Origin of the sequence: Arenibaculum sp. (assembly GCF_035998295.1) — a bacterium.
Taxonomy (GTDB): domain Bacteria; phylum Pseudomonadota; class Alphaproteobacteria; order Azospirillales; family Azospirillaceae; genus DASYHS01.
The window spans coordinates 1-54,915 of the sequence record NZ_DASYHS010000270.1 but is presented as its reverse complement, the minus strand read 5'-3'; the positions used below and the strand labels follow the sequence as shown (position 1 = coordinate 54,915).

50 protein-coding genes are annotated in these 54,915 nt (G+C 70.9%); 32 read left to right on the top strand and 18 right to left on the bottom strand.

Annotated elements, in window-relative coordinates; genetic code table 11:
- From VGO20_RS25530 to VGO20_RS25510, 5 genes are all read left to right on the top strand, one after another.
- Window positions 1-1,137: NAD(P)/FAD-dependent oxidoreductase (locus VGO20_RS25530; protein WP_327505226.1), on the top strand; the 1,137-nt coding region annotated here is incomplete at its 5' end.
- Window positions 1,134-1,949 carry a DUF1365 domain-containing protein gene (locus VGO20_RS25525; RefSeq protein ID WP_327505225.1) on the top strand — a complete coding sequence of 272 codons (816 nt, stop codon included), beginning with the start codon at window positions 1,134-1,136 and terminating at the stop codon, window positions 1,947-1,949. The genes VGO20_RS25530 and VGO20_RS25525, both read left to right, overlap by 4 nt.
- The gene (locus VGO20_RS25520) at window positions 1,946-3,181 is read left to right on the top strand and encodes a cyclopropane-fatty-acyl-phospholipid synthase family protein (protein ID WP_327505224.1); all 1,236 of its coding nucleotides are present in this window, start codon (window positions 1,946-1,948) and stop codon (window positions 3,179-3,181) included. The genes VGO20_RS25525 and VGO20_RS25520 overlap by 4 nt, the downstream gene beginning before the upstream one ends.
- Window positions 3,178-3,330 carry a hypothetical protein gene (locus VGO20_RS25515; protein WP_327505223.1) on the top strand — a complete coding sequence of 51 codons (153 nt, stop codon included), beginning with the start codon at window positions 3,178-3,180 and terminating at the stop codon, window positions 3,328-3,330. The genes VGO20_RS25520 and VGO20_RS25515 overlap by 4 nt, the downstream gene beginning before the upstream one ends.
- Before the next feature lie 20 nt (window positions 3,331-3,350).
- Window positions 3,351-3,839, top strand: coding sequence for a DUF3833 domain-containing protein (locus VGO20_RS25510; protein WP_327505222.1), 489 nt, complete (start codon window positions 3,351-3,353; stop codon window positions 3,837-3,839).
- Here VGO20_RS25510 and VGO20_RS25505 read toward each other — a convergent pair.
- Window positions 3,805-4,224: a nuclear transport factor 2 family protein gene (locus tag VGO20_RS25505; protein ID WP_327505221.1), complete on the bottom strand. Its 420-nt coding sequence runs from the start codon at window positions 4,222-4,224 to the stop codon at window positions 3,805-3,807. The genes VGO20_RS25510 and VGO20_RS25505 overlap by 35 nt on opposite strands.
- On the bottom strand, window positions 4,221-4,964 hold the full coding sequence (locus VGO20_RS25500; RefSeq protein ID WP_327505220.1) for an SDR family NAD(P)-dependent oxidoreductase: 744 nt from the start codon (window positions 4,962-4,964) through the stop codon (window positions 4,221-4,223). The genes VGO20_RS25505 and VGO20_RS25500 overlap by 4 nt, the downstream gene beginning before the upstream one ends.
- Window positions 4,965-5,286: 322 nt before the next feature.
- Between VGO20_RS25500 and VGO20_RS25495 the strand changes: the two genes are divergently transcribed.
- Both VGO20_RS25495 and VGO20_RS25490 read left to right on the top strand, forming a co-directional pair.
- Entirely contained in the window at window positions 5,287-7,473 is a 2,187-nt protein-coding gene (locus VGO20_RS25495; RefSeq protein ID WP_327505219.1) for an MHYT domain-containing protein, read from the top strand.
- A gap of 40 nt (window positions 7,474-7,513) precedes the next feature.
- Window positions 7,514-8,389, top strand: a complete 876-nt coding sequence (locus tag VGO20_RS25490; protein ID WP_327505218.1) for a MurR/RpiR family transcriptional regulator — start codon at window positions 7,514-7,516, stop codon at window positions 8,387-8,389.
- A gap of 1 nt (window position 8,390) precedes the next feature.
- Here VGO20_RS25490 and VGO20_RS25485 read toward each other — a convergent pair whose 3' ends face one another.
- On the bottom strand, window positions 8,391-9,164 hold the full coding sequence (locus VGO20_RS25485; protein ID WP_327505217.1) for an alpha/beta fold hydrolase: 774 nt from the start codon (window positions 9,162-9,164) through the stop codon (window positions 8,391-8,393).
- Between the two features lie 66 nt (window positions 9,165-9,230).
- Between VGO20_RS25485 and VGO20_RS25480 the strand changes: the two genes are divergently transcribed.
- Complete coding sequence (locus VGO20_RS25480; RefSeq protein WP_327505216.1) at window positions 9,231-9,497, top strand: TfoX/Sxy family DNA transformation protein; 267 nt, start codon at window positions 9,231-9,233, stop codon at window positions 9,495-9,497.
- Between the two features lie 3 nt (window positions 9,498-9,500).
- On the opposite strand, the gene VGO20_RS25475 is transcribed toward VGO20_RS25480, so the two are convergent.
- Both VGO20_RS25475 and VGO20_RS25470 read right to left on the bottom strand, forming a co-directional pair.
- Complete coding sequence (locus tag VGO20_RS25475; protein ID WP_327505215.1) at window positions 9,501-10,343, bottom strand: ABC transporter permease; 843 nt, start codon at window positions 10,341-10,343, stop codon at window positions 9,501-9,503.
- Window positions 10,330-11,106 carry an ABC transporter ATP-binding protein gene (locus VGO20_RS25470; RefSeq protein WP_327505214.1) on the bottom strand — a complete coding sequence of 259 codons (777 nt, stop codon included), beginning with the start codon at window positions 11,104-11,106 and terminating at the stop codon, window positions 10,330-10,332. Before VGO20_RS25470 ends, VGO20_RS25475 begins: the two co-directional genes overlap by 14 nt.
- A gap of 220 nt (window positions 11,107-11,326) precedes the next feature.
- Between VGO20_RS25470 and VGO20_RS25465 the strand changes: the two genes are divergently transcribed.
- The 3 genes from VGO20_RS25465 to VGO20_RS25455 all read left to right on the top strand — a co-directional run bounded on the left by VGO20_RS25465 (window position 11,327) and on the right by VGO20_RS25455 (window position 14,619).
- Window positions 11,327-12,586: an MFS transporter gene (locus tag VGO20_RS25465; RefSeq protein WP_327505213.1), complete on the top strand. Its 1,260-nt coding sequence runs from the start codon at window positions 11,327-11,329 to the stop codon at window positions 12,584-12,586.
- Between the two features lie 88 nt (window positions 12,587-12,674).
- Window positions 12,675-14,021: an ActS/PrrB/RegB family redox-sensitive histidine kinase gene (locus VGO20_RS25460; RefSeq protein ID WP_327505212.1), complete on the top strand. Its 1,347-nt coding sequence runs from the start codon at window positions 12,675-12,677 to the stop codon at window positions 14,019-14,021.
- Window positions 14,022-14,034: 13 nt separating this feature from the next.
- Window positions 14,035-14,619 carry an ActR/PrrA/RegA family redox response regulator transcription factor gene (locus VGO20_RS25455; RefSeq protein ID WP_327505211.1) on the top strand — a complete coding sequence of 195 codons (585 nt, stop codon included), beginning with the start codon at window positions 14,035-14,037 and terminating at the stop codon, window positions 14,617-14,619.
- Here the strand turns inward: VGO20_RS25455 and VGO20_RS25450 are convergent.
- The gene (locus tag VGO20_RS25450) at window positions 14,609-15,496 is read right to left on the bottom strand and encodes a DMT family transporter (protein ID WP_327505210.1); all 888 of its coding nucleotides are present in this window, start codon (window positions 15,494-15,496) and stop codon (window positions 14,609-14,611) included. The genes VGO20_RS25455 and VGO20_RS25450 overlap by 11 nt on opposite strands.
- Window positions 15,497-15,657: 161 nt before the next feature.
- Between VGO20_RS25450 and VGO20_RS25445 the strand changes: the two genes are divergently transcribed.
- A complete protein-coding gene (locus VGO20_RS25445; RefSeq protein ID WP_327505209.1) occupies window positions 15,658-16,602 on the top strand; it encodes an NAD-dependent epimerase/dehydratase family protein in 945 nt (314 codons plus the stop codon).
- Between the two features lie 9 nt (window positions 16,603-16,611).
- On the opposite strand, the gene VGO20_RS25440 is transcribed toward VGO20_RS25445, so the two are convergent.
- Entirely contained in the window at window positions 16,612-17,907 is a 1,296-nt protein-coding gene (locus tag VGO20_RS25440; protein ID WP_327505208.1) for an EAL domain-containing protein, read from the bottom strand.
- A 663-nt stretch (window positions 17,908-18,570) separates the two neighbouring features.
- Between VGO20_RS25440 and VGO20_RS25435 the strand changes: the two genes are divergently transcribed.
- The 3 genes from VGO20_RS25435 to VGO20_RS25425 all read left to right on the top strand — a co-directional run bounded on the left by VGO20_RS25435 (window position 18,571) and on the right by VGO20_RS25425 (window position 23,902).
- Window positions 18,571-21,162: a methyl-accepting chemotaxis protein gene (locus tag VGO20_RS25435; RefSeq protein WP_327505207.1), complete on the top strand. Its 2,592-nt coding sequence runs from the start codon at window positions 18,571-18,573 to the stop codon at window positions 21,160-21,162.
- Window positions 21,163-21,237: 75 nt separating this feature from the next.
- Window positions 21,238-21,495: a hypothetical protein gene (locus VGO20_RS25430; RefSeq protein WP_327505206.1), complete on the top strand. Its 258-nt coding sequence runs from the start codon at window positions 21,238-21,240 to the stop codon at window positions 21,493-21,495.
- Between the two features lie 121 nt (window positions 21,496-21,616).
- Window positions 21,617-23,902 carry a mechanosensitive ion channel domain-containing protein gene (locus VGO20_RS25425; protein ID WP_327505205.1) on the top strand — a complete coding sequence of 762 codons (2,286 nt, stop codon included), beginning with the start codon at window positions 21,617-21,619 and terminating at the stop codon, window positions 23,900-23,902.
- Window positions 23,903-23,925: 23 nt separating this feature from the next.
- Here VGO20_RS25425 and VGO20_RS25420 read toward each other — a convergent pair whose 3' ends face one another.
- Both VGO20_RS25420 and VGO20_RS25415 read right to left on the bottom strand, forming a co-directional pair.
- Complete coding sequence (locus tag VGO20_RS25420) at window positions 23,926-24,852, bottom strand: 2-hydroxyacid dehydrogenase (RefSeq protein WP_327505204.1); 927 nt, start codon at window positions 24,850-24,852, stop codon at window positions 23,926-23,928.
- A 49-nt stretch (window positions 24,853-24,901) separates the two neighbouring features.
- Complete coding sequence (locus tag VGO20_RS25415) at window positions 24,902-25,498, bottom strand: LysE family translocator (RefSeq protein ID WP_327505203.1); 597 nt, start codon at window positions 25,496-25,498, stop codon at window positions 24,902-24,904.
- Window positions 25,499-25,655: 157 nt separating this feature from the next.
- On the opposite strand from VGO20_RS25415, the gene VGO20_RS25410 reads away from it, so the two are divergent.
- The 12 genes from VGO20_RS25410 to tssG all read left to right on the top strand — a co-directional run bounded on the left by VGO20_RS25410 (window position 25,656) and on the right by tssG (window position 40,499).
- On the top strand, window positions 25,656-26,180 hold the full coding sequence (locus tag VGO20_RS25410; protein ID WP_327505202.1) for a helix-turn-helix domain-containing protein: 525 nt from the start codon (window positions 25,656-25,658) through the stop codon (window positions 26,178-26,180).
- Between the two features lie 47 nt (window positions 26,181-26,227).
- Complete coding sequence (locus VGO20_RS25405; protein WP_327505201.1) at window positions 26,228-26,836, top strand: hypothetical protein; 609 nt, start codon at window positions 26,228-26,230, stop codon at window positions 26,834-26,836.
- 22 nt (window positions 26,837-26,858) lie between these two features.
- Window positions 26,859-28,244 (top strand): type VI secretion system baseplate subunit TssK, encoded by a 1,386-nt coding sequence (tssK, locus tag VGO20_RS25400; RefSeq protein WP_327505200.1) that lies wholly within the window; start codon window positions 26,859-26,861, stop codon window positions 28,242-28,244.
- 26 nt (window positions 28,245-28,270) lie between these two features.
- The gene (locus VGO20_RS25395) at window positions 28,271-29,047 is read left to right on the top strand and encodes a DotU family type IV/VI secretion system protein (RefSeq protein WP_327505199.1); all 777 of its coding nucleotides are present in this window, start codon (window positions 28,271-28,273) and stop codon (window positions 29,045-29,047) included.
- A gap of 7 nt (window positions 29,048-29,054) precedes the next feature.
- Entirely contained in the window at window positions 29,055-33,173 is a 4,119-nt protein-coding gene (locus VGO20_RS25390) for a type VI secretion system protein (RefSeq protein WP_327505198.1), read from the top strand.
- Window positions 33,174-33,184: 11 nt separating this feature from the next.
- The gene (gene tssA, locus VGO20_RS25385) at window positions 33,185-34,312 is read left to right on the top strand and encodes a type VI secretion system protein TssA (protein ID WP_327505197.1); all 1,128 of its coding nucleotides are present in this window, start codon (window positions 33,185-33,187) and stop codon (window positions 34,310-34,312) included.
- Between the two features lie 134 nt (window positions 34,313-34,446).
- Window positions 34,447-34,989 carry a type VI secretion system contractile sheath small subunit gene (tssB, locus tag VGO20_RS25380; RefSeq protein WP_327505196.1) on the top strand — a complete coding sequence of 181 codons (543 nt, stop codon included), beginning with the start codon at window positions 34,447-34,449 and terminating at the stop codon, window positions 34,987-34,989.
- 78 nt (window positions 34,990-35,067) lie between these two features.
- Window positions 35,068-36,549 (top strand): type VI secretion system contractile sheath large subunit, encoded by a 1,482-nt coding sequence (gene tssC, locus VGO20_RS25375; RefSeq protein WP_327505195.1) that lies wholly within the window; start codon window positions 35,068-35,070, stop codon window positions 36,547-36,549.
- 128 nt (window positions 36,550-36,677) lie between these two features.
- Window positions 36,678-37,178 (top strand): Hcp family type VI secretion system effector, encoded by a 501-nt coding sequence (locus VGO20_RS25370; RefSeq protein WP_327505194.1) that lies wholly within the window; start codon window positions 36,678-36,680, stop codon window positions 37,176-37,178.
- 6 nt (window positions 37,179-37,184) lie between these two features.
- Window positions 37,185-37,655: a type VI secretion system baseplate subunit TssE gene (gene tssE / locus VGO20_RS25365; protein ID WP_327505193.1), complete on the top strand. Its 471-nt coding sequence runs from the start codon at window positions 37,185-37,187 to the stop codon at window positions 37,653-37,655.
- Window positions 37,648-39,465 (top strand): type VI secretion system baseplate subunit TssF, encoded by a 1,818-nt coding sequence (tssF, locus tag VGO20_RS25360; RefSeq protein WP_327505192.1) that lies wholly within the window; start codon window positions 37,648-37,650, stop codon window positions 39,463-39,465. The genes tssE and tssF overlap by 8 nt, the downstream gene beginning before the upstream one ends.
- Window positions 39,429-40,499 carry a type VI secretion system baseplate subunit TssG gene (tssG, locus tag VGO20_RS25355; RefSeq protein WP_327505191.1) on the top strand — a complete coding sequence of 357 codons (1,071 nt, stop codon included), beginning with the start codon at window positions 39,429-39,431 and terminating at the stop codon, window positions 40,497-40,499. Before tssF ends, tssG begins: the two co-directional genes overlap by 37 nt.
- 21 nt (window positions 40,500-40,520) lie before the next feature.
- On the opposite strand, the gene VGO20_RS25350 is transcribed toward tssG, so the two are convergent.
- From VGO20_RS25350 to VGO20_RS25315, 8 genes are all read right to left on the bottom strand, one after another.
- Window positions 40,521-42,632 (bottom strand): sensor histidine kinase, encoded by a 2,112-nt coding sequence (locus VGO20_RS25350; protein ID WP_327505190.1) that lies wholly within the window; start codon window positions 42,630-42,632, stop codon window positions 40,521-40,523.
- 179 nt (window positions 42,633-42,811) lie between these two features.
- Window positions 42,812-42,994, bottom strand: a complete 183-nt coding sequence (locus VGO20_RS25345) for a hypothetical protein (RefSeq protein WP_327505189.1) — start codon at window positions 42,992-42,994, stop codon at window positions 42,812-42,814.
- Window positions 42,995-43,132: 138 nt separating this feature from the next.
- Window positions 43,133-43,342 (bottom strand): hypothetical protein, encoded by a 210-nt coding sequence (locus VGO20_RS25340; protein ID WP_327505188.1) that lies wholly within the window; start codon window positions 43,340-43,342, stop codon window positions 43,133-43,135.
- Between the two features lie 107 nt (window positions 43,343-43,449).
- Window positions 43,450-43,893, bottom strand: a complete 444-nt coding sequence (locus tag VGO20_RS25335) for a ferritin-like domain-containing protein (protein WP_327505187.1) — start codon at window positions 43,891-43,893, stop codon at window positions 43,450-43,452.
- Between the two features lie 50 nt (window positions 43,894-43,943).
- Window positions 43,944-44,414: an NfeD family protein gene (locus VGO20_RS25330; protein WP_327505186.1), complete on the bottom strand. Its 471-nt coding sequence runs from the start codon at window positions 44,412-44,414 to the stop codon at window positions 43,944-43,946.
- The gene (locus VGO20_RS25325; RefSeq protein WP_327505185.1) at window positions 44,414-45,379 is read right to left on the bottom strand and encodes an SPFH domain-containing protein; all 966 of its coding nucleotides are present in this window, start codon (window positions 45,377-45,379) and stop codon (window positions 44,414-44,416) included. The genes VGO20_RS25330 and VGO20_RS25325 overlap by 1 nt, the downstream gene beginning before the upstream one ends.
- Before the next feature lie 84 nt (window positions 45,380-45,463).
- The gene (gene pdxR / locus VGO20_RS25320) at window positions 45,464-46,966 is read right to left on the bottom strand and encodes a MocR-like pyridoxine biosynthesis transcription factor PdxR (RefSeq protein ID WP_327505184.1); all 1,503 of its coding nucleotides are present in this window, start codon (window positions 46,964-46,966) and stop codon (window positions 45,464-45,466) included.
- Window positions 46,967-47,076: 110 nt separating this feature from the next.
- Window positions 47,077-49,050 carry a multicopper oxidase family protein gene (locus VGO20_RS25315; RefSeq protein WP_327505183.1) on the bottom strand — a complete coding sequence of 658 codons (1,974 nt, stop codon included), beginning with the start codon at window positions 49,048-49,050 and terminating at the stop codon, window positions 47,077-47,079.
- A gap of 248 nt (window positions 49,051-49,298) precedes the next feature.
- On the opposite strand from VGO20_RS25315, the gene VGO20_RS25310 reads away from it, so the two are divergent.
- From VGO20_RS25310 to VGO20_RS25290, 5 genes are all read left to right on the top strand, one after another.
- Window positions 49,299-50,387, top strand: coding sequence for a type III polyketide synthase (locus tag VGO20_RS25310; protein ID WP_327505182.1), 1,089 nt, complete (start codon window positions 49,299-49,301; stop codon window positions 50,385-50,387).
- Between the two features lie 10 nt (window positions 50,388-50,397).
- Complete coding sequence (locus VGO20_RS25305; protein WP_327505181.1) at window positions 50,398-51,123, top strand: methyltransferase domain-containing protein; 726 nt, start codon at window positions 50,398-50,400, stop codon at window positions 51,121-51,123.
- Window positions 51,124-51,149: 26 nt separating this feature from the next.
- The gene (locus VGO20_RS25300; RefSeq protein WP_327505180.1) at window positions 51,150-52,256 is read left to right on the top strand and encodes an NAD(P)/FAD-dependent oxidoreductase; all 1,107 of its coding nucleotides are present in this window, start codon (window positions 51,150-51,152) and stop codon (window positions 52,254-52,256) included.
- A gap of 85 nt (window positions 52,257-52,341) precedes the next feature.
- Window positions 52,342-52,944 (top strand): helix-turn-helix transcriptional regulator, encoded by a 603-nt coding sequence (locus tag VGO20_RS25295; protein ID WP_327505179.1) that lies wholly within the window; start codon window positions 52,342-52,344, stop codon window positions 52,942-52,944.
- 75 nt (window positions 52,945-53,019) lie between these two features.
- Window positions 53,020-54,174, top strand: a complete 1,155-nt coding sequence (locus VGO20_RS25290; protein WP_327505178.1) for an MFS transporter — start codon at window positions 53,020-53,022, stop codon at window positions 54,172-54,174.
- Here VGO20_RS25290 and VGO20_RS25285 read toward each other — a convergent pair.
- The gene (locus VGO20_RS25285; protein ID WP_327505177.1) at window positions 54,171-54,656 is read right to left on the bottom strand and encodes a mismatch-specific DNA-glycosylase; all 486 of its coding nucleotides are present in this window, start codon (window positions 54,654-54,656) and stop codon (window positions 54,171-54,173) included. The two genes, VGO20_RS25290 and VGO20_RS25285, sit on opposite strands and share 4 nt — an antisense overlap.
- Window positions 54,657-54,915 lie beyond the last annotated feature (259 nt).

The following is a 54,915-nucleotide window of genomic DNA, read 5'->3' as shown; positions in this document are numbered from 1 at the left end:
CCCAACCTGACGGCCCTGTTCGACCATCTCGGCGTCCCGACCGTCCCGACCGCGATGTCGTTCTCCGTCTCGCTCGACGACGGCGCCTTCGAATACGGCGGCGGCGGCCTGCCGGCGCTGTTCGCCCAGGGATCCAACCTGGTCCGGCCCCGCTTCTGGTCGATGCTGCGCGACCTGCTGCGCTTCTACCGCGAGGCGCCGGGCTTCCTGCGCGGCCCGCCGGCCGGCGGCCTGACGCTGGGGGACTATCTCGACGCGCATGGCTACGGCGAGCCCTTCGTCGCCGACCACCTGCTGCCCATGGCCGCCGCGATCTGGTCGAGCCCCGCCGCCGACATGCGCCGCCACGACGCGGCGGAGTTCATCCGCTTCTGCGACAATCACGGGCTGCTGAAGCTCGCCGGCCGGCCGCAATGGCGCACGGTCGCGGGCGGCAGCGCCGCCTATGTCGACCGCCTGGCCGCCCGCCTCGGCCCGGCGGTCCTGACCGGCAACGCCGCCCGCGCGGTCCGGCGGACCGGCGACGGCGTCCTGGTCGAGGATGCCCGCGGCGAGGTCCGGCGCTTCGACCACGTCGTGGTCGCGACCCACGCGCCGCAGGCGCTGGCGCTGCTCGCGGATGCCGACGGGGAGGAGCGCCGGCTGCTCTCCGCCTTCGCGACCCGCCCCAACATCGCCGTCCTGCACACCGACGCGGCGCTGATGCCGCGCCGCCGGGCCGTGTGGTCGGCCTGGAACTACCTGAAGTCGCGGCACTCCGACGGTGGCGCCGTCTCGGTCAGCTACTGGATGAACCGCCTGCAGCCGCTCGCCACCCGGACCCCGCTGTTCCTGACCCTGAACCCCGCATGCGAGCCGCGCGCGGACACGGTGCTGGGCGAGTTCGTGTACCACCATCCCCTGTTCGACGCCGCCACCGCCCTGGCCCGGCGCGAGCTGTGGTCCCTGCAGGGCCGGCGCGGCACCTGGTTCTGCGGCGCCTGGTTCGGTGCCGGCTTCCACGAGGACGGGCTGCAGGCCGGGCTCGCGGTCGCCGAACGGCTCGGCGGCGTGCGCCGGCCGTGGACGGTGCGCGACGAGTCCGGCCGCATCCATCTCGGCGCCCCGCCCCGTCCCGTCGCCGCGGTCGCCGCATGAGGTCGGCTCTCTACGAGGGGGTCGTGATGCACCGGCGGCTGCGGCCGAGGCGGCACCGGCTGGCCTACCGCGTCTTCTCGCTGCTGGTCGACCTGGACGAGCTGCCGGCGCTGGGCCGGCGCCTGCGGCTCTTCTCGCACAACCGCTTCAACCTCCTCTCCGTCCACGACGCCGACCACGGGCCGGGCGACGGCCGGGACCTGCGAGCATGGATCGGCGCCACCCTCGCCGAGGCCGGCATCGACGCGGACATCGAAGCGGGCGGCCGGGTCGAGATGCTGTGCTATCCCCGCATCCTCGGCTACGCGTTCAACCCGCTGACGGTCTATTTCTGCCGCCGTCCCGACGGCCGGCTGGCCGCGATCCTCTACCAGGTCACCAACACCTTCGGCGAACGCCACTGCTACCTGCTTCCGGCCGGGCCGGACGCGGCCGGCGTCGTCCGCCACGCCTGCGCCAAGCGCTTCTACGTGTCGCCCTTCATCGGCATGGAGGCGACCTACCGTTTCCGCGTCCTGGCGCCGCCCGGCCTGGAGCAGGCCGACCATGGCGACCGGGATGCCGGCCGCATCTCCGTCGTCATCGACGAGGCGGACGAGGCCGGGACGCTGCTGTGCGCCTCCTTCACCGGGCGGCGCCGCGCGCTGGGCGACCGCGCGCTGCTGTCGGCGCTCGCCCGCCATCCCCTGATGGCCGTGAAGGTGATCGCCGGCATCCATTGGGAGGCCCTGCGGCTCTGGCTGAAGGGCGTGCCCCTCCACCCCCGGCCGCGGCCGCCTTCCACCCTCGTCTCAACCGTGAAGTCGCCATGATCGACCATGATCCCCCGCTGCTCGGCTTGGCCGCGCCGATCTCCTCGCCGATTCCCGCGCCGATCCCCGCCCCCGGCCGCACCGACCGCTGGACCCGCGCGTTCCTGCGCGTGCTGGGCGGGCTGGAGGCCGGGCGCGTCACGGTGGTCACGCCGCAGGGTGGCCGGGTGACGTTCTCCGGCCGCCGTCCCGGGCCGTCGGCGGCGCTGTGCCTGCACGAGGCGTCGGCGGTCCGCCGGCTGTTCCTGGGCGGGGCGGTCGGCTTCGCCGAGGCGTATGTCGACGGCGGGTGGAGCAGCCCGGACCTCGCGGCGCTCCTGGAGCTCGCGGCCCTCAACGAGGCCCGCACCGACGTCGCCGGCAGCCGGCTGGTCCTCGCCCTGCGCCGCCTGTGGCATCTGGCCCGCGCCAACACGCGGCGCGGCAGCCGGCGCAACGTCTCCTTCCACTACGACCTCGGCAACGACTTCTACCGGCTGTGGCTGGACCGCGGGATGCAGTACTCCTGCGCGCTGTACGAGGGCGGGGAGGATCTGGAGGCCGCGCAGGAAGCCAAGCTGGCGCGCGTCTCGGCGCTCCTGGACCCCCGGCCGGGCGACGCGGTCCTGGAGATCGGCTGCGGCTGGGGCGCGCTCGCCGAACGCCTGGTGGTGGAGCACGGGGCCGCGGTGACCGGCCTCACCTTGTCGCGCGAGCAGCTCGACTGGGCGCGCCGGCGGCTCGGCGGCCGGGCCGACCTGCGCCTCCAGGACTACCGGGACGTCGGCGGCGCCTACGACCGCATCGCCTCGATCGAGATGGTCGAGGCCGTGGGCGAACGGAACTGGCCCACGTATTTCCAGGTGCTCCACGACCGGCTGAAGCCCGGCGGCGTCGCGGTGATCCAGGCGATCACCATCGCCGAGGAACGCTTCGCCGCCTACCGGCGCGGCGCCGACTTCATCCAGCGCCACGTCTTTCCCGGCGGCATGCTGCCGACCGCCGGCCTGGTCCGCGGCCATGCGCGGCGGGCCGGGCTGCGCGTCGCCGCGCAGGAGCGCTTCGGCCTCTCCTACGCCCGCACCCTGGCCGAATGGAACCGGCGCTTCCAGGCCGCATGGCCGCGGATCGAGGCGCAGGGCTTCGACGCGCGGTTCAAGCGCCTGTGGGAATACTACCTCGCCTACTGCGAGGCCGGGTTCCGGACCGGCGCGGTCGATGTCGGCCTCTACCGCTTCGAAAGGCCGTCGTGACCGGCCCTCCGCTGCGGCTGTGGGCCTACGCGCTGCCGGCGGCCCCGTTCGCGATGCCCGTCATTCCGGCCGTCGTGGTGCTGCCCGCATTCTACGCCCGGTCGGTCGGGTTCGGCCTGACAGGGCCGCCGCAGCCGGTCTCGTCTTGATCGCCACGGGATGCTCGACCATGAAGCCGCAGGATTTCGCCGGGTCCACTCCGGCATTGCGCCTTGAGGACTATTTCGCCGGCAGCACGCGCGCCTACGGCCTGTTCGAGGACCGCTTCGGCAACCTCCGCCGCCAGTTCGTCGTCGACATCGACGGGACCTGGGACGGCCGCCGCCTTGTCCTCGACGAGCGCTTCACCTATTCGGACGGGGAGAAGGACCGGCGCGTCTGGTCGATCGAGAAGCTCGACGAGCACGTCTACCGCGGCGAGGCGGACGACGTCGTCGGCGAGGCGGCGGGCCTGTCCTACGGCAATGCGCTGAACTGGCGCTACACCATGGACCTGAAGATGGGCGACGGCGCGCTGCGGGTGAACTTCGACGACTGGATGTTCCTCCAGCCCGACGACGTGCTGATCAACCGCGCCGAGGTCACGAAGTTCGGCGTCCAGCTCGGCACCGTCACCATCGTCTTCAGGAAGGACCCGCCGACAGCCGCCGGCGGATGAGGCGGATCAGCGGGCCGACCACCGGCAGGCGGGCGTAGAACTGGGTCGAGGCGTCCCAGTGGTCGACATGCTCGACGACCAGGCCGCCGGCATCGAGGCGCAGTTCGCTCACGCCTTCGACCTCCCAGGCCCGGCCGCGCAGGCGCGAGGTGAACCGCCAGCGTACGAACGCGACGTCGCCGTCGCGGGCCCGGTGGGTGATCCGGAACCGCGGCTCCTCCAGCGTCGCCAGCATGTGCTCCAGCACGCGCCGCAGGGCCGCCCGGCCGCGGACGTCGTTGAACGGATCGACGAAGCGCACCGTCTCGGCCGCCACCTCGTCCAGGCGGTCCAGGGTTTCGGGCGACAGCTCCTCGTAGAAGCGCAGATAGGCATCGAGGCTCATCGCTTCGCCAACCTCCCGGCAAGGTTCAGGTAAACGGCGTTCGGCAGCAGCCGGCCGAGCTTCAGCAGATAGGCGAAGCGGCGCGGGAAGGCGATCTCGAAGCCCGGCCGGCGCAGCCCGTCGACGACGCGCCGCGCCGCCTCGTCCGCCGGGATCAGGAACGGCATCGGGAAGTCGTTCCGGTCGGTCAGCGGCGTGCGCACGAAGCCGGGATTGACGAGCTTCAGCGCCACGCCCTCGCGGCGCAGCTCCGGCTCCAGGCTCTCGCACAGGCTGATCAGCGCCGCCTTGGTCGGGGCGTAGGCGGCGGCACTCGGCAGGCCGCGATAGCCCGCGACCGAGGCGACGACCGCCACCGTGCCGCGCCGGCGCGCGCGCAGGCGCGGCAGCACGGCCTCCAGCCCATGGACGACGCCCATGAAGTTGACCTCCATCAGCCGGCGCGCCGTGTCCGCCGAGAAGTCGGCCGCTCCCATCGGCTGGTGGGTGCCGGCGTTGAAGACCGCCAAGTCCAGCGCGCCCAGGGTGGCTTCGATCCGCCCGGCCGCGTCGTGGACGGCGGCGGCGTCGGTCACGTCGAGAGGGACGGGCACGAGGTACTCGTCGCCGGTCGCGAGCAGGTCCAGGTCGCTCGCGGTGCGGGCGGAGATCGCGACCCGCCAGCCTTGCGCGGCCAGCCGCCGGGCCACGGCGGCGCCGATGCCGCTTCCGGCCCCGGTGACCCAGGCGACGGGGCTCATGGCGTTCCTCCCGGGACGTGGTCGCCGCCCGGCGCGGCCGCGAGCACGGCGAGGGCGGCGCCTGCGACATGTCGCATGGGGGCGCATCGCATGGGAAAGCTCCGGATGTCGCTTCGAACCTGTCCGTTGCATACGCGGCCTGGCCGCCGCCGGATCACGTCGGGCGCGCAACGGACGGCATTCCGCCGAACGGTCCCGGGACGTGATATTTTGTGGGCGCCCATGCGGCGGTGCTCGCAGGGGAAGCTTGTCCTCCCGATATTGCGGGGCTTAAATGCCAGCCGGCCAGCATGGCCGGACGGCTGCGCCGACCAGAGACCCGATGACCCTGACCGGTTCCTACGACCCGACGCTGGTGACCCTGTCGATAATGGTGGCGGTGGTCGCCTCCTACGCGGCTCTCGACCTTGCCGGCCGGGTCGGCGCCGCGCGGGGCTGGTCCCGGCGCGTCTGGCTGGCGGCGGCCGGGTTCGCGGGCGGCGGCGGGATCTGGTCCATGCATTTCGTCGGCATGCTGGCGTTCCGGATGCCGATGCCGGTCCATTTCCGCCTCGACCTCACCCTCGTCTCGCTCGCGACGCCGATCCTGCTCACCGGCGTCGGCCTGGCCGTGGCGATGCGTCCGGGGCGCGGCCGGGCCGCCCTGGCCGGCGGCGGGCTCCTGCTCGGGGCCGGCATCGCGGCGATGCACTATCTCGGCATGGCGGCGATGGAGATGGCGGCCGACATCCGCTACGACCGCGGCCTCGTCGCCCTGTCGATCGCGATCGCGATCGGCGCCGCGTCGGCGGCGCTGATCATCGCCGGGCGGCAGCGGACGCTGCGCCAGACCATCCTGGCCTCGCTGGCGCTCGGCATCGCGATCAGCGGCATGCACTACACCGCGATGGCCGCCGCCGAGTTCGCCGCCGCGCCCGCACCCGTCCCGGCGCCGCACCGGCACGGGCTGCCGCCCGCCATGGTCTCCATCGCCGTCCTCGCGATCACCCTGCCGATGCTGCTGCTGGCCCTCGTCGCCGCCCAGCTCGACCAGCGGCGCGTCGAAAGGCGGGCCGAGCGGCGCCTCGCCGACATCGCCGCCAACTTCGCCGGCGTCATCTACCGCCGGGTGCTCCATCCCGACGGCCGCATCAGCTATCCCTATGTCAGCGAAGGGCTGAGGTCCCTGGTAGGCGATGCCTTCGACGGCGCGTCCACCCCCGTCGGCATCGACGACGTCGCCCGCGGCGCCATCCTGGCCGAGGACAGGGAGCGCTGGGCCGAGGCGGTCCGGCGGTCCGCCGCCGACATGCGCCCCTACAACATCGAAGGGCGGGTGCGCGGCCGGGACGGCTCGGCCCGCTGGGTGCGCAGCGCCGCCTACCCGCACCGCGACGCCGACGGCTCCATCGTCTGGGACGGGGTGCTGTTCGACGTTACCGAGCTGCGCGCGGCCGAGGACGCCCGGCGCCTCGGCGAGGAGAGGCTGACGCTCGCGACCGAGGCCGCGAGGCTCGGGTCCTGGGACTGGGACCTGGAGACCGGCCGCTTCTCCGCCTCGCCGCGCGCCCTGGCGCTCCTGGACGTCGATGCGGCCGCGCAGCCGCCGGGGCCCCTGCTCGACCGGCGCCTCCACCCCGAGGACGGCCCATCGGTGCAGGCCGCCATCGCGGCGGCACTCGACCCGGCGACCCGGGCGGAGTTCGACGTCGAGTACCGTCTCCTGCTGGCGGACGGGGAGACCCGATGGCTCGCGGCGCGCGGGCGCACGCTGTTCGACGGGCCGGGCGCGCACGCGCGCGCGCTGCGCTTCCTCGGCATGCTGATGGACGTGACCGAGCGCAAGCACGCGGAGATGCTGCTGCGCCGCTCGCTCGCCGAGAAGGAGATACTCCTGGGCGAGGTCCATCACCGCGTGCGCAACAACCTCCAGGTCGTCCTGTCGCTGATCCGCCTGGAATCGAACCGCCTCGACGACGAGGGGGCCGGGCGGATGCAGGCGCTGGCGCAGCGCATCTCGACGCTGGCCCAGCTGCACGAGCAGCTCTACCGGTCCGGCGAGTTCGGCCGGGTGGACCTGCCCGGCTATCTCGGCGACCTCGCCCGCACGCTGGCCGAAATCCACCACGGCACGGGCGACGTCGAGGTCCGGCTCGAGGTCGAACCCATCGAGTGTGATCTCGACACGGCGCTGCCGCTGGGGCTGCTCGCGAACGAGCTGGTCACCAACGCGCTCAAGCACGCCTTCCCGGACGGGCGGCCGGGGCGGGTCGTGGTCGCGTTGCGCCGGGCCGGGCCCAAGGTCGTGTTCGAGGTGGCGGACGACGGCGTGGGCGACACCCCCGCGGCCGCTCCCGCCGGGCCCGGCCGCAGGAGCCTGGGCCACCAGCTCATCCGGTCGCTGGCACGCCAGCTCGGCGGCGAGCCGGAGCGGGTGGAGGGGGCGGGAACCCGGGTCCGCGTGACGATCGACGCCGGCCGCTTCGGCCCGTGCCCGTCCGCCGCCGACAGCGTCGTCGCGGCGCAGTGACCGCGCCGAAGGCGCGGGGAGACCGTTCCAGGAGGGGACAATGGCCCGCGAGGCATCGATCGCCGAACGCCTTCGGGCGAGCCTCGACCGGCTGACGCCGACCGAGCGCCGCGCCGCGGCGACGTTGCTCGGCCATTACCCGATGGCGGGGCTGGAAAGCGTGACGCAGTTCGCGCGCCGGGCGGGCGTCAGCGCCCCCTCGATCCTGCGCCTGCTCGGCAAGCTCGGTTTCTCCGGGTATCCGGAGTTCCAGGAGGGCCTGCGCGAGGAACTCGCCGCCCGGCTCGAATCCCCGCTCGGCCGGCTGCGCGAGAGCCATCCGCGCGAGGGGGAGGCACGCGATTTCCTCCCCCTGTTCGCCGAGCGCGTCGTCGACAACCTCCGCGGCACGGTCGAGCACCTGCCGAGCGCGGCGTTCGACCGCATCGTCGGCCTGCTGTGCGACGAGCGGCACCGCGTCCATTTCCTGGGCGGCCGCTTCACCGGCCATCTCGCCGGCTACATGGCCGCGCATCTGCGCGCCGTGCGTGCCGGCGTGCACGAGGTCTCCGGCCACGGCGCGACCTGGCCGGACATGCTGCTGTCGGTCGGCCGCCGCGACGCCGTGCTCGTGTTCGACGTCCGCCGCTACCAGCCCGACGTGCGCAGCTTCGCCGAGCGGGCGGTCGCGCGCGGCGCGCGGGTCGTGCTGTTCACGGACGAATGGAACTCCCCGATCGCCGCGGTGGCCGAACACGTGGTCCTGTCCCATACCGCGACGCGCCACGGCTGGGATTCGCTGGCGGGGCTGCTGGTCGTCGCCGAGGCGCTGATCGCCGCCGTCTCCGACCGCCTCGGTCCCCGCTCCGCCGAGCGGCTGCGCGAACTGGAGGAGCTGCGCTCCGGCTGGGGCGGCTCGCTGCCCGAACCGGAATAGCTCAGGCGATCTCGCCTAGGAAACGCGTGAGCGCCCGCAGCACCTGTTCCGGCTGCTCGGCATGCAGCCAGTGGCCGGCATCCCGGATCGTCTCGATCCGTGCGCGCGGGAACAGGCGCCGGATCGCGGGCTCGTGCTCGGGGCGGATATAGGCGGACCGGTCGCCGTCCAGGAACAGCGCCGGCCCGCCGTAGTCGAGGTCGGTCTCGGGAAAGCCGGTGATCAGGTCGAAGCTCCGCTCGATCGCCTCGAGATTGATGCGCCAGCGCAGCTCGCCGCCTTCCGCGACGAGGTTCTGCATCAGGAAGGAGCGTATGCCCGCCTCCGGGATCGTGCCGGCCAGCGCCGCCTCCACTTCGGCGCGGCGCCGGTAGCGGTCGAGCTCGACCGCCCGCATCGCATGCACATAGGCCAGCAGCGTGCTGTCGTAGGGCACCGGCGCGACGTCGGCCGGGATCACGGCCGAGACCAGGTCGGGGCGCTGCAGCGCCAGCCACATCGCCACCTTGCCGCCCATGCTGTGCCCGAGGACGGGGCAGGGGCCGATCCCGTGGCGCTCGATGAAGCCGGCGACGTCTCCGGCCATGGCCGGGTAGTCCATGCGCTCGGACCAGGGCGAGTTGCCGTGGTTCCTGAGGTCGAGCGCCAGCACGCGGTGCGCGTCGCCCAGGCTGCGGGCGATCATCGCCCAGTTCCGGGCCGAGCCGAACAGCCCGTGCAGCACGACCAGGGGCGCACCGGCGCCGGTCTCGGTATGTGCGAGTTCCAGGATCAAGGGGTCGAACCTCCGTCGGGATGCGCATGATGGCCCCGCCAAGTGCCATGCATTAGGATTGGCGCCATGTCAACCGGCCGGCCCCTGCACCTGCTACCCAATCTCGGACCCGCGACCGCGCGCCGCCTCGCCGAGGTGGGCGTCTCCTGCGAGGCCGATTTGCGCGCGCTCGGCGCCGTGGCGGCCTATGCGCGGCTGCGCCACGCCTTTCCCCGCGAGACCAGCCTCAACGCGCTGTGGGCGCTGCACGGCGCGCTTGAGGGCGTCGCCTGGACCGCGCTCGACGCCGCGACCAGGGCGCGGCTCGAGCGCGAGGCGGCAGAGCCCTCGTAGGCGTCACTCGCCGGTCTGGAGCAGCGCGCCCCGCCGGCGCGCGACGTCGAAGAAATGCATGAAGACCGCGACCGAGGCGGCCATGTAGACGGCGTTCAGCCCGACCGCCCAGGCCAGCCGGTCCCACAGGATCGCGTTGCCGAACATCACCGCGCGCATGCCCTCGAAGACATGGGCCGAAGGCAGGAACCAGGCGACCCATTGCAGCCAGTCCGGCAGGACCTCGACCGGGTAGTAGATCGCGCTGATCGGGGCGAGCAGGAACACCGCGACCCAGGCCAGGCTCTCCGCCCCCAGGCCGTGGCGCAGGATCAGCGCCACGACCAGCAGCCCGAGCCACCAGCCCATCACGATCAGGTTGGCGAAGAACAGCGCCAGCATCGGGCCGAGCCCGAACACCGAGAAGCCGAACACCGGCACCGCCAGCAGGGCCGCCGGCAGGATGCCGATCACGGTCCGGATCAGGCTCATCGTCATCAGCGAGACCACCCATTCCGACGGCTTGAGCGGGCTCACGAACAGGTGGCCGAGATTGCGCGACCACATCTCCTCCAGGAAGCAGATCGAGACGCCGAGCTGGCCGCGGAACAGCACGTCCCAAAGCAGCACCGCCGCGATCAGCACGCCGGCACCCTGGGCGACCCAGTCGCTGTTTCCGGCCAGGAACTGGCTGATGAAGCCCCACAGGACCATCTGCATCGTCGGCCAGTAGGCGAGTTCGAGCAGGCGCGGCCAGGAGCCGCGCAGCAGGTACCAGTAGCGCAGCACCATCGCGCCGATGCGCCCCGGCGAGAACCCGGTCCGCACCGCCCGGCCGGCATGGGCGGCAAGCTCACTCCGCTGCATCGGCCACTCCCTTGCGGCGCTCGCGCGCGATGTCGAGGAACACCTCCTCCAGGCTCTCCCGGCCGTAGCGCGAGAGCAGTTCCTCCGGCGTGCCGCGGTCGACGATCCGGCCCGTCCGCATCATCAGCACGTCCGAGCACAGCCGCTCGACCTCGAGCATGTTGTGGCTGGCCAGCAGGATCGTGGCGCCGGTCTCCCGGCGGTAATCCTCGAGATACGTCCGGATCCAGTCGGCCGTGTCGGGGTCGAGGCTGGCTGTCGGCTCGTCGAGCAGCAGCACCTTCGGCGCGTTGAGCAGCGCCTTGGCGAGCGCCACCCGCGTCTTCTGCCCGGCCGAGAGCTTGCCCGTCTCCCGGTCCAGCAGCCGCTCGACGTCCAGGGCATGGGCGAGTTCGGCGATGCGCGCCCCGACCTGGCGCAGCCCGTAGAGCCGGGCGTAGACCGCCAGGTTCTCGCGGACCGTCAGCCGGTGCGGGAGATCGACATAGGGCGAGGAGAAGTTCATGTGCGGCAGCACGCGGTGGCGGTGGCGCAGCATGTCCTGGCCGAGCACGCGCACGGAACCCGAGGACGGCAGCAGCAGTCCGAGCAGCATGGAGATCGTGGTCGTCTTGCCGGCGCCGTTCCCGCCGAGCAGGCCGCAGATGGCGCCGCCGCGGACCTGGAAGGAGAGGTGGTCGACCGCGACCGTCGGGCCGAAGGTCTTGGTCAGGTCCGCGACTTCGATCGCCGGACCCGTATCCGAAGGCTCTTTGCTGGTCATGGCGCGAATATGAGCGCTCCCGCGCCGCGCCGCCAGGGGGGCCGGCCGCATGCCCGCCATCCCTGGGATCGGGTTTTCCGGTTTGGCGCAATTTTGTTACAGAATGCATTCTGGCATCAGTCCAGCTAACGCGAGTGCGCAGAAAAACTGATTTGCACCCGTTGCGCCTGTGGCCGGAAAGTCGTCCGTCGTACTGGGACGAAAAGCGGAGGCAGGGGTCATGGGAGTGGGCGGAACTCGTACCGGTCCGGCGGTGGGTGCCGAGGCGGCGACGCCGGACTGGGTCCTCGTCTTCTTCTGCTTCCTCGCCCTGGCGGTGTCCTTCTCGGCGCGCTCGACGCTCGGCCTCGTGATGCCGTTCTGGGAGGCGGACCTTTCGGTCTCGCGCGAGTTCGGCTCGGCGGTCGGCGCCTCGATGCTGATCGTCATGGCGTTCCTGGCCCCGGCGGCGGGCCATCTGGCCGACCGGTTCGGCGCGGTCACGCTGCTGGCGGCCGGCCTCGTCGTCGTGGGGGCCGGTCTGCTGCTGGCCTCGGTGTCGTCCGCCCCCCTGCTGGTCGCCGCCTCCTGGGTCGGGGTCTCCGCGATCGGTTTCGGCGTCGTCGCGATGCACGTGGCGGCAACGGCCGTGGCACCGGGGGCGGGGACCAGGCGCGGGCTCGCGACGGGCATCGCCACCTCGGGCGCGTCGGCGGGCCAGCTCCTCGTGATCCCGTTCCTCGGCCTCGTCCTGCAGGCGGCGGGGTGGCGCTTCAGCCTCGCTTCCGTCGGCGTCGCCGCCATGGTCCTGGGCCTCCTCCTCGCGACGATGCGCAACGGCCGGACCAGGGCCGCCGGCGCCTCGGCGCCGAGGGTTTCCGACGCGGTCGGCGTCGGCACGCAGCTCCGCGCGCTGGCGAGGAGCCCGGTCTTCCACGCCCTGTTCTGGAGCTTCACGCTGTGCGGCTTCACGACGGCGGGGGTCATCGAGGTGCATTTCCTGCCCTACGCGTCGTTCTGCGGTTTCGCGCCGGTGACCGGGGCGACCGCCTTCGGCGTGCTTTCGGCCGTCAATCTCTGCGGCATGATCCTGGCCGGCTGGCTGGCGGACCGCATGGACCGGCCGCTGCTGCTGGGCGCCATCTACCTGCTGCGGGCGGCCAGCTTCGTGCTCCTGATGAACATCGGGTCGGACGTCTCGCTGCTGTACCTGTTCGCCGTCGTCTTCGGTCTGTTCGACTACGCCACGGTGCCGGTGACGGCGAGCCTCGTCGCCACCCATCTGGGGACGCGGGCGATGGGCCTCGCGATGGGACTGATCTCGGCGGGCCACGCGGTCGGCGCGGCGGCTGCCGCGTACGGGGCGGGCGTACTGTTCCAGATGACCGACGGCTACGCCTGGGTCTGGATATCCTCGACCGCGCTGGCGGCGGTCGCGGGCGTCCTCGTGCTGCCGCTGGGCGACCGGCGCGGCGCGGGCAACGGCCGGGTGCCGGCCTGAGGCGCGGCCCGCCGCTCCTGGACGCGGCGGGCCGCTTCGCGCTACAAGCCGGCGTCCGCCTGCCTGCATCCGCCGGAGCCGCCCCGCCATGACCGACGCCGACACCGCCGAGCGCAGCCTTCGCCCGGGGGCCGCGATCGACGGGCGCGTCACGTTGCGCACGCTGATCCTGATCCGCTGGATCGCGATCGCAGGCCAGCTCACCGCGGTCCTCGTGGTGCAGTTCGGCCTCGGCGTGGCGCTGCCGCTCGGCCCGGTGCTGGCGGCGATCGGCGCGTCGGTGCTGCTGAACCTGGCGGCGCTCGCGCAACGCAAGGCGCGGCCGCGCCTCGCCGACCGGGATGCGGCGCTCTATCTCGGCTACGACCTGCTCCAGCTCTCGCTGCTGCTCTATCTCACGGGCGGGCTCCACAACCCGTTCGCCGTCCTGATCCTGGCGCCGCTCACGGTCGCGGCGACGATCCTGTCGCGCAACGCCGTCGCCGGCCTCACGCTGCTGGCGCTCGCCTGCCTCACGGCGCTCGCCCTGTGGCGCTTCCCGCTGCCCTGGCCGGGCGGGCCGCTGACGCTGCCGCCGCTGTTCTCGCTCGGCACCTGGCTGGCGCTCACGATCTCGGCGATCTTCATCACCGGTTATGTCTGGAGCGTCGCGCAGGAGGCGCGGCGGATCTCGGACGCGCTGTCCGCCAGCCAGATGGCGCTCGCGCGCGAGCAGAAGCTGTCGGCGCTGGGCGCGCTGGCCGCGGCCGCCGCGCACGAGCTCGGCACGCCGCTGGGCACGATCAGCCTGGTCGCCAAGGAACTGGCGCGCGAGGTGCCGCCCGACGACCCGCTGGCCGAGGACATCGCCCTCCTGCAGAGCCAAGCCGTACGCTGCCGCGACATCCTGGCCGATCTGTCGCGCAAGCCCGAGGCCGAGGGTGGCGAGCCTTACGACCGGCTGCCGCTGCGCGCCCTGATCGAGGCTGCCGCGGCGCCGCACAAGCTGCCCCATGTCGAGCTGCGGATCGAGGAGCACGCCTCGCGCCACCCCGCCGGCCACCCCGCCGGCCACCCCGCCGGCGGAGCGGAAGTGTCGTCGCTTCCCATGGTCCGGCGCAGTCCCGAGATCATCCACGGCCTCGGCAACCTCGTGCAGAACGCGATGCAGTTCGCCCATACGCAGGTGGTGGTGCGCATGGAATGGGACCAGGACCGGCTGACCGTGAGCGTCACCGACGACGGGCCGGGGTTCCCGCCCGGGCTGCTCGCACGCATCGGCGAACCCTACATATCCTCGCGCGCCGAGGGGCGCGGGCATATGGGGCTCGGCATCTTCATCGCCGAGACGCTGCTCGAGCGCACGGGCGCGGAGGTGAGCTTCACCAATAGCCGTAGCGGCGGTGCGAGCGTTGTCGTACGTTGGCAACCGCCGATATTCGATGCGAAAGCCTGATACGGGGACGGCCATGACCTCCGACAGCTCCCAGAACGGCGACGGCGTCAAGCTGACCTTCACCGGCGACGCGTCCCGCAGCCTGCTGGTCGTCGACGACGACGCACCGTTCCGCAACCGGCTGGCCCGCGCGATGGAGAAGCGAGGCTTCGACGTGGTCGCCGTCGACAGCGTCGCCGCGGGTATCGAGATCGCGCACGAGGCGGCCCCGTCCTTCGCGGTCGTCGACCTGCGCCTCGGCGACGGCAGCGGCCTCGACGTCGTGGCGGCGCTGCGCGATGCGCGCCCCGATGCCCGCATCGTCGTGCTGACCGGCTACGGCAACATCGCGACCGCCGTCGCCGCGGTGAAGGCGGGGGCGGTCGACTACCTGCCGAAGCCGGCCGATGCCGATGCGGTCGAGGCCGCGCTGCTGGCCGACGGACGCCCCCTGCCGCCGCCGCCGGAGAACCCGATGTCCGCGGACCGGGTCCGTTGGGAGCATATCCAGCGCGTCTTCGAGCAGTGCGACCGCAACGTGTCGGAGACGGCGCGCCGCCTGAAGATGCATCGCCGCACCCTGCAGCGGATCTTGAACAAGCATGCCCCTAGGGGGTGAGCGGCTTCCGCGCGCCGGGCCGGCGGGTGACGGCGGCGACGCCGGCCAGCACCAGCGCCACGCCGGCCAGTTCCCAGGGGCCGTAGCGCTCGCCTAGGGCAAGGGCGCCGAGCAGGACGCCGAACACCGCCACGACGTGGCCCAGCAGGCTCAGATAGACCGGCCCGGCGATCTGCTGGAGCCGGTAGTAGGGCAGCGCGTTCAATCCGTTCACGGCAATGAAGCCCGCGAGTGCCATGCCGGGCGCGAGGCCGAGCCCGGCGACGGCCGCGACGGCGCCCGAAGCGAGAGCCAGTGGCGTCGCCACGATCACGCCGGCGAGGCCGATGCCCGCGCCGACCTGGAAGGCGCTGTGGCCCCGCGGCCAGAACCGCGTGCGGAAGACGTTGCCGCAAGCGAGGAAGAATGGCGCGAGCAATCCGACCGCGAGCCAGAACGGGTCGCGCTGTCCGTCCGCTTCGGGCCCGCCGACGATCAGCACCGCTCCGGCGAAGGTGCAGGCGACGCCGATGCCGCGGCGCAGCCCGAACCGTTCGACCCCGGCCGCATGGGCGATCAGGGTCGTGAAGACGGGGCTGGTGGCGATCGTCGTCGCCATCAGCCCGGCGCCGACATGCGGCAGGGCGGCGAAGGCCGCGACGGCCGGCAGCACGATGCCGATCAAGGCGCCGCCGGCATAGAAGCCAAGGGTGCGGGCATCGACGCCGAGGCGTTCCCCGCGCATCGCGCAGGCGGGCCAGAGCACGGCCGCACCGGCCGCGGCCTGGCACAGCGCCAGGAGCAACCCGTTCGCGCCGCCGGTCACGGCGATCCGCCCCAAGACGAGATAGACGGCGCCGTTGAAGCCGAGCAGGATCAGCAGCAGCAACGGTGTCACCGGCAGTCTTCCCCGCGGTTCGATCCGGCGCGAGCATCGCTCGGGTCGGCGCGACGGTCGAGTGGGAAAGCGGGTCGAGCAAGGTACCTCGTCCCCTCCGGTTCCGATCGCGTCCGCCGGCCGTTAACGTCGGCAGCACCTGGGGTGCTTCGGGAGGACACATGGCGACCATTCTCGTCACCGGCGGTGCCGGTTATCTCGGCAGCCACCTGTGCCGCAGGCTGGCCGCCGACGGCCATTTGCCGGTCACGTTCGACAGCTTGGTCACGGGCGATACGGCCTGCGTGCGCTGGGGACCGCTCGTGGTCGGCGATCTGCGCGACCGCACCGCCCTGAGCCGTGCGCTCACGCTGTACCGCCCCGATGCCGTGGCGCATTGCGCCGGATCGCGCGATGCCGTCCCCGGCCGTCGCTATGCCTGCGACGTCGGCGGGGCGCTGGCGCTGCTGGAAGCCATGCAGGACCATGAGGTCCGCCGCATTGCCGCAGCGGGCTGCGCCAGCGTCTACGGCACTCCCGACCAGCCGGTCGACGAGGATGCCCCGCTGGCGCCGGCCGGACCCGCGGCGACGGCCAAGATGATCGTCGAGCGCATGCTGCTCGACGCCGGTGTCGCCTACGACATGCGCACGGCGTGCCTGCGCCTGCCGCCGCTCGCGGGCGCCGATCCGACGGTGCCCGCGGGGGTGCTCGAGGGGGCGCCGATGCCCGGCGGCCACCTCCTGGCCCGGGCGGTCTCCGCCGCCCTTGCCGGTGCGGGCGCGCTCGCGGCGGGGTCGGACTTCCGGACCAGCGACTACCTGCACGTCGTGGATGCCGCCGAGGGGATGGCGCGGAGTTTGGGTCACCTGCTGGCCGGCGGACGGACGCTGGTGCTCAATCTCGGCACGGGACGCGGCAACACGCCGGAAGAAGTGCTGGCCGCCGTCGGACGGGCTACCGGGCGCCGGCTGGCACCGCCGGTGGGGACGGAAGTTCTCCCGCCTTGGCCGGTACCGCTCGCCGGGCGCGCATCCGCCGCTCTGGGCTGGCGGCCCGAGCGGTCCGGGCTGGAGCAGGTCGTGACTTCTCTCGTGCGCGCAGGGCGCGCCCGCTCGGTCGCCTGAAACCCCGGCCTATTCGTCGTCCATCACCTTGGCGGTCTTGATGGCGTCCGCAAGGTTGACGCCCTTGCGCAGGATGTTGTCGACCATGCGGCCCTGCACGAGGTCGATCCCGTGCTTGTAGGCGAACAGCAGGCCCGACACCGTGCCGCAGCGCGCCAGGATGAAGCGGCAATTCTCCTGCTGGGAGATGCGGTCGCCGAAGGAGGCAAGCTCCTCCTCGCTCATTTCCTGGAAGTCGGGCGACCAGAAGATCTTCGCGTAGTCGGCGGCCATGTATTCCAGGTCCATGTGCGTGACCCAGAACGGCGTCAGGCCGTCGATGCAGATCTTGTAGCCGCGCTGGCTGGCGAAATCCACGACCTCCCGGTACAGCGCTTCGTTCTCGACCAGGTCGGACTTGTTGATCTCCAGAACCACGTTGTCGCGCAGCTCGGCCGTCAGCCGCTCGTCGAACTTGACGAAGGCCGCCGACATCACCGTCGTAAGGTTCAGGTTGAGACCGATACGTTGTCCCTTCAGGAAATCGACGCCGTAGTTGAGGGCCTTGAGGACGGAGTTGTCCAGGTTCGCGGTGAAGTAGTTGAACAGCCACCGGTTGGCGGTGATGTCGAAGTCCGGACTGAGGCGTTCCTCTAGCGTCTTGACGGCGATGTAGAGCTCGAAATACTCCCGCTCGTTGCGGTCTTCGGAGCGCAGGTTGACGACCGGCTGGTTCAGCATGAACGGCGACAGGTCGAAGATCGCCATCTGCCGTTCGATCTTGGCCAGCTCCTCGATAGTGATGGGCGGCTTCGTCTTGTGCTTGCCGCCCTCGCTGCCGCCGTCCTGTCCCAACCCCTCGATGAACCGGATCACGTTCACGAAGTTGAGCGACAGCTCCATGATCGAGTAGAGCGAATCCTCCTTGTAGGGATTCGGCCCCGTAGCCTGGGTGCGCGAGAGGAGAAGCTTCTCGATCTTCTGGCAGACGTCGGTGATGCTCGAGAACTTGATCCCCTTGTAGAGGATCAGCACGTCGTCGTTCGACAGGCTGAAGATCTGGAGGAAGGCGGAGTTCTCGGAGATGTCCTGGAACGCGCGGCGGATTGCGCCGACGTCGCCGTAGTTCTTGTCCTTCAGGAGCGACAGGTGCAGGTGGACGAGCCGCAAGCCCTGGAGCTCGCGCTTGGCGGAATGCAGGAGGGCCAGGAGTCTTTCGTCGTCGTGCTGCGGCCGTTCGGGAACGGCGGTCGCCTTCTCGCCGGGTTTGACGCGCACCCAGTCGCGTGCCGGACGGTTGTCACGCGGACGGTGAAGCTGCGTCATTCCCAACTCCCGTTCCACGCAAACCGGACCATGCGCCCCCACTCTCCGCGCCGTGAAGGCGCCCTGCGATGGCGTACCGCGCGTGCCGGCCGACGGCACGAGAATGTTTCGGTACATTTTATTTTTAATAAGGCCATTCGTCCCTTTCGCGCAAGGACTGCGTGCTGGCCGGTAGGTGGCGACCCGGCCGATACCCCAGCGCGGGTGCGACATCGACGACTTTGCAGCGCGTCATTGTGTCTGCTGCGTATCCGTCTTCATGACAAAGACAGAAAAATCGTACGGCCATTCAGGTTTGAGGTCAAGTTTTCCGGGACTATCCAAGATAGAGCAGCGGGCCAATTCATCAACGACCGAAATAAAAATGGCACGCGATACTCGGCTGCCGCGGAAAAGTCACGGGGCGAGGAGGATGGTCGGTCCCGTGGAGCGCCGTGCTCCGTGACGTGCCGGCGAGTCAGGTGCCGCAAGGGAGGTGTAGGCCGTGAAGAAATCGGCATGCGCGGCCCGACGCCACAGCCCAGGCGCGCATATGGGAATATTCAGGTATACTGGTGGCGCGCCTGCCACGAATGCGGGCGGCTGCCGGGGACGCGCACGTTCGCGGGAGACGAGATGTTGGCGGCGGGGATTCCCCGCGAGAACGAGGAGGCATCGAGAACGATGACGCAAGATGCATCGCGGGGCGTCAAGCCGCAGACGGCCGGGGGCCGGTTCGGCATCCGCGCCAAGCTGTTGCTGGCTTTCGGGGTGGTCGCGGCGATGACGGTGGTCTCGGCCGCGGTCGCCCTGCTCTCGTACCAGACGGTGGAGGGGCGGCTGGATGCGATAACGCAGGACAGCCTGCCGGCCATGTCCGCCGCGCGCCAGCTCGCCGAGGAGAGCGCCGCGATCGCTGCGGCGGCCCCCGTGCTCGACGCGGCCCACGACGAGACCGAGCGGCGGCGTCTGCTGGACGGGCTCGGCGCCCGCTCGGCAAGCCTCGCCGCGCTGATCGACACGCTTGCCGCGCGCGGAGCCGAAGGCGTCGACGGCCTCGCCGCCCGTGCCTCTGCCATGGACGGCAAGCTTCAGGAACTCGGCGGGACGGTCGCCCGGCGGATCGAACTGCGCGGCCAGTTGGAGCGTCTCGTGCCCGAGATCGCGAATGCTCATGCGGAGCTGCTGGAAGCCCTGGACCCGCTCGTTCTCGCGGCGGGTGACGACCTGAGGGGCAGGGCGGGCGACATCAACGTCCTGACTTCGGTGGCCGTTTCCCGCTTGACGGGTGAGGCGTCGGCCGACCTGATCGCCGCTTTCGAACTGCGCGCGGACGTCGCGGCGCTGGCCAATGCGATCGTGCGCGTGGCGCTCTGGGACAGGATCGACGACCTGGAAGCCGCCGCGGCGGAGTTCGAGGCCGTCGCCGCGCGGATAGACGCGGCCACCGACCGGGTCGCTCGCATGCCGGGCGGCGACGCCGTCGTTCCGCTCGTGCGCGACCTGGTCGCCGTCGGCCGGGGCGAGGGGTCCATCTTCGTGCTGCGCCGGGACGAACTGATCAATCCGTTCGCCCTTACCCGGAGCGTCGCATCCCTGGCCGACGAGGCGGCCGGCATCGAAGGCCAGCTTCACGAGGCGCTCCAGCCATTGGTCGCTGGCGCGCGCGAGCGCATCGGGGCGGCGGGCGACGACCTGACGCGCCGGGCAGAGGAGGCGATCTCCTCGCTCGTCGACCGGGGCTTGCCGGAATTCAGCGGCTATCTGGAACTGGAGGCGTCCGGCAACCTCGTCGCCGGCCTCCTCAACGAAGGCGTGAACGCCCGGAGCCTCGACGTACTCGGTCCGCTGGCCCGGCGCTTCGACGCGGCGGCGGGAGACTTCGTCGCCAGCCTTGCCTTCGTTCCCGCCGATACGGCGGCACGGCTGAGCCCGGTGGCCGAGCGGCTCGTCGCCTTCGGCAGCGGTGCCGACGGCGTGTTCGCGCTGCGGACGTCGGAATTGCGCGCGACCGAGGCGTCGGCCGCGCTGCTCGCCGAGAGCCGCGCGCTCGCGACCGAACTCGGTGAGGCGGTACGCGTCCTGGTCGCCGCCTCGCAGGCCGATGCCGACACGGCCGCAGGGCAGGTCGGCGAGGCGGTCGGGCAGGGTCGCCTGCTGATGCTCGCGATCGCCGGTGCCAGCCTTCTCGCCGCCGGGCTGATTGTGTGGCTCTATGTCGGCCGGTCCGTCGCCGGGCGCATGCACGCGCTGGCGCTCGCGATGCGCCGCATCGCCGACGGCGATCTCGACGCGGCGACCCCGCGGGGCGGACGCGACGAGATCGCGGAGATGTCGAGGGCGCTGGAGGTGTTCCGCGGCAACGCGATCGAGATGCGGGCGGCCGAGGCGCGCGCCGAGCAGGAACGGCGCCGGGCCTCGGAAGAACGGCGTTCCGCGCGGCTCGGCCTTGCCGACCGGTTCGAGGCCGAGGTGATGGCGGTCGTCGAGCGGGTCTCGGCCTCGGCGGGCGAGATGCATGAGACGGCGAACTCCATGGCCGGGACAGCCGATCGTGCCGCCAGCGAGGCCAGGACGGTTGCCGATGCCAGCGAGGAGGCCAGTTCCGGCGTCCAGACCGCCGCCGCGGCGGCGGAGGAGCTGTCCGCATCGATCTCCGAGATCGGTCGCCAGGTGAACGAGTCCGCGCGCATCGCCCGGGTTGCGGTCGCCGATGCCGAGCGTACGGATGCGACCATGCGTGGGCTGGAGGACGCAGCCCTGAAGATCGGCGAGGTCGTCCGACTGATTGGCGAGATCGCCGGCCAGACGAACCTGCTCGCCCTGAACGCGACGATCGAGGCGGCGCGGGCCGGGGAGGCCGGAAAGGGCTTCGCCGTCGTCGCGAGCGAGGTCAAGAACCTCGCGACCCAGACCGCCAGGGCGACCGAGGAGATATCGACCCAGATCGGAGCCATGCAGTCGGTCACCAAGGACGCCGTCGGGGCGATCCAGGGGATCGGCAGCACCATCTCGGCCATAGACGGCATCACCGCCCAGATCGCGGCAGCGGTCGAGCAGCAGGGATCGGCGACCGAGGAGATCGCCCGCAACGTCAACCGTGCCGCGGCCGGCACCGGGCGGGCCTCGGCCGGCATGGCCCGGGTGACGCAGGCGTCGGGGCAGACGGGGGAGTCCGCGGCCCGCGTCCTGGCGGCGGCGGCCGACGTGACGGGCCGGGCCGAAGAACTGCGCGGGCAGGTCGAACGCTTCCTCTCCCAGATCCGGGCCGCCTGAGCGACGCGGGCGGCGGGAACGGCGTTCCTGCCGCCCTGTTGCATGCGAGGCGAGAGGAGGCCGGGAGGGCGGACGATGAGACTGGTCTACACCTACGAAGGCGAGCGCGATCCGTCGTTCGAGGACGCGATGCAGGGGGTGGTCCAGGACTACGGCCAAGCCCGCCAGCTTTCCTCCGTCGCCACGGCGAACGGGGTCAACGCGGTCACGATCGAGGTCGGTCTGGAACGCGAGCAGCCCGGGGAGGGATTGGCCGAGGACCTGGTTCGCCGCCTGCGCGCCCATGAGCGGGTGGTCGACGTCGCGCCGGAAGGGGCGGGCCGCCTCTATTGAGGGCTGGCCTTTTTCGGAATTCGATCCAGTATCCCGTCCGGCCCCGGAGGGTGGCCTCCCGCGTCCGAACGGGGTAACGTGCCCGAACGCCCGCCAGAACCAGTCCCGATGCCGTCCCACCATGATTGACTTCAAATCCCTGCGGCCGCTGTGGTCGCTGCGTCCGCTTCTCCCGTTGCTGCTGCTGGCCTTCGTCGTGCTCGCACCGGCGCCGGGCCGGTCCCAGACGCCGGAAGCGCCAGCCCCCGCCGCAGCGACGATCGAGGCGGATGCCGCCGAACTGCGCGGGCTGCTCGCCGCGCTGGAGGACCCTGCCGAGCGCGAGAAGCTGACTGCACGGTTGCGCGCGCTGCTGGCTATCCAGGACCAGGCGGAACCGGTGCCCGGCGCGCTCGGCGCGCGCACGCTCGAATTCCTGTCCGAGCGGGTCGCGGCGCTGAGCCGCCAACTCGTCGCCGCCGGGGCGGCGTTCCGCGACCTCCCGGTCGCGCTGGACTGGGCGCGGCGTCAGGTCACGGACGACTGGCGGCACGACGAGTGGATCGAGCTCGGCCTCCAGCTCGCCGGCGTGATCGTCGCGGGTTTCCTGGCAGCCGGTGCGGCCGAGCGTCTCCTGCGTGGACCCCGCGGCGCCTTGGAGCGACAGATGCCGCGCCGGACGCTCGCCCGCGTCCCCCTGCTGCTCGGCCGCATGGTCATCGAGATCGTGCCGATCGTCGCCTTCGCGCTCGCCGGTTACGGCATGCTGTCGATAACCGACCCGCCACGGGTGAGCCGGCTCGCTGCACTGCTGGTCATCAACGCTCACATCCTGATCGGACTGGTGCTGGTGGCGACGCGGGCCCTCCTCGCCCCGCAGGCTCCCGGGCTGCGGCTTCCCCCCATGGCGGACGAGACGGCGCACTACCTGTACATCTGGGTGCGCCGGATCGCCTTCACGGCCGTCTACGGCTATCTCATCGGTGAGACGGCATCGCTGCTGGGGCTTCCCGAGGCCGCCTATCTCGCCCTGCTGAAGCTGGTCGGGCTGGTCGTCACGATCATGCTGGTGATCCTGATCATGCAGAACCGCAGCCATGTCGCGACCTGGCTGCGCGGCAACCCGATCAGCGGCGGTCAGAACGGCGGGGTCGAGGCGACGGAGATCGCCGAGGGACGCCGCAGCATGACGTTGCGCACGGCGCGCCGGCGTTTCGCCGATGTCTGGCACGTGCTCGCCGTCCTCTACGTCCTGTTCGCATACGCGATCCTGGCGCTGGGAATTCACGGCGGTTTCGAGTTCATGGTGCGGGCGACCGTGGGTACGATCGTCACCGTGATCGTCGCGCGCCTGCTGGTGACGGTGCTCGACCGGGTACTGCGGCGCGGTTTCGCGATCTCGCCCGAGCTGAAGGCTCAGTTCCCGAAGCTGGACGAGCGTGCGAACCGGTACGTTCCCATGCTCGAGCGGGGGCTCAAGACGGTGGTCTGGCTCATCGCCCTTCTCGCCGTGCTCGACGCCTGGGGGCTCGACGGCTTCGGCTGGATCGAAACGCCGTTCGGCGCCCGTCTGCTGAGCAGCCTGTTCTCGATCATGCTGGTGCTGGTGATCGCCGTCCTCGCCTGGGAGGTCGTCAGCAACATGATCGAGCGGTACCTGACCGGCCGCGGCGCGGATGGTGGTACCGTCCAGCGCAGCGCGCGCGTGCGCACGCTCTTGCCGCTGCTTCGCAACGCCTTCCTGGTCGTCCTCGTCGCGGTCGTCGTCCTGATCCTGCTTTCCGAGATCGGCCTCGACATAGCCCCGCTCCTGGCCGGTGCCGGCGTGATCGGGCTTGCGGTCGGCTTCGGCTCCCAGACCTTGGTCAAGGACGTCATCACCGGGATGTTCATCCTGTTCGAGGACACGATCTCGGTCGGCGACGTCGTCGATGTCGGCAATGGACATAGCGGCGTCGTCGAGGCGATATCGATCCGCACCATCCGCCTGCGCGACCTGACCGGAACGGTCCATGCGGTGCCGTTCAGCCAGGTCGCCTCGGTGAAGAACCTGACGAAGGACTTCTCCTTCTACGTCTTCGACATCTCCATCGCCTATGACGAGGATTCGGACCGGGTCGTCGACATCGTCAGGGAACTGGGTGGGGAACTGCAGCAGGACCCTGTCTTCTCCGGCTTGATCCTGGAGCCGATCGAGGTACTGGGCGTCGACAGGTTTGCCGACAGCGCGGTGATCATCAAGGCGCGCTTCAAGACGCGCCCCAGCCAGCAATGGGGCGTCGGCCGGGAGTTCAACCGCCGGCTCAAGAAGCGCTTCGACGAGAGGGGGGTCGAGATCCCCTTCCCGCAGCGCACCGTCCATGTCCGCTCGGACGTCCCGCTTCCGCCCGACCGACTGGCCGAGCTGGCGGGTCCGGCCAGCGGATAGGGGCAGGCGCCGCCCTCACGCCCTCAGTAGCCGCGGCTGCGGTCGACGAGGTTGGTCAGCGGCAGGCCGGCGCGATGGCGCCGGATCTGTTCGACCACGCTGGCGGTCGCGGTCCGCGCGTGGGTCGGCGCGGCCGCATGCGGCGTCACGACGATGGCGGGGTGGCTCCAGAACGGGTGGTCGGGCGGCAGCGGCTCTCGGGTGAAGACGTCGAGGCTGGCGCCGGCGAGCCGGCCGGACGCGAGCGCTTCCAGGAGATCGGCATCCACGACGTGGGCGCCCCGCGCGGCGTTGATCACGACCGCCCCCCGCGGCAGCCGCGAGAACGTCCGCGCATCCAGGATGCCGCGCGTCTCGGGCGTCAGCGGCAGCAGGCAGACCAGGATCTCGCTGCGTGCCAGCAGCGTATCCAGGCCGTCTCGGCCGTGCAGGCAGGCGATCCCCGGCAACTGGCGTTGCGTCCGGCTCCAGCCGGCCGCGTCGAAGCCGAGTCCGGCCAGCGTCCGGGCGGCGGCGGAGCCCAGTTCGCCAAGTCCGAGTATGCCGACCCGCCGTTCGCGCGCGAGCCGTTCGGGCAGAGGCTGCCAGACCCCGCCACGCTGGCTGGCGAGATAGGCGTGCATGTTGCGATGCCAGTAGAGCGCCTGCAGCGCGACGTACTCGGCCATTCCCTCGGTCAGCCCGTGCTCGACCATGCGGACCAGCGGCAGGTCCGGCAGTTCCGGGTCGCCGAGCAGCGCGTCGACGCCGGCACCCAGCGAGAACATGACCTCCAGGGCCGGCAACCTGCGCAGTTCGCCCGGCGGCGGCTTCCACACGAGCGCGTAGCGGATGTCGTGAGGATCGCCGGTCTCGGGCCAGACCCGGAGGTCGAGCTCGGGCATCTGGCGGCGGAACTCCTCGACCCAGGGATCGGGCGAGTCGGTGGTCGACAGGAACAGCAGGGACATGGTCTAGACCTCGAGGACGTTCCGGGGACGAGACGGACTCGGCGTCGGGTCAGGCGAGCGCCATCGGCAGCACGGATCCCACCATCAGCAGGGCCATGCTCACGTTGAAGGCGCGTAGCGCGCGCGGATTGGCGAGGCGCCGCGACAGCGCCGTTCCGAACGCCGCCCACAGCACCATGCAGGGGGTGCCGATCACGACGTAGACGGCCGCGATCAGCGCCACCTCGCCGAGGAGCGAGCCGCCGAAGGTCGTGTAGGTCGTTACGGCGCCGATTGCCATCACCCAGGACTTCGGGTTCACCCACTGGAACAGCGCCGCCTGCAGCACGCCGAGAGGACGTCCTCGCACCTGCCCGTCCGCGCCACGCCCGGAGGTCGCCACCCGCCACGCGAGATAGAGCAGGTAGGCGATGCCGGCGTATCGCAGCCAGGCGTGGATCTCCGGCGACGTCGCGAAGACGCCTGCGAGTCCCAGCCCGACCGCTACCAACATCACGGGAAAGCCCATGCCAATCCCGATCATGTGGGGCACGGTGCGGCGGAACCCGAAAGTGGCGCCGGACGCCGTCAGCATGATGTTGTTCGGTCCGGGCGTGATCGAGGTCGACAGCGCGAACAGGGCCAGGGCGGGCAGCAGCTCGATCAAGGTTCATCTCTCCGCGGAAGGCGGTCGGCATGGGATTCGCCGGAAGGCGTACCGCGTTCGTGACGATTCCGACCGTTATCACTTGCTCCGCCCCTGCCATTGGGCGAGAAAGGTAGGAACGACGCAGCCGGGCGCAGCATGGGAGGCGGCCAGCGGTATGGCAAGAGGCGAGAACGGTTACATCACGGTCACCGCCGGTATGCCGGATCTCGCTGGGCCTCGTCCGGCCGGGTTGGGGCGGCGGCTGGGGCGGGCCGAGCAGCGCGTGCTGGCCCTGCGCCTGCGCGACCAGGGCTGGAGCTATCGCCGCATATCCGCCGAACTCGCCGTCGGCTATCCCGTGATCCGTCAGTGGCTGGACGGCGAAACGGCACCCGGAACCCACCTGACGCCGCCAACGTCATGGGCCGCGACTGGCAGGTCTTCGCTGCCGCCCCCCGTGGCGCCGCGAGCCGCCGCGACGCCGTTTCCGGCCGCCGAGTCCGTCGCCGCGGTGGAGCGTCTCGCGGCCGAGACCCGGGCACTTGGCGAGAAGATCGAGCGCCTCGCGGCGGCACAGGCGTCGGAACTCGCCGGAGTCGAGGCCCGCCTCGTCGAGGCGATCGAAGCGCAGCACCGCAGCCTGACCGAAAAGATCGTCGAAGCGCTCCGCTCGCTGGTGTCGAAGTTGCCGCTGCCCTGAAACGGGCGGAAGCGAGCGAGTCGTTCCACCTGCGGGTTGCTAACCTTGTGACTTCGGATCGCATCGATGAAAACAAGGGCAACTCGGTATGGCATACCGGGTTCTTTTCGGGTAAGCCTTTGGTGGTGATGTCGCGCGCAATGATGGTGCAGAGCGTGAGTGAACGTATCGCGGCGGCAGGAGAATGGGGGCGGTGCCTGCGGCGGGGAGTCGCGAGCGGCCTCACAAGCGGATTCATGGCCGTGCTCCTGCTCGCGGGCTGCGCCTTCGGCGATCCGGAGATCAAGACCCGGGTCATCGAGATGGAGGTGGCGCCCGGCGCGAACGGCGACGATCCCATCCGGGTCGACATCGTCCTCGCCCATGACCCGGAACTGGTGAAGCAACTCGTCGATCTGTCGGCATCCGACTGGTTCCGCCGCCGGGGCGAGTTGCGCCTGGCCTTCCCGACGGGAATAACGATCGCCTCCCGCGAGGTCGTTCCAGGTCAGAAAGGACTTCGATTCGACGTTCCCGAATCGGCGGGAGAGGCCATTGGCGCCTTCGTGTTCGCCGAGTACGGCACGGAGGGGGCGCATCGCGCCCGAGTCGACCGTCTCGAGCGTTTCGCGGTCCTGCTCGGCCCGAAGGATTTCTCCATAGAGCCGCGTTCTTGACCGGCGCCCGGCGGAAACAGCAATGACCGAGTTCGGACCCGTTCCAGACCCGATACAATGGCATGAGGGGATGCTGATCGGGCCGCATCACTTCCAGCAGTCTTGGCTGCGCCAGGACGGGTTGCTGGACTATCGTCTCGGCCTGCTGTCCCCCTACGCCTTCGGTGTGGTCCGGCTCGAATTCGACCAGGCGCTGCTGCTGACCGGGATCCTGCGCGTCACCGCGCTGGAGGCCGTGCTGCCGGACGGCCTGCTCGTCGTCCACCCGACCGATGCCCGCGCCGGCGACCTCGAGACCTCGGTCAAGCCGCTGATCCCCGCGTTGCAGGAAGGTCCGATGACGGTCCATGTCGTCGTGCCCCGCTACGGCCCCGGTTCCTGCGTCGAAGGGGGCGAACTCGCGCGCTACCGCTCGGTCGAGACCCCCGCGGTCGTGGACGAGAACACCGGCGACAACGGCCAGCCCATGCCTCGGGTCAGGCCCAAGCTGGCGCTTCACGTCGGCGACCCGGTGCCGCAGAAATTCGTCGGCCTGCCGATCGCCCGGATCGCCTACAGGAACGAGCAGGTCCAGATCGACGACTACGAGCCGCCGCGGCCTTACCTGCCTTCGGATTCGCCGTGCCTGGAGGCGTGCCGCCTGGTCGCACGCCGCCTCAGGGAGAAGGCGGCGCACCTCGCCCAGCGGCTGCGCGCGCCGCCGGGATCGGTCGGGGCGACGGGGCTGATCGAGTCGCGCTTCGCGATCCAGTGCCTCGTGTCGGGCCTGCCGCAACTCGAAGCCGTGCTGAATGCGGGCAGGCCCCATCCCTTCACCCTGTTCAAGGTGATGTGCGGCATCGCGGGCCATCTGGCGCCGCTGGGGGCCGGCCTGATACCGCCGATCTTCGAGCGCTACGACCATCTCGATCCGAACCGCTCCTTCGCGTCCGTTCTTCGCTTCGTCCTGCAGATGCTGGATGCCGTGTCGGAAGCCTACTCGACGATCACCTTCACCCATGACGGGCACCGTTTCCACCTGCGCATGGACAAGGCTTGGCTGGAACGCGACCTGCTGGTGGGCGTGCGGCTGCGCAACGGCCAGTCCGAAGCCGACGTCGAGGCCTGGATGGCCGAATGCCTGATCGCGTCGGAGACGCTGGTGGCCGGCCTGATCGGCCGCCGCGTGCGCGGTGCGCGGCGTCAGCGCGTCGAACGCGACGAGGACCTGGAGGTCGTGCCGGGCCGCGGGGTCCTGCTCTACCGTATCGCGGCCGACGCCCAGTTCGTGAGGCCGGGCGAGGTCCTGGGCATCCAGCATCCCGCCGACCGCACGGCGACCCGCGAGCCGGCGGAGATCGTCCTGTACGTACCCGCGACCCCCGGCGGCGGCGGCGGCGGCGGCGCGCGCGCCGGCGGGGCGGGCTGAGGCGGCGAGCGGGACCGGAGAGCGCGATGACCCTCATCACCAAGGACGGAACGGAATACGGCCTCCTCGCGCAGTTCCGGGAATTCCATGCCGAGCTGATGCGGGTCCGCTACGCGCTCGAGGTCGGCGGCCGTCTGGCCGAACGGGGCGACGACGCGCCGGACGGTTCGGAACTCGCGGGCCGCGTCCACTACCGCCTGCGCTCGCTGCTCGAGCGTCAGGCGATCGACGCGCTGACCCGGGGCGGGGCCTACGGGGCCGAGCTGTTCCGCGAGGCCCAGTACCTGATGGCGGCGCTCGCCGACGAATTGCTGTTGCACCGCGTCGACTGGGACGGTCGCGACTCCTGGACCGAGTTCCTGATCGAGAACGCGCTGTTCGGCAGCAAGGTCGCGGGCGAGCGGGTTTTCGAACGCCTCGACGTGCTGCTCGCCGAGAACGGCCGCCTCCATCCCGAGCTGGCGGCGCTCTATCTCGCGACGCTCTCTCTCGGTTTCCGTGGCCGGCTTTGGCGGCCGACGGACGCGGGGGAACTGCGCAGCTACCGGCAGAGGCTCGCCCGCGCGGTGTCGAGGCATGACCAGGATGCCGGCCGGAGCGAGCTGGACCACATGTTCCCGGCGGCCTACGCGACGACGCTGAGCGAGGGCAAGCTGATCCGCCTGCCCTATGTCCGCCCCTGGCTGGCTACGCTGGCGGCCATGCTCGCGCTGTTCGTCGTCGTGACCCATCTCGTCTGGCTGGATCGTACCTCGGACGTCGAGCGCATCCTCGAGCGCGGCGAAACGCAGGCGAGGCGCTGAGACGATCATGACCGACTTCCTGGCTCTCGTCGTCCGCTACGCCTCTCCCATCGGTTGGGCGCTCGTTCTGCTGGCGCTCGCGGTGCTGGTGACGGTCATCGTCGTCGTCATCGTTTCCCAGCTGCGCGCAAGGGCGCGTGCGGCCGCCTCGACCGCTGCCGGCGCGGGCGCCGCAGGTGCAGGTTCCGCGAAGGCGGCGGCGGCTACGTTCCCGGCGAAGATCGCGGCGCGGACGATGGCGGAGGAGTTCGCGCGCGGCATGGCGCTGCTGCGCCGTACCGCCGCGGGGCGCCATTGGCGCTATGCGACGCCGATGGTGCTGCTGATGGGCGAAGCCGGGGCCGGAAAGGGGACGCTGCTCGACGCGGTCGGACTCGACCGGCCTTTCGGCCCGACCCCGGCACCCGGCGCGCCTTCGGAATGCGCCTGGCATTTCTTCGACAAGGGCGTGGCGCTGGACCTGCAGGGTGACCTCGTTGTTCATCCCGACGGCTCGAGCGGCGACGACGTCCGGTGGCGCCAGTTCACGCGCTTGCTGCAGCGCCACCGGCCGGAGCGGGCGTTGGACGGCATCGTGCTGACGATCCCCTGCACGGATCTGGTCGGTCCGGACCGGCCCGGTCCCGAGGCCCTTCACGCCAAGGGGGAGGCGCTCTACCGGCGGCTATGGGACCTGCAGCAGGAGATCGGCCTTCGGCTGCCGGTCTACGTGGTCGTCACCAAGTCCGATCTCGTCCCGGGTTTCCGCGGCTACTGGCAGCAGATCGCGCCCGAGCGCCGCCGCGAGATATTCGGCTGGTCGAACCGCAACAACCTCGAAGCGGCCTATGGCGGCCATCTCGTGGACGAAGCTTTCGCCGAGATCGGGGTCCGGCTCCAGCGGACCTATGTCGAGAACGCCGCCGCCCAGGACGATCCCGCCGACCCGGATGGCATGTTCCTGTTTCCGGGCGAGTTCCGGCGCATGGCCGAGCCGCTCAAGCTCTATCTCGACCGGATATTCCGTGCCACCGCGTATCACGAAGCCTTCTTCATGCGCGGCATCTACTTCGTCGGCGACGGGTCCGGGGCGGCGCCCCAGGCTTCGTTGCGCGCGCTCGTGCCGGCCGGCCTGCTCGACGATCCTTCCGCCCTAGCCGACGCGCCGCGTCCGCGCCCGCTGTTCGCGACCGACCTGTTCGGGGAGAAGATCCTCTCCGAGCGGCGGCTCGCCAGAGCGGCCGCAACCGGCCTGATCGCCCGAAACCGCAAGGTCCTCGCCGCACAGGTCGGCATCGCGGCGCTCGGCCTCATCCTGTTCGTAGGGGCGTGGTTCTCCGCGGGGCGGCTCGACGCCGGACTGCGGATGATGACGCCGGCGCTCGAGGTGATCATCGCGGCGGAGGCGGCCGGCCATCGCGAGGTCTCGGCAAGTCGCCTCTCGGTAGAGCATGCGGAGAAGCTGCTCGGTGATTTCGCCCGCATCGAGAGCCGTTCGCTGCGCTTCACCTTCCTTCCGTCGTCCTGGGCCGGGAGCCTGGAGAGCCGGGTCGTCGGCCATTTCAGCTTCGGCTTCGACAAGATCATCCTCGATCCGATGCGCGCCAAGCTCGAGGAACGCTCGACGGTGATCCTGGAGGATTTCGACCGCCGGGCGACCTCTACGGCCGAATCGCAGGAATACGCGTTCGCCGCCGCCGCCGATTACCGGCGCATCGACGAGTTCGTCGAGATGATGGACGAACTCCACGTCAACGCCACCGCGTTCGAGAAGCTGCGGACCAGCGAGATCGCGGAAGTGGCGAGGCTCGCGGAATACCTGTTCGGCGTGCAGCTTTCCTATGGTTTCGCCGCCAACTCCGACCTCTACGCGGCGGCGCTGCACCGGGTCGAGATCGAGCCTTTCGACCGGACCCCCCATGCCACGCGGGCCCGCACGATGCTGCGCAGGCTGGACGAGGCGGTCGGGCGGCGCATGGCGCCGGAAGGGTCGATCGCCGGGCGCGTGCGCACCCTGGCGGCCGCCATCGACGAGGTCGAGCGCGTCCAGGCGCGGCGCGGCGACACCAGTGCTGCGCTCGCGCGTCTGATGGATGCGCTGGTCGCGGTCCGGACGATGCTGGACGATCCGGCGTTCCAGTGGATCCTGCTGTCTTCGCCCGAGGCCGATCCCGAGTTCCGGACCCTGGTGACGGAGGTGTCGGCATCCCCCTTCTTCGGCCCCGCCGCCGCCGAGGAACTGCGCGTCGCCGCCGCCGACCGCATCGCCGCGTTGCGCTCGGCGATCCTTGGTGTCCGTGCCCGGCTGACCGGGCCGGTGGTCCTCGCCGATCCGGCCGACGGCCGGCTGCGTCTGGAGGCGGGCCTGCACTCGCTGGCCGGAGGCCTGCGGCCGGTCTTCGGGCATAGTTTCATGGAGGCCCGGCCGGAGGTCCAGCCGGCGGCCACGGCCGGTCCGGGGGTGAGCCTGGTATGGAGCACCGACCGGCTCGCCGACGCGCTGGAGCTGTACCGCGACTACGAACTGTTTCTCGCCCGCGACCTGCGCAACGTGCCGACGACGTTCCGTCCGGTGGTCGAGCGGTTGGCCCGCCAGAGGCTGCGCTCGAACCTGCTGACGGAGATCGCGGCGGCGCAGATCCGGGAACCGCGGTCCGGCGATCTGTTCGATCCGGCCGCCGAGGGGGCGATCCAGCGCGAGATACGTGAGTTCCGCGCCGCCGCGCCGACCTTGCTGGCCCTGCTCTCGGTGATGCGTCAGCTCGGCTTCGACGATGCCTACGCGCTGCTTCGCGACCTTGCCGGTCGGCAGGCGCTGCAATTGCTGACCGTCGTCGACGGGATCGCCGAGGGCGAAATGCCCTATGCGGCGATCGACGGCTTCCGGCGCTGGGATGGCGTCGAGGCCCCGACTTCCGCCGGCTTCCGCGCGCAGGACGACATCGTGCTGGCCCAGTACCTGGACACGATGCGCGGGCGCCTCGGCTATCTCACGACCGAGATGGCGACCCCGCTGATCGACTTCCTGCTGCGCGACGAACTGGGCGGCACCTGGCGTGCCCTGCCGGTGCTGACGAAATGGCAGCGCCTCGCGGCCGAGCTTCTGCGCTATCAGGCGAACAGCCCGCTCAGCACGACGGCGATGCTCGAGCACTTCATCCGCTTCGAACTCGACACGATCAACCCCGGCAATTGCTTCGAGAAGCTCGATGGAGCGGACCAGGCGCGGTCGGGCGACTTCTTCATCGAGCGCCGCAACGTTCTGCGCACCCAGCTTCTCGAGCAGTGCCGCTGGCTCGCCGGGTCGGCGGTCCAGTCGGACTACGACCGCCTCGTCGCCGACTTCAACGCGACCCTTGCCGGGCGCTATCCGTTCGCCCCGTTCGACGCGGGTGCCGACACCCCCGAGGCCGAGCCGACGGAGATCGCGGCGTTCCTGGTGCGCTTCACCGCCGCCGAGGAGCGCTTGCGCCAGGGCTTGGAGCGCGGCGCGGAGGTCGACCCGGCCGCGCGCATGGCTCTCGGCTTCGTGCGCCAGATGGCCGGCGTGCGCGACTTCCTGGCGCCGCTCCTGGTCCCGCCGACCGGCGACATGCCGCCGGGCTTCGAGGTGGAAGTCGATTTCCGCGTCAACCGGGCCCGCGAGGTCCAGGGCAACCAGATCATCGAATGGGCGCTCGATCTCGGCGCGCAGCGCTTCGTGCGCGGGCGTGACCCGCGCGCCGGCCGCTGGAGCCCCGGCATCCCCGTTTCGCTGTCGCTGCGCTGGGCGAAGGACGCGCCGGTCGGGCCGGTCGCCTCCGGTCCCGCCGCCGGTCCGGCCGCCGGTCCGGCCGTCGAGGACCGCACCGCCGGCTTCGCCTATCGCAACCGCTGGTCTCTTCTGCGAGCACTCCAGGCCCACCGGGCGGAGCCGGCGGATTTCGAGCGGCTTCAGGACCCTCAGCCGCACACGCTGCGCTTCGAGGTGCCGACCGCCGCCGTCGAACCGGACGGTACCGTCTCGGCGGGCGTCAGCGGCCTCGCGCGCGTCTTCGTGCGCCTGTCGCTCACCTCGCCCACGGCCGACGGCAAGGAGCGCGTCCGCCACGTCCTGCCGGAGTTCCCGCATCGGGCGCCCGAAGCCGACCTCGCGGTCGTGTTCTGAGGAGAACGGAAATGGCCGCCACGATCGCCCTCGATCCCGCCCGTCTCCTGGAGCCCATCCCCGGCACGAACCCGGCCGGCGAGTTCCTGCGCTACGGCACGGAGTACGACGCGGTCAAGGAAGCACGCCGCGAGGACGATCCGTCCTTGCCCCAGGGCGTGTGGAAGACGAACCCGAAACGCGCCGATTGGGATGCGGTCATCGCGCTATGCAAGGACATCCTCGAGAAGCGGTCGAAGGACATGCAGGTGGCCACTTGGCTGCTCGAGGGGCTGGTCTGGCGTTACGGCTTCGCCGGCCTGCAGCCCGGCATCGAAGTGATCGCCGGACTTTGCCGCAACTTCTGGGACGACCTGCATCCGCCCGTCGAGGATGACGACGTGTCGTCGCGCATCGGGCCGCTGGAATGGCTCAATGCCAAGCTGCCGGCCGTCCTCCAGCAGATCCCGTTGACCCGTTCGGGCATGCATCAGACGGATGCCTACAGCTGGACGCAGTACCGGATTGCCCAGCGCCTCTCCCCGGTGACCACGCGCGACCCGAAGGCGGCGGCGCTGGCGGAGGCGAACCATCAGGTGCTGCTGCCGGCCTTCGAGGCGAGCGCGCGCGCGACCCCGGTCGAGTTTCACCGGGAACTGCGGATGCAGGTCGCGGCCGGGCTGGCGTCGCTCGACGGGTTGAGCCGAATGCTGGACGAGAGCTGCGGCGCCGCAGCGCCGAGTCTCGCAACCGTCCGGCACACGCTCATCGACATCCTGGGCTGGATCGACACGGTTCTGCGTGACAAGGGGGAGGAGCCGACGATGGTGATGGAGCTTCCCGAGGACGAGGACCTGCCGGACGACACGGTTCCCGAGACGCAGGACGACGATCTGGTCGACGTCGTCCTCGCCGGCCGGCCGGGGCCGATCCGCTCGCGCGAAGAAGCCTATTACCGGCTCGCCGAGGCGGCCGAATACCTGTTCCGGACGGAGCCGCACAGCCCCGTCCCCTACCTGATCCAGCGGGCGGTCTCGTGGGGCAGCATGCCGCTGCACGAATTGCTCGTCGAACTCAGCCGTGGTCGCAACGACCTCTCCGGCGTGTTCGACATGCTCGGCTTCGGTCCACCGGAAAACGCGCAGAAGAGCGGGCGATGATATCTTTCGATTGTATACGCGCCAAAAGCGCTTTTCTTTGGAGATTCGGGAGGAACGGAGTATGAAATAAAGTGTACTGCCGCCAGTCACGCTCAACCGGACTAGACCGCAATACCTAGCGAGGCGTTACCCCAATGGCCGAGAGCACCCAGCATAAACTCAGCAGAGTCCGACCGCCACGCGTGCAGATCACCTACGACGTGGAGATCGGCGACGCGATCGAGAAGAAAGAGCTTCCCTTCATCGTCGGCATCATGGCCGACCTGTCCGGCAAGCCGACCGAGCCGCTGCCGCCGGTGAAGGATCGGAAGTTCGTCGAGATCGATCGCGACAATTTCAACGATGTCCTCTCCTCGGCCAGCCCGAGGCTGGTCCTGCGCGTGCCGAACCGGCTGAAGCCCGACGGCAACGACATGCTGAACGCCGAATTGAAGTTCAAGCACATGGACGACTTCGGTCCGGTCGAGGTGATGCAGCAGGTGCCGGCGCTGAAGGCGCTGCTGGACACCCGCCAGCGTCTGCGCGACCTGCTGACCAAGCTGGACGGCAACGACGACCTGGACGCGCTGCTGCGCTCGGTGGTCGAGAACACCGAGAGCCGCTCGGAACTGCGCACGCAGCTCGGGGGCGGTGCCGACGGTGGCGACAAGCCCGTCGATCCGCCGGCGCCCGAGTGATCGAGCGCCCAATCCCTGACCCGACGACCGGCCGCACGCGCTCCCCGGGGCGCAGGCCAGATCCGATGAGAGGCTTCCATGGCTGAGGAAACCGAGAACGCCACGGGCAGTGAGGGCACGGCGCCGCTCTCCCTGCTGGAGCGCATCATGACAGAGGGCAAGCTGGCCCGCGACGAAAGCCAGCGCGCCTATGCCCGCGACCTCGTGAGCGAGTTCGTCGACTCCGTTCTCGCGCAGGAAGGTGGTTCCGTCAGCGGCGACGTCGTCGCCATGATCAACGACCGCATCGCCGAGATCGACGATCTGCTGAGCGCGCAGCTCAACGAGATCCTGCACGACCCCGAGTTCCAGCGCATCGAGGCGAGCTGGCGGGGCCTGCATTATCTGGTCTTCAACACCGAGACCGGGACGATGCTGAAGCTGCGCCTGCTCAACATCACCAAGGGCGAGCTGCTGAAGGACCTGGAGAAGGCCGTCGAGTTCGACCAGAGCGCGCTGTTCAAGAAGGTGTACGAGGAAGAGTACGGCACCTTCGGCGGCAATCCCTACAGCATGCTGATGGGCGACTACGAGTTCGGCCGGCATCCGCAGGACATCCTGCTGCTCGAGCTGATCTCGAACGTCGCCGCCGCCGCTCACGCGCCCTTCATCGCCGGCGCCAGCCCGCGGCTGTTCGACATGGACGGCTTCACCGAGCTGGGGGTTCCGCGCGACCTCTCGAAGATCTTCGAGAGTGCCGAGCTGATCAAGTGGCGGTCTTTCCGCAACAGCGAGGATTCGCGCTACGTCGCGCTGGCGCTGCCGCACGTCCTGCTGCGTCTGCCCTACGGGCCGGACACCAAGCCGGTCGAGGGCGTCAACTTCGTCGAGGACACGGACGGCCGGGATCACAAGAAGTATCTGTGGGGCAATGCCGCCTGGATGCTGACCCACCGCATCACCTCCGCCTTCTCGCAGCACGGCTGGACCGCCGCGATCCGTGGCGTCGAGGGCGGCGGCAAGGTCGAGGGCCTGCCGACGCACACCTTCCGCACCGACGAGGGCGACATCGCGCTCAAGTGCCCGACCGAGATCTCGATCACGGACCGGCGCGAGAAGGAGCTGAACGACCTCGGCTTCATCACGCTAGTGCACTGCAAGGGCACGGACTACGCCGCCTTCTTCGGCGGCCAGACGACCAACAAGCCGAAGCTCTACAACACCGCGGCGGCCAATGCGAACAGCCGCATCTCGTCGATGCTGCCCTACATCCTGAACGCCTCGCGCTTCGCTCACTACATCAAGGTGATCATGCGCGACAAGATCGGGAGCTTCATGACCAGGGACAACGTCGCGACCTACCTGAACACTTGGATCGTCGACTACGTGCTGGGCAAGGACGACGCCGGGCAGCAGCTCAAGGCCAAGTACCCGCTGCGCGAAGCGCGCGTGGACGTCACCGACGTCCCGGGCAAGCCCGGCAGCTACAGGGCCACGGTGTTCCTGCGGCCGCATTTCCAGCTCGAGGAACTCACGGCCTCGATTCGGCTGGTCGCGGAGCTGCCGCCGCCGGCAGCCTGAGCGCCCTGACGGGGACCTACGCGGACCCGGCCCGCCGCCGATCATCCCGACGGCGGGTCGGTCCACGGACCACATGAGAGCAGGGTTCCGACGAACCCCCAGACGAGACAGCCGCACGGAGACGCGCCATGGCCGGCAATATGTTCCTCAAGCTGACGGGGCCCGACATCAAGGCCGAGTCGACCGACAGCACCCACAAGGAAGAGATCCAGGTCCTGTCCTGGAGCCATTCCTTCAACCAGCCGACTTCGCCCACCCGCAGCTCCGCGGGCGGCGGCACGGTCGAGCAGGCGAACCATTCCGACTTCTCCTTCACGAAGTACACTGACAGCGCCACCGACGACCTCCTCAAGATGTGCTGGAGCGGCAAGCACATCGAGAAGGGCGTGTTCTGCGCCTATCGCGCCAACGGCGAGAACAAGGCGGTCAAGTATCTCGAGATGACGATGGAGAAGATCGTCGTCTCCAACGTGAGCCTCGGCGGCGGTACGGGCGACGTCCCGACCGAGACCGTGACGCTCAGCTACGGCATCATCGAGTACAAGTACATCCCGCAGAAGGAAGACGACGGCACGGCGGAGGGCGCTCAGCCGGTCAAGCACGACCTGATCAAGCAGGAAGTGTCGTAAGGCATCGTGTCCGGTCCCCGGATCGTCCATGGCGCGCGGGTGCCGCTGTTCGACCGTCTGGTCGACGGCGACCCCGCGACGACCTACGAGCCGCACCCTCCGCGCATGCTCGATCCCAAGGGAGTGCGGGAGTCGGTGGGGCGCGAGCTCGACCGGCTGCTCAACACGCGCACGCCGCTGGCCGTGGACGAACTCGACCGGCGGCAGCGCAGCACGATCGATTACGGCATTCCGGACCTTTCGCTGTTTCGACCGTACGAGACCGACAGCGAGCATCTGCTCGTCGAGGTGATCGAGCGGACCATCGCCGCGTTCGAGCCCAGGCTCGCCAATCCCCGCGTCTCGGTCGAACGTCTGGCCGGCGAGCGCCGCTCGCTGCTCGCTCGCATCGAAGGGACGATCGTGGTCGGCACCATGGTCGAGCCGGTATCCTTTCCCGTCCTGCTGCGCGACAGCGTGAGCGAACCGGATGAGTGACGCAGACCGCGACGACCTCCTCGAATACTACCAGCGCGAGCTCCTGTACCTGCGCAACCAGGGGGCGGAGTTCGCCGCGCGCTATCCCAAGATCGCCAATCGGCTGGAGCTGAGCGCCGACGAATCGCCCGACCCCCATGTCGAGCGGCTGATCGAGAGCTTCGCGTTCCTGACCGGGCGCATCCAGCGCAACCTGGACGCGGATTTCCCGGAGATCCCCTCGGCTCTCCTCGAGGTGCTCTATCCCCAGCTCGTCGCACCCGTGCCGAGCATGGCGATCGTGCAGTTCGACGTCGATCCCGACCAGGCACGCGCCGTCGCCGGGTTCACGATCCCCGACGACGTGCCGCTGTTCGCGGAAGCGGATCACGGCCTGACCTGCCGGTTCCAGACCTGCTATCCCGTTGAGCTGTGGCCGATCGAGGTGGTCTCGGCGGCGTTGCTGGACCCGGCGGCCTTCGGTTTCCTGGAGGACCGGCCCGACGTCGGCTCCGTGCTCCGCCTCAGGGTTTCGTGTCTCGGCAACCTCACCTTCGCCGACGTGACGCCCGAACGGCTGCGTTTCCACATCGACGCCGACACGATGCTGGGCGGCACGCTGTACGAGATGCTGTTCAACCAGACGCGCGGCGTCGCGGTGATGGGGGTGGGGGAGAAGGCTCCCGGCCGGCTGCTCCCGGCGGACGCGATCCAGGCGGTCGGCTTCGCGCCCGACGACGACGTCCTGCCCTACCCGCGGCATGCCCACCACGGCTATCGGCTGATCCAGGAATACTTCGCCTTCCCGGAGAAATTCCTCTACTTCGACGTCGTCGGACTCGGCGGCCTCGGCTCGCGGCGCGAGGCGGATCTGCTGTTCCTGCTCGGCCCGGGAACCCGCCGGCGGCTGCCGATGGACAGGGCCGCCTTCCGCCTCAATTGCGTACCGGTCATCAACCTGTTCCCCAAGACCTCCGAGCCGGTGCGCCTGGACCAGACCCAGGTCGAGTACCGGCTGCTGCCGGACAGCCGCTGGGAACGCTCGACCGAGATCCATTCCATCGTCAAGGTGTCGGCGACCTCGGCCTTCGAGGACGACAGCCGGCTGTTCCGGCCATATTTCTCCTATGACCACCAGTCGGCGCTGACGGGCCAGCGCGCCTTCTGGATCGCACGCCGCCGCCAGACGCAGCGCGCGGACATGGGTGGAACCGACATGTTCCTGGCGTTCCGGGACCTGGATTTCCGGCCGACCCGGCCGCCGACCCACATGGTGTTCGCCCATACCTTGTGCACCAACCGGGGCCTTGCCCAACAAATCCCGCCGGGTGCCCGTTTCCAGATCGAGGTGGACGCCCCGGTCCGCTCGATCGTCTGCCTGAACAAGCCGACGGACGAGGTGATGCCGCCGATGCGTGGCGACACGCTGTGGCGGCTGGTCTCCAACCTGTCGCTCAACCACCTTTCGCTGTCGGAAGGCCGGGACGGGCTCGCGGCGCTGCACGAGATCCTGACGCTGTACGCCGGGCCCGGCGGGGCCACGGCCGCCCAGCAGATCGCGGGCGTCCGCGGCCTGTCCTCGCGGCGCGTCGTGCGGCGGATCGGCAACGAGGCGTGGCGGGGCTTCTGCCGTGGCTGGGAGGTGACGCTCGACTTCGACGAAAGCCTGTACGCCGGCAGCAACCCTTTCCTGCTGGCGGCCGTGCTGGACCGTTTCATAGGGTTGTACGCCTCGCTCGAAAGCTTCACCCAGCTCGTCATCACGAGCCGGCAACGTGACGGGATCTGGAAGACATGGCCGCCTCGGGCTGGCGAAAGGGTCGTTCTGTAGCGGACCTCCTCTTCAAGGAGGGGCATCGCTTCGACTTCTACCAGGCGGTGCGCCTGCTTGAGATGCTGGATCCGGTCGGCGCATCGGTCGGCGAAGGCCCCGACGCGTCCGCCGAGGTCGTGCGGTTCAGCTCCAGCCTCAAGAGCGCGTTCCCCGCGAGCGATCTCGACCGGGTGGAGATGCCCGGGGCTGGCCGGCAGTTCGGGATGCAGGTCAACTTCATGGGGCTCGCGGGCGCGTTCGGCCCGTTGCCGCCGCCCATCACCGAGCTGGTGATCGAGAGGCTGCGGGCGCGCGACGGGACCGCCCGCGACTTTCTCGACCAGTTCAACCACCGTCTCGTTTCGCTGATGTTCCGTGCTCGTCGGGCGCACCGGCCGGAACTCGTTCGCGGGACGCCGGACGACACGAACTTCGCCTTCTACTTCTACTGCCTTCTCGGTCTCGGCACCGGCGGGTTGCGCAACCGCATGGACGTACCGGACCGCGCGCTGCTGGACCGCGCCGGGCTCCTGAACCAGCAGCCGCGCAGCCTGCATGCGCTGGAGCGGCTGGTCGAGGCGCATTTCGGCGTGCCGGTCGAGGGCATACCGCTGCAGGGGCGCTGGCTTCCGCTCTCCCGTACCGAAACCACCAGCCTCGGCATCCGCAAGGGAATGAACAACGCGCTGGGGAGCAGCGTCGTGCTCGGTGCGCGGGCCTGGGACCAGCAGGCGGCGCTGACGGTCTCGCTCGGCCCGCTCGACCTGCCTGCCTTTCGAGGCTTCCTTCCGGTCGGCGACGCCTGGGCTCCGCTGGTTTCGCTGCTGCGTTTCCACGCCGGCCGGATGCCGGACTTCTCGGTGCGCCTGCGCCTGAAGCCGGCGCAGGTTCCGGGCACGAGGCTCGATCGCAAGGCGCCGCCCCGGCTCGGCTGGACCTCTTTTCTCACGACCCGGCCGCGGACTTCCGAGGGGGTGGTGACCATCGCCGTCGAGGACGACGCGGCCGTCCCGCTGTGGAAGCGGGCGAGACGCTCGGCCAAGCGGGCCTAGGGCAAGGACGCTCCCCTCCGCTTACCCCATCTGGCTGATCACGCGGTCGGCCGGGAGGAGCACGCTCGCGACGGTGCCGCGGCCGGGAGTGCTGTCGATGTGGAACCTGCCTCCGTGCAGCTCCGTCAGCGCCACGACCAGCGGCAGGCCGAGCCCGGTGCCCTGGGTCTTGCTCGACAGCGAACTCTCGATCTGTCCGAACGGGGCGAGCGCCTTCGGCAGGTCCTCGGCCGCCATGCCGATGCCGGTGTCGGTGACGCGGATCGCGAGTTCGCCGCCCGCCTCGACCTCGGCCGAGAGCGTGACCCGGCCACCCTCGGGCGTGAACTTGACGGCGTTCGACAGCAGGTTGTTGACGATCTGCTTCAGCGCCCTTTCTTCGGCGCGTACGAAGGGCAGGTCCCCCGGTACGTCGGTGTCGAGCAGGACCCCCCCGCCATCGGCCCGCGGCCGGACGAGGCGCACGCAGCTCTCGGCGACGCGGCCGAGATCGAGCACGGTGTCCTGCAGCTCCTTCTTGCCGGCCTCGATCTTCGACATGTCCAGGATGTCGTTGATCAGCGCCAGGAGCAAACGGCCGCTCTCATGGATGTCGCGCGCATAGTCGACGTACTCGCTGCGCCCGGCCGGGCCGAATAGCTCGTCCTTTATGATCTCGCTGAAGCCGATGATCGCGTTGAGGGGTGTTCTCAGCTCATGGCTCATGTTGGCGAGGAACTCGGACTTGGCCCGGTTGGCGAAGTCCGCCTGCTCCTTGGCGAGGCGCATCGCCTCCTCGGCGGCCTTGCGCTCGGTCACGTCCTCGACCTTGCCCTCGTAGTAGCGGATCCGGCCGTCGGGGCCGCGCACGGCGCGCGCACTCTCGCTCGTCCAGATTATCGAACCGTCGCGCCGGCGGATCCGGGACTCGAAGCCATGCACCTCCCCCGTCTCGGCGGCGAGCCGTACGAAGGTCTCGCGACGTCCGGCATCGAGATAGAGCTGGACCCCGACGTCCCGCATCTCCGCCAGCAGCGTCTCGACGTCCGGATAGCCGTAGATGCGGGCCAGTGCCGGATTGGAGCCGAGCATCCGCCCGTCGGCCGAGCTCTGGAACTGGCCCTCGACCGAATGCTCGTAGATGTCGCGGTATTTGCGCTCGCTCTCGCGCAGCCCGGCGTTGGCTGCGGCGAGCGACGCCGCAAGGGCGGCCACCTCGCCGGCCCGCCGGCGCGCCAGGATCAGGTAGCTGGTGATGGCGCCGGTCGTCGCGACTCCTCCGAACAGCACCGCGAGGGGCGACAGCGCGAGCACGGTGGGGACGGCGTCCAGAACGGGTTGCCAGTGGAGGATCCAGCTCTCCCCCGCTGCCGAGACGACGGTGGTCGTTCCCCGTCCCGAGTTCCGGCCGCCCTCGGGCGTCTGGGCGCGGAACAACGGTTCGGTGGGCCGGCCGGGGGCGAAGACGGTCGGGCCCGAGAGAATGGGCCGGCCGGAAGGGTCCTCCGCCAGGGCGAAGACGTGGTCGGCGCGAAGCAGGGTTGCGACTACCGCTCCTCCCGGTTCGGATGGGTCGTCGCGAGGGCCCCGGACCGGTTCGACGATGCCGATGAAGGCCGTGTCCGGGACGCCGAAGTCGGCGCCGTCGAGCAGGCGCGCGGCCGGCCGCACGGCTCCCTGCCGCAGCAGATCGGCGAAGGGGCCTTCGGGAACCCTCAGCGGCAGCTTCAGCGCGTCCGTCGCGACCAGGCGGACCCCCTGGCCGTCGTCGGGGCTGGATTCCACCAGCACCATGGCCTCGATGCCGGGTTCGGACGGGACGATCCGGTTGGCGAAAGTGGAGAAGTCCGGAGCGTCGATCCCTTCGATCGCGGAGGCCAGGGCGGCGACGGCGGCGGTGGTGTCCACTGCCAGTTCGAGGCGCCGCTGCACCACTTCGGTCGCCCGGGCCACGCGGTAGGCGATCTGCTCGGCGGCCTGGTTGGCGATCTGCTCGCGGACCATCAGGAAGAGGGCCAGCGTCATGATGACGCCGATTACCGCGACCGCCCCGGCGGTGCCGCGGCCGATCGCCGCCAGCGCCAGCGGCCCGGTGCCGTTCCTGGAAGGTGGTCGTCCGGCCCCGCTCCCCTCGGCAAAGAGTCCGTCCGTCATGCCTGCATCCTGCAATACATGCGCGGACAATACGCCCGGACCGGCCGACGCAATAGCCCTATTGGAAGGTGAAAACTGCTTTGTGTACGGACGGTGGCTTCGATGCTGCACGCGTCCGGTTGAACGGCGGGCGGTTCTTCTTGCTCTTTACCCGCCCGCCAGGAATCGGGAGGCGTCGATCAGCGGTTCGCGAGATCGAATTCGGCGGCAGGGTCGCTTTCGACCAGTTCGGCGACCACCTCGTACGCCTTGGCATTGTTGTCCATCTGGTCGCGGATCGGGTCGTTCTGCTCGCCGACATGGCGGAAGAAGGATGCTGCATCGCGCAGCAGCTTGGCGGCTATCTCGGCATTCGTCGCCATCAGAGCTCCTCCTGGAGGTTGGGTATCAGAGCCCAACAAGGGCGAACCGGAATCGTTTCCCGGCGAATCGCCGCCTCCGGAACGCGAATGCGCCCCGGGGCGGGGGCTCCGGGGCGCGGCGGACGACGGATCGGGGGATCAGGCGGCGGGGCGGATCGCGAGGCCCCTGGAGGCCAGCTGGTCCGCGAAATCCTGGAACTTGCGGACGTATTTGCCCTTGTAGTCCTCGAAGTCGCGCTGGATCAGCGCGTCGGAGTTCGGGGACTTGCGGAACTCCTCGATCCGATGGGCGTGCTCGGCACCGTAAAGCGCGAACGCACCCGCAGTCACCAACTCGTCTAGGCTCATGGACTCCACTCTGCTCTGCCTTGATGAATCATTGCTACGCCGTTCCATGGCGGCGCACAAGAGGAATGCTGCATTGCAACATCAGGATGCCGCTGGCGCGAAAGAGGTTATCCGGTGGTGCGGTCGAGCGTGACCATCCGGTCGCGGTCGGCGCGGATCCGCTGCAGATGCTCGGCGACGGCGTCGTGCAGATGGTTCGGCAGCTCGACCTCGAGTGCCTGCTCGTAGCGGCGGATGGCTTCGCCTTCGCCGCGCTCCACCTCTTGCAGGATCGCACGGCGGTCCCGGCCCAGCACGGCGCTCTTCAGGTCGATGAAGACGCGGTGGGCGCCGCCCAGGACCGTGCCGCTCGACTCAGGCGCGCCGCCCTGCTCGGCGACGAACTTCTGCAGCTCGCGGACCATGGCGCCGCGCTGGGCGGCAAGGTCGTTGAACAGTTCCTTCAGGTCGGGCTCGTCGACGTCCTCGGCGGACTTCCGATAGCCTTCATGGCTGTCTTCGGTTATTTGGATCAGGTCATTGAGCGTGTCGATGATCTTCTCGCGCGTCATCCACCCGTCCTCCAGCCCGGCGTTGCAGCCTAACAACCCGCATCTCGGGACTAGGTTCCTGGGGCGTCGCCGGCAGGCTCCACAAGGAGTACCATCCGGCGGTGGCCGACGACGCGCACTGCCGTCCCGGCCGGCAGGTCGGGGCCTTCGACATGCCACAGCGTGTCGCCGAGAAGGAGACGGCCCCGCCCGTTGCGGATGGGTTCGTCCAGGATCGCGACCGCCCCCTCCTGGTGGGCCGCGCGGTCGTTGATCCCGGTCGCGGCGTCCGGTGCCGGACGGGGGCGCCCGCGCCGCCAGACCACCGCCGCGCCGATCAGCACCGCCGACAGCAGCGTGAACAGGCCGACCTGCTGGATGAGGGGCAGGCCCTCGACGGCCCAGGTCAGGGCGAAGGTCAGGAAGGCGGCGACGGCGAACCAGGCCAGCAGGAAGCCGGGCGCCAGTATCTCCGCCGCGATCAGCACGACGGCGATGGTGGCCCAGACGAGCGGGACCGGCGCCGCCGACAGCCAGGACATCACGCGTCGCCTGCCGGCCGTCCGCCCCAGGGGCCCGGATCCGCGGCGTGGCGCGCCTGCGGATCGTCGGCCCCGGTCCGGCCCGCGGGCCCGGCGAACGGTCCGGCATGCCGGATCAACTCGCCGATGCCGGCGACGGTGGCGCCGACCGAGGACAGCTCGATCGGCAGGATCAGGGTCTTCAGGTTCGGGGCCGCGGCCAGGGTCGCGAGGGCATCGACGTATTTCTGGCCGATGAAGTAGTTCAGCGCCTGGGTGGACCCGGCGGCGACCGCCTCGGAGACCATGCGCGTGGCCTCGGCTTCCGCCCGGGCCAGTCGCTCGCGCGCCTCGGCCTCCAGCTTTGCGGCCTCCAGCTTGCCTTGCGCGATGCGGATCTGGCTCTCCTTCTCCGCGTCCGCCTCGAGGATCTGGGCGCGGCGCTCGCGCTCGGCCTTGAGCTGGCGGCCCATGGACTGGACGATGTCGTCGGGCGGCGAGATGTCGCGCAGCTCCACGCGGGTGACCCGCACGCCCCAGCTGTTCGTCGCCTCGTCGACCGCCTTCAGGATCGCGACGTTGATCGTCTCGCGCTGGCTCAGCAGCTCGTCCAGGTCCATCGAACCCATGACGGTGCGCAGCGTGGTCATGGACAGCGTCTGGATCGCGATCTGGAGGTTGGTGATCTCGTAGGTCGCCTTGCGCGGGTCGAGGACTTGGAAGAACAGCACGCCGTCGGCGGAGACGGCGGCATTGTCCCGGGTGATGACGGACTGCTCCGGGACGTCGACCACGGTCTCGCGCATGTCGACCTTCGCGCGGATGGAGCTGACCAGCGGGACGATGACGTTGAGCCCGGGCTCCAGCGTCTCCTGGTAGCGGCCCAGCCGCTCGACGACGTAGTTGAAGCCCTGCGGGACGATCCGCACGCTGGTGGCGGCGATCACGACCACGAGCGCCAGCGAGGCGACGACGAGCAGTTCCATCCGGTTGCCCCATGGGAGGTACCGCGGACGTCCCGCGGCTCCGCCCTGTGTATCACGTCGCCGGGCGGGAGCGGGGCTTTTCCGTCATGCCGGCGTCCAGCGGGGAGCCGTCTTTCCGATGACGTCCGCGAGGCGCCGTGCCGCCCGGTCGAGCGCTTCGGGAGGGAAGCCCGAATATCCCAGCAGCAGGCCCCGGTGCAGCGGCGGCCCGGCATGGCAGTCCGAGAGCGCCAGCAGCATCACTCCGGCGCGCCGGGCGGCCTCGGCCACCGCCGAATCGCCGATGCCGAGGCCGGGGGCGAGCCGGGCGACGACCTGCATGCCGGCCGGCGCCGGGTCGGCTTCGACCAGGCCGCCCAGATGCCGCGAGACCGAGTGGAGCAGGGCCTCCTGGCGCTCGGCGTAGCACAGCCGCGTCCGCCGGACATGGGCGGAGAAGTACCCTTCGGCGATGAAGTCGTGGAGCACCATCTGGGCCGGCAGCGAGGTGTGGTCGTCGACATAGCGGCGCAGCCGCGCGAAAGGCTCCGCCAGTTGGTGCGGCAACACTGCGTACGCGATCCTCAGGGCCGGGAACATCACCTTGCTGAAGGTGCCGAGATAGATCACCCGCTCGGCACCCGGCCTGTCGAGCCCCTGGAGCGCGGCGAGCGGCCGGCCCGCGTAGCGGTACTCGCTGTCGTAGTCGTCCTCCAGGATCCATGCTCCCGCCTCCGCCGCCCAGGCGAGAAGCTCCAGGCGCCGGCGCAACCCGAGCGTGACGCCGAGCGGGTACTGGCAGCTCGGCGTCACGTAGGCGAGCCGCGCATCGGGTGCCAGCGCCCGGCCGGCGGCCACGTCCAGCCCCTCGGCGTCCACCGGCACCGGCACCGGCACCGCGCCCCGGCTGCGCAGGGCCTCGACCGCGCCGAGATAGCCGGGTTCCTCGACCCAGGCGCGCTCGCCCGGCTGGAGCAGGAGGCGCGCGGCGAGGTCGATCGCCGCCTGGCAGCTCGAGACGATCATCACCTGTTCGGCGTCGCAGCGCACGCCCCGGGCGGTGCGCAGATATCCCGCGACCGCCTCGCGCAGCGGCTTCCAGCCGGCGGGCGAGCCGTAATGCAGTTCCGCCGAGCCGAGCGAGCGCCAGCGCCGCGCCTGGAGACGGCGCCATACCGCCAGGGGAAAGCGATCGAGGGCCGGGACGCCGGCCCGGAACGGCAGGATCGGGTCCGGTTCCCACGATCGGGGCCGCGCGGGTGTCGGCGGCGGCCCGGCCGGCAGGGAAGCAGGCGAGGAGGCAGGTGCGGAAGCGGGCGGGGTGTGGAGCAGGTTCTCCGGGAGTGCGGCGGCGACGTAGGTGCCGGAGCCGACGCGCGGCTCGAGATAGCCCTCGGCCACCAGTTCGTCGAGCGCGGTGACGACGGTGTTGCGCGAGACGCCGAGTTCGCGGGCAAGGGAGCGGCTCGACGGCAGCCGCGCGCCGGGGAGCAGCGCCCCGCTCAGCACCGCGTCGCGCAGGCGACGGTAGATCTGGCGGAACAGCGGCTCCTCCGCCGCGTCGGCGGCGAAGATCGGCAGCAGCGGGCCTTGGGCTTGCTTGGGCATCGCGAGGCCGATTCATAGGCCCGTGCGCGGCGGCTGGCAACAGGTGCCGGCCGCTCGCGTGCCGGGTCGGCCTCGGTCATGCAGACGACGACAGGATTTCCCCGGCCGCCTCAGTGGTGTCCATTGCCCTTGCTCCCGGCGGTGATCGACGTGCCCGGGATCACGATCTTGACGTTCTGCATCATGCCCTGGTCCTCGTGGTCGAGGATGTGGCAGTGCAGCACGAACTCGCCGATGTAGCGCTGGTAGCGGGTGCGGACGACGACCTGGTAGCCCTGCTTGGTGAACAGGGTGTCCTTCCAGACGCCCTTGAGGTCGAGATACTGCGGGTCGCCGCCCTCCAGCTTCAGGCGCTCCTCGTACGCGACGGCCGGGTCGGTGACGTCGACCCCCGCCGGGTTCAGGATGCGCACGACCTGGAAGGGGTTGACGTGTATGTGGAAGGGGTGGCCGGCCAGGGTCGACGTCAGAGTCCATTCCTCGACCCCGCCGAGCGTCAGCAGCCGGTCGACCCGGTCGGGCGAATAGGCCTGGTGGTCGATGCCGAAGCGGGCGTTCGCGGTGCTGACGTCGATGCTGAAGGTCAGCTGCTGCTGGCCCGTCAGCTCCTCTTCCCCGATCGTGCGGTGCCACACGAAGGAAGGGGTGCCGAGATCGTTCTCGAGGTCGGCCGCCACTCCCTCCCGGACGTCGGCCGGCAGGAACCGGGTCGCCGCGACGAGCTGCTCCTTGATGTGCGCGCCGGCGTTGGGCACGGGCTGGCCGCCCTCGACCCGCACGACGGCCAGCAGCCGCCGGCTTTCGTCGGCCGCGCCGACCGCGCCGGAGGCGGGGATCTGGTCGTCGACCACGCAGTAGCTTCCCGCCTCGGGGAACACCATCAGCGCGTCGATCCGGTAGCCGGGCTGGAGGACCGTCGAGGCCGCGCCGTCGATCCGGGCGAGGGTCAGGCCGTCGGCGGCGATCTGCCACTGGTCGACCGTTTCCCCGTCGCAGTTCGCCGCGATCCACTCGGGATGGCCGTCCGCCTCCAGGCCCTGGGGCTGGGCCGGCGTGCTCATCTTGACGACGTGCATGCGGATCGTGTCGCGAACGCCGGCGTGGATCATGCGCCAGCGCTCCGTCCGGCCGGCCTGCGCGTCGACCATGACGGGCTGGATCTCGCCGTTGATGCTGGTGTACCGGCCGGACTGCCCCCAGGTTCCGGGGCCGAACTGGTCGTAGCTCTCGATCCCGCCGACGTCGCCGGGATCGCAGACCCAGGCCACGACGTTGCCCTTGGCGTCGGTCCTGGTCTTGATGTTGCCCTGGTCGTCGCGGCAGGCGTACTGGATCTGCTGGAACAGCAGGATCCGCTCCTTGAACGCCTCGCCGTCGGCGTATCGCAGGATCGTGTCGATGTCGCCCGGCGCGTTCGGCCGCGGCGGCCGGTCGCCGGCGATCACGAGCGCCCCCGACATGCCGCTCGCGACCTGCAGCGCGGTCGAGCCGTGGCGGTGCGGGTGGTACCAGAACGTGCCCGCGGGATGATCGAGCGGGACGTTGTACTCGTACTGGAAGTCGACGCCGGGCTGGATGTCGAGCAGGACGTTGTCGCCGTTGCCGACCGGCGATACCCACAGCCCGTGGGAGTGCAGGTTGGTCCGGTTGAAGCAGTTGGGGATGTTGTGCGTGCCCTCGGGAAGGATGCAGTTCTCGTCGGGCAGGTCGTTGGAAAGCGTCGCGCGGACCGTCTCGCCCGGCCGGATGCGGATCGTCGGGCCGTCCAGGGACTGGTTGTAGGTGCGCAGGTCGACGGTGTCGTGGGACTTCGTCGTGGGGTTGTAGATCCGGGTCTTGAAATAGGCGATGTCGAGTCCGAGCCGCGCCTCCTGCCCGGCCGCCGGCACGCCGGACGGGAGCGCCATCGGCGCCGTTCCGCCGGACGGGGCCGTGCGCTCGATCGCCAGCTCGGGCGGGTTGGCGACGATGCGCTCCCCGGTCTCGCCGAGCGCGGCGCCGGCCTGCATCGCGATCAGGACGGCGGGAAGCGCGGCGGCGATCCGCGACCCGGTCCGGCCGGGGACAATTCGTTTCCGGGGCATGGAGGACTCCCTGGGCATGCACGAGCCGGGGCGGCTCGGAATCGTGGCGTAGGGTGCGGGTGCACCGGTCCATTCCGACAATTTACATATGATTTAAGGCATATTCCTTACCGTGAGATGAATCCTCCGTTGTCGGATCTTCGCGCGATGCGTGCAGGTGCGGGCGGCGTCGCGCTCGGGGCACGGCACCTTCGTTACCTCCGGCTGTTGCCATTCCAGCCAGAGCGCCGAATCAGCCGGAGACGCGGATGTCCGCCGCCCACATCAATCGCATCGGGACCGCGGTCCCGCGCTTCGACGTCCATCGCAAGTTCCTGGAGTTCGCCCCGACCCTGCTGCCCGACGAGCGCGACCGGCGGCTGTTCCGCCGCATGGCCGAGCGCAGCGGGATCGAGCACCGGTATTCCTTCTTCGAGCCCGACGCCGACCCCGAGGCGGTCGACAGCGGCGGGTTCTTCCGGCGCGGCGCCTTTCCGGACACGGCCGCGCGCATGCGCTTCTACGAGGAGCACGCCGCCGACCTCGCCGAGGCCGCCGTGCGCGCGATGGGCGGCGCGGCTGCAATCGGGTCTGCGGTAAGGGACGTGACGCACGTGATCGTGACGACCTGCACCGGCTTCCATGCGCCCGGGATCGACCATGCGATCGTGACGCGGCTCGGGATCGCGCCCTCGGTCGAGCGCACGGTGGTCGGCTTCATGGGCTGCCATGCCGCCATCAGCGCGCTGAAGCTCGCGCGCCACGTCGTGCGGTCGGAGCCGGCGTCGCGCGTGCTGGTGCTGAGCCTGGAGCTGTGCACGCTGCACCTCCAGGAGACGGGGGCGCTGGAGCAGGTGCTGAGCTTCCTGATCTTCGGGGACGGCTGCTCGGCCTGCCTGGTCAGCGCCGAGCCCGAGGGGATCGCGCTCGAGAGCTTCCGCGCCGAGGTGATCCCCGCCAGCGCCGAGGACATCACCTGGCGCATCGGCGGGCAGGGGTTCGACATGCATCTCGCCGGCACGGTGCCGCGGACGCTGGCCGACGGCCTGCCGGCGGCGCTGCCGGCGGTGCTCGGCGGGCGCGGCCCCGGCGACGTCGAGCTGTGGGCGGTGCATCCCGGCGGCCGCTCGGTGCTGGACGCGGTCGAGCGGGCGGCGGGGCTGGAAGCGGACCGGCTCGCCGATTCCCGGGCGGTGCTGCGCGACTACGGCAACATGTCCTCGCCGAGCGTCGTCTTCGTCCTGGCGCGCATGCTCGACCGGTTCCGCAGCACGGGCATCGGCGGCAACGGCCTCGGCTGCGCCCTGGCCTTCGGGCCCGGGCTGACGGCCGAGGGCATGCTGTTCCGGATGGCCTGAGGGCGGGCCGGTGGCCTCCGTCGACCTGTCCCGCCGCAGCTTCGAGGCCGAGCTGATGGACGGGCCCGGCATCGGCTTCGACGAGTTCGAGCGCTGCCTGCGCGAGCTCGAGCGGATCAACGTCTGGACCTTCGCCTACCGTCCGACGCTGGCCTGGCTGGACCGGCTGGTCCGGCGCCGACCTCCCGGATACGCCCCCGACCGCCCGCTGCGCATCCTGGACGCGGGCTGCGGCGGCGGGGACATGCTGCGCCGCATCGCCGGCTGGGCGCGGCGGCGGGGGCTCGCGGTCGAGCTGACGGGCGCCGACCTCAGCCCGTGGTCGGCGCGCGCGGCCGGGCGCGCGACGCCGCCCGACCTCGCGATCCGCTACCTGACCGCGGACGTCTTCGACCTGCCGGCGGCCGAGCGCTGGGACGTCGTGGTGTGCGCGCTGTTCGCCCACCACCTCGACGACGGCGCGCTGGTCCGCTTCCTGTCCTGGATGGACGGCCGCGCGGAACAGGGATGGTTCGTCAACGACCTCCACCGCCATCCGGCCGCCCACGCCTTCGCGCGGGCCATGGTCGCGTCGTTTCCGGTCGGCCGCCTGGTGGCGCACGACGCGCCGCTCTCCGTCGCGCGCGCCTTCACGCGCGCCGACTGGATGCGGCTCCTGGCCGCGGCCGGGCTGGAGGGGCGGGCCAGGGTCGAATGGTTCACGCCGTTCCGCCTGTGCGTCGGGAGGGTGCGGTGACGGCGCAACGCGCCGGGAGGATTACGGTGACGGCGCAACGCGCCGTCGACGTCGTCGTCGCGGGCGGCGGGCCGGCCGGCGCCGCGGCGGCGGCCCTGCTGGCCGGGGCGGGGCGCCGGGTCGTGCTGTGCGAACGGACCGGGGGGCCGCACCCCAAGGTCTGCGGCGAGTTCCTGAGCGGGGAGGCGGCGGGGCCGCTGTCCCGGCTCGGGCTGGACCCGGCGCGTCTCGGCGCGGTGCCGGTCGAGCGCCTGCGCCTCGCCGGGCCGGGGGGCGAGGCCTCCTGCCGGCTGCCCTTCGCCGCCTGGGGCCTGTCGCGGGACAGGCTGGACGAAGCGCTGCTCGATGCCGCCGCCGCGCACGGCGCCGAGTTGCGCCGGGGCACGGCCGTGCGTGCGGTCACGCCGGCCGGGGACGCGCTGCGCGTCGAGGCCTCCGGCGAAAGCCTGACGGCGGCGCGGGTCCTGCTCGCGACCGGCAAGCACGACCTGCGCGGCCACCGGCGCCCGCCCGGCCGGGTCAACGACCTGATCGGCTTCAAGCAGCACTGGCGGCTGGCGCCGTCCGCGCGCGCGGCGCTCGACGGCCATGTCGAGATGCATCTGTTCGCCGGCGGCTATGCCGGGCTCCAGCCCGTGGAGGACGGTCGCGTCAACCTGTGCCTGGTGATCGGCCGCGCCCGGTTCGAGCGGCTCGGCCGGGACTGGGCGGCGGTGCTCGCCCATGTCGGGGCGGCCTCGCCGCTCTTCGCCGGCCGGCTCGCCGGCGGCGCGCCCTGCCGGCCGAGGCCGCTGGCCGTGGCCGGCATCCCCTACGGCTTCGTCCAGAGGGGATGCCCGCATCCCGGCCTGCACCGGGTCGGCGACCAGCTCGCCGTGATCCCGAGCCTGACCGGCGACGGCATGGCGATCGCGCTCGATTCAGCCGTGCGCGCGGCCGGCGACGTGCTCCTGGACCGCCCGCCCGCCGACGGCGGCCCCTATGCCCGCCAGGTCTCGCTCGCGCACGCCGCCGCGCGCGTCGCCACCAGCGGCGCCGGCGGCACGCTCGCGACCGCCTTCGCCGGGCTCGCGCCGGGGCTGGCCCGGCGGCTGGTCGGGGCGCTGGCCCGCGGCACGCGCGTGGCCGGCTGAGCTTTGCGGCCCGTTTCCGCAGGCTTGAGGAACATGAAATCCTAGAACGTTTCCGGTTCATCCGGAAACGTTCTAGGATCGCGCCATGGACGGTTTCGGGCGCAGGCTCGCGCGGCTCCGCCGCCTCAAGGGGATGAAGCAAAGCCATCTCGCCGAGCTGGCGGGGGTGACCCAGGCGACCGTGTCGCGCTGGGAGAGCGGGGCGCACCGCCCCTCGCCTGGGCAGGCGGCTCGGCTGGGGCCGTTGCTGGAGGCGCGCCTCGACCCCGCCGGCGACGGCGCGCTGCGCCGCCTGGTCGAGACCTCGACGCTGGCGATGCACCTGATCTGCGATGCGACCCACCGCCTGCTGGCGGCCTCGCCGGCGCGCTACGGCGAATGGGGCTCCGGGCCGGCCGACCTCCTGGGGCGGACGCTGTGGCCCTACGCGACCGACGAGATCCGCGCCGCCGAAGGCAGGCTCGGCGGGCTCGGCTGGCACGAGCCCGCCGCCGTTCCGGTCGCGACCTGGACCGGCCCGAACGGGGACCCGGCGGTGCGGATACTGCCGGGCCTGCTGCTGTGGGAGCGGCTGCTGCTCTCCGACGGCGCCGCCGCCCGCCTGGTGACCTCCATGGCGCCCGAGGCGGTGGCTGGTGCCGCCCCGGGCGTCGTGGTCCTTGGGTCCGGCCCGGCTCAGCCGGAGTAGTCGTATATCTTATGCGTGGCCGCCGCCGGGCATGCCTGCCACGGTCTCCGGGAAGTTCATGGGCGGAGCGGGCGGATGAGGACGGACTGGCGGGAGATCTGGGCGCTCTACGCGGCGGGCGTGACCGCCGCCTACCAGTTCGGCAAGGTGGCCGTGGTCGCGGGCGAGCTGCGGGCCGAGCTTGGCCTGACGCTGGCCGGGATCGGCTGGGCGGTGTCGCTGGTCAACCTGCTGGGCGTCGGCCTCGGCGCCGCGGCCGGCGCCTGGGCCGACCGCATCGGCACGCGCCGCGCCCTCGTCCTCGGGCTCGCCGCGACCGCGCTCGCCGGGGCGGCGCAGGCGGCCGCGCCCGACGCCGCCCTCCTGCTGGCGGCGCGCGCGGTCGAGGGGCTCGGCTACCTCGTCGTCGTCGTGGCGGCGCCGACGCTGATCGCGCGCCGCGCCGCGGACGGCGACCGCGTGGCGGCACTGGCGCTGTGGGCCACCTTCGTGCCGGTTGGCTTCGCGCTCGCGAACGCGCTCTCGGGCCTGCTCGCCGGGCCGTTGGGCTGGCGCGGTCTGTTCCTGCTCGACGCGGCGTTGCCCGCCGCGGCCGCGGCGGGCGTGCTCCTGGCCGTGGCGGGGACGCCGCCCGCGGCCGTGCGGGTGCCGGGGACGGCGATCTACCGCGAGCCCGGGCCGGTCTGGCTGGGCCTGGGTTTCTGCTGCTACACGCTGGGATTGCAGGCGTTCCTGGCCTTCCTGCCGGTCCGCCTGGTCGAGGCCGAGGGGCTCGACCTCGCCGTCGCCGGCACGGTGGCCGGAAGTGCCGCGGCGGCGTCCGTCGCGGGGACCGTCGCCGCCGGTGCGCTGATGGCGCGCGGGCTGGGCCTGCCCGCCCTCGCCGCGGCGGGGCTGCTGGGCTCCGCCCTCGCCTCGGCGGCGGTGCACCTGCCGGCGGGCGCGCCGGCAGCGGTGGTGGGCGCGGTCGCCTTCATGATCATGGCCGGCCTCGTCCCCGCGGTCGTGTTCGCGGGGCTGCCGCGGGTCGCCGCCCCGGCCGCCATCGGGCCCGCCAACGGCCTGATCGTGCAGACCGGCAACCTCGGCTCGCTGCTCGGCCCGCCCGCGGTCGCGGCCTGGGTCGGCGTTCTCGGCTGGGAGCGTGCGCCGCTGTTCCTGGCCATCCTGGCGGGCCTCGGCACGGCCTGCCTCGCCAAGGCCTTCCAGGCCCGGCACGCGGCCGCCTAGCGCGCCGCGCGCCGGGCCTGGACGAAGTCCGCGACCTCGCGCCACGGGCCTATGTCCCAGAAGGCGCGCGCCCGGCCGGACGGGGAGGGGACCACGAACAGCAGCGCCCCCGACGCCGTCTCGGGCTGCAGCCCGTAGCCCACGGGCCGGCCGAGGAACGCCCGGCCGGCGGTCTTGCTGTCGAAGGCCAGCGCCGCCGGCCGGAACCGCTCGATCTTCGCCGCGAGCCCGGGCACGTCGAAGCCGTCGCGGCTCAGCTCGTGGTCGGCGCCCCATTCGGTCTTGTTGAGGTCGGTCAGGCCGATCCTGAAGTCGAGCACGCGCGCATAGTCCCGCGGCGCCAGCAGCAGCGGCGTCAGGCCGACCGCGTGCAGGGTCGGCCAGAACAGGTTGCCGGGCTTCGCGTAGTAGGCCTCCGCCTCCTTCGAGGCGCGCGACGGCGCGGTGCCGCACAGGACAAGGTCGAGGCCGGGGGCCAGCACGTCCGGCAGGATTACCGCTGGCCGTCCGAATGGGCGGTGCAGGGAATTCGGATGAGGCGGCACGTTCTTAACCGGACATTAACCGTGTAATCGCGACAAGTGTCCGGTTCCTGACGCTCCGGACTCCCATGCCCAGCACCATCCCACACCGCCGCCAGGAAATCGACATGCGCGGCTTCGGCGCCATCGCCTTCGGCCCGGCGGTCGCCGCGGTGCTGATGGCGGCGCTCGCGCAGTCGCTCGGCTACTGGCACGGCAC

Coding starts and splice junctions, on each gene's coding strand:
- VGO20_RS25335 (WP_327505187.1), bottom strand. CDS start 43,893: ATGACGCGCGAGAAGATCATCGACACGCTCAATGACCTGATCCAAATA.
- VGO20_RS25490 (WP_327505218.1), top strand. CDS start 7,514: ATGGCCCGCGAGGCATCGATCGCCGAACGCCTTCGGGCGAGCCTCGAC.
- VGO20_RS25295 (WP_327505179.1), top strand. CDS start 52,342: ATGGACGGTTTCGGGCGCAGGCTCGCGCGGCTCCGCCGCCTCAAGGGG.
- VGO20_RS25290 (WP_327505178.1), top strand. CDS start 53,020: ATGAGGACGGACTGGCGGGAGATCTGGGCGCTCTACGCGGCGGGCGTG.
- tssK (WP_327505200.1), top strand. CDS start 26,859: ATGACCGAGTTCGGACCCGTTCCAGACCCGATACAATGGCATGAGGGG.
- VGO20_RS25315 (WP_327505183.1), bottom strand. CDS start 49,050: ATGCCCCGGAAACGAATTGTCCCCGGCCGGACCGGGTCGCGGATCGCC.
- tssA (WP_327505197.1), top strand. CDS start 33,185: ATGGCCGCCACGATCGCCCTCGATCCCGCCCGTCTCCTGGAGCCCATC.
- VGO20_RS25430 (WP_327505206.1), top strand. CDS start 21,238: ATGAGACTGGTCTACACCTACGAAGGCGAGCGCGATCCGTCGTTCGAG.
- tssB (WP_327505196.1), top strand. CDS start 34,447: ATGGCCGAGAGCACCCAGCATAAACTCAGCAGAGTCCGACCGCCACGC.
- VGO20_RS25470 (WP_327505214.1), bottom strand. CDS start 11,106: ATGACCAGCAAAGAGCCTTCGGATACGGGTCCGGCGATCGAAGTCGCG.
- VGO20_RS25495 (WP_327505219.1), top strand. CDS start 5,287: ATGACCCTGACCGGTTCCTACGACCCGACGCTGGTGACCCTGTCGATA.
- tssC (WP_327505195.1), top strand. CDS start 35,068: ATGGCTGAGGAAACCGAGAACGCCACGGGCAGTGAGGGCACGGCGCCG.
- VGO20_RS25445 (WP_327505209.1), top strand. CDS start 15,658: ATGGCGACCATTCTCGTCACCGGCGGTGCCGGTTATCTCGGCAGCCAC.
- VGO20_RS25390 (WP_327505198.1), top strand. CDS start 29,055: ATGACCGACTTCCTGGCTCTCGTCGTCCGCTACGCCTCTCCCATCGGT.
- VGO20_RS25420 (WP_327505204.1), bottom strand. CDS start 24,852: ATGTCCCTGCTGTTCCTGTCGACCACCGACTCGCCCGATCCCTGGGTC.
- tssF (WP_327505192.1), top strand. CDS start 37,648: ATGAGTGACGCAGACCGCGACGACCTCCTCGAATACTACCAGCGCGAG.
- VGO20_RS25460 (WP_327505212.1), top strand. CDS start 12,675: ATGACCGACGCCGACACCGCCGAGCGCAGCCTTCGCCCGGGGGCCGCG.
- VGO20_RS25395 (WP_327505199.1), top strand. CDS start 28,271: ATGACCCTCATCACCAAGGACGGAACGGAATACGGCCTCCTCGCGCAG.
- VGO20_RS25310 (WP_327505182.1), top strand. CDS start 49,299: ATGTCCGCCGCCCACATCAATCGCATCGGGACCGCGGTCCCGCGCTTC.
- VGO20_RS25350 (WP_327505190.1), bottom strand. CDS start 42,632: ATGACGGACGGACTCTTTGCCGAGGGGAGCGGGGCCGGACGACCACCT.
- VGO20_RS25510 (WP_327505222.1), top strand. CDS start 3,351: ATGAAGCCGCAGGATTTCGCCGGGTCCACTCCGGCATTGCGCCTTGAG.
- VGO20_RS25505 (WP_327505221.1), bottom strand. CDS start 4,224: ATGAGCCTCGATGCCTATCTGCGCTTCTACGAGGAGCTGTCGCCCGAA.
- VGO20_RS25475 (WP_327505215.1), bottom strand. CDS start 10,343: ATGCAGCGGAGTGAGCTTGCCGCCCATGCCGGCCGGGCGGTGCGGACC.
- VGO20_RS25525 (WP_327505225.1), top strand. CDS start 1,134: ATGAGGTCGGCTCTCTACGAGGGGGTCGTGATGCACCGGCGGCTGCGG.
- VGO20_RS25455 (WP_327505211.1), top strand. CDS start 14,035: ATGACCTCCGACAGCTCCCAGAACGGCGACGGCGTCAAGCTGACCTTC.
- VGO20_RS25345 (WP_327505189.1), bottom strand. CDS start 42,994: ATGGCGACGAATGCCGAGATAGCCGCCAAGCTGCTGCGCGATGCAGCA.
- VGO20_RS25325 (WP_327505185.1), bottom strand. CDS start 45,379: ATGGAACTGCTCGTCGTCGCCTCGCTGGCGCTCGTGGTCGTGATCGCC.
- VGO20_RS25425 (WP_327505205.1), top strand. CDS start 21,617: ATGATTGACTTCAAATCCCTGCGGCCGCTGTGGTCGCTGCGTCCGCTT.
- VGO20_RS25440 (WP_327505208.1), bottom strand. CDS start 17,907: ATGACGCAGCTTCACCGTCCGCGTGACAACCGTCCGGCACGCGACTGG.
- VGO20_RS25410 (WP_327505202.1), top strand. CDS start 25,656: ATGGCAAGAGGCGAGAACGGTTACATCACGGTCACCGCCGGTATGCCG.
- tssG (WP_327505191.1), top strand. CDS start 39,429: ATGGCCGCCTCGGGCTGGCGAAAGGGTCGTTCTGTAGCGGACCTCCTC.
- pdxR (WP_327505184.1), bottom strand. CDS start 46,966: ATGCCCAAGCAAGCCCAAGGCCCGCTGCTGCCGATCTTCGCCGCCGAC.
- VGO20_RS25340 (WP_327505188.1), bottom strand. CDS start 43,342: ATGAGCCTAGACGAGTTGGTGACTGCGGGTGCGTTCGCGCTTTACGGT.
- VGO20_RS25330 (WP_327505186.1), bottom strand. CDS start 44,414: ATGTCCTGGCTGTCGGCGGCGCCGGTCCCGCTCGTCTGGGCCACCATC.
- VGO20_RS25465 (WP_327505213.1), top strand. CDS start 11,327: ATGGGAGTGGGCGGAACTCGTACCGGTCCGGCGGTGGGTGCCGAGGCG.
- VGO20_RS25520 (WP_327505224.1), top strand. CDS start 1,946: ATGATCGACCATGATCCCCCGCTGCTCGGCTTGGCCGCGCCGATCTCC.
- VGO20_RS25500 (WP_327505220.1), bottom strand. CDS start 4,964: ATGAGCCCCGTCGCCTGGGTCACCGGGGCCGGAAGCGGCATCGGCGCC.
- VGO20_RS25370 (WP_327505194.1), top strand. CDS start 36,678: ATGGCCGGCAATATGTTCCTCAAGCTGACGGGGCCCGACATCAAGGCC.
- VGO20_RS25480 (WP_327505216.1), top strand. CDS start 9,231: ATGTCAACCGGCCGGCCCCTGCACCTGCTACCCAATCTCGGACCCGCG.
- VGO20_RS25435 (WP_327505207.1), top strand. CDS start 18,571: ATGACGCAAGATGCATCGCGGGGCGTCAAGCCGCAGACGGCCGGGGGC.